Consider the following 57,671-nt stretch of genomic DNA (forward strand, 5'->3'; position numbering starts at 1 on the left):
CAAGGCGCCAGGCCTGGTGGCGGACGGACGCGACATGGGGACCGTCATCTTCCCGAACGCCCAGCTCAAAGTGTTCCTCACCGCAAGTGTTGAGGCAAGGGCGCAACGCCGATATAAGCAATTGATTGACAAGGGGTTTTCTGCTAACATGGAAGACCTCCTGTCAGATTTGCAGGCGCGCGACGACCGTGATACTCATCGGGCGATTGCCCCGCTGGTTCCGGCAGAAGGTGCGCATTTCCTCGATACATCCCATATGACGGCTGATCAAGCCATCGAACAGGTGTTGAAATGGTATGCGCAACTGAAGTAACGGGCTGGTCTTTTCAGCCTTTCAGGTGCCCGGCTCCGGCATGTGTCGGGGAAGGGTGTTGTCTCAACTTAACCCAGTTCAGTGCGCATTTGTGACGCCCTGCTGGCCAACTCTATCAAAACTATGTCTACTGCAACAACTGAAGCAACCGGTATGGAAAGTTTCGCAGCGCTCTTCGAAGAGTCGCTGTCACGCCAGGACATGCGTTCGGGCGAAGTTATTTCCGCTGAAGTCGTTCGTCTCGACCACAACTTCGTGATCGTTAACGCCGGCCTCAAGTCCGAAGCTTTCATTCCTATCGAAGAATTCAAGAACGACCAGGGCGAACTGGAAGTTCAAGTCGGCGATTTCGTTTCCGTAGCGATTGAGTCGCTGGAAAACGGCTTCGGCGACACCATCCTGTCGCGCGACAAGGCGAAGCGCCTGGCATCGTGGCTGGCACTGGAAAAAGCGATGGAATCGGGCGAAATCGTCGTCGGTACCGTCAACGGTAAAGTCAAGGGCGGCCTGACCGTTCTGACCAACGGCATCCGCGCATTCCTGCCGGGTTCGCTGGTTGACACCCGTCCAGTCAAGGACACCACCCCATTCGAAGGCAAGACCCTCGAGTTCAAGGTCATCAAGCTCGACCGCAAGCGCAACAACGTGGTGCTGTCGCGCCGCGCTGTCATCGAAGCATCGATGGGCGAAGAGCGTCAGAAGCTGATGGAAACCCTGAAAGAAGGCACCGTGGTTACCGGCGTCGTCAAGAACATCACCGACTACGGCGCGTTCGTGGATCTGGGTGGCATCGACGGCCTGCTGCACATCACCGACCTGGCATGGCGTCGTGTGCGTCACCCATCGGAAGTGCTGACCGTTGGCCAGGAAATCACCGCCAAGGTCCTGAAGTACGATCAGGAAAAGAACCGTGTTTCGCTGGGCGTGAAGCAGCTGGGCGATGACCCATGGACCGGTCTGTCGCGTCGCTACCCACAGGGCACCCGTCTGTTCGGCAAGGTCACCAACCTCACCGACTACGGCGCGTTCGTGGAAGTCGAGCAGGGCATCGAAGGCCTGGTACACGTTTCCGAAATGGACTGGACCAACAAGAACGTCGCTCCAAACAAAGTTGTCCAGCTGGGCGACGAAGTAGAAGTGATGGTTCTGGAGATCGACGAAGAGCGTCGCCGTATTTCGCTGGGCATGAAGCAGTGCAAAGCAAATCCATGGGACGAGTTCGGCATGACCCACAAGAAGGGCGATAAAGTCCGTGGCGCCATCAAGTCGATCACCGACTTCGGCGTGTTCATCGGCCTGGCTGGCAACATCGACGGCCTGGTACACCTGTCGGATCTGTCGTGGACCGAAGCTGGCGAAGAAGCTGTTCGCAAGTTCAAGAAGGGCGACGAACTGGAAGCAGTTGTTCTGGCAATCGACGTTGAGCGCGAGCGCGTTTCCCTGGGCGTCAAGCAGCTCGAAGGCGACCCGTTCAACAACTTCGCGGCAATGAACGACAAAGGCTCCCTGGTAACGGGTACGGTCAAGTCGGTCGAGCCTAAGGGCGCTGTCATCCAGCTGTCCGAAGAAGTTGAAGGCTACCTGCGTGCTTCCGAAATCTCGCGCGACCGCGTTGAAGATGCCGGCACCCACATGAAGGTTGGCGACAGCGTTGAAGCACTGGTCATCAACATCGACCGCAAGGCTCGCAGCATCCAGCTGTCGATCAAGGCGAAAGACAATGTTGACACCCAGGAAGCGATGCAGAAGATGGCAACCACTTCCGACAGCAATGCAGCATCGGGCACCACCAGCCTGGGCGCACTGCTGAAGGCTAAGTTCGACAACAAGAACTAAGACCTTCGGGACTGCCAGATGACCAAGTCCGAGTTGATCAACCGCTTGGCTGAGCGTTACTCTCAGCTGGTGGCCAAGGATGCGGAGTATGCTGTCAAGACCATTCTCGATGCCATGACCAACGCTTTGGCGACCGGCCAGCGCATCGAGATCCGCGGTTTCGGCAGTTTTGCCCTGAATAGCAGGCCGCCACGCATCGGACGCAATCCGAAGTCCGGCGACAAGGTGATGGTTCCCGAAAAACGGGTACCGCACTTTAAGCCGGGCAAGCAATTGCGCGAGCGCGTAGACGCGATGGTCGGGCAACCGATCATCGAAGACTAAGTCGTCTGGCGAAATAGAAAACGGCGTCCTCGGATGCCGTTTTTTTATGGGACAAGCAAACGCAACGTGACACGCCGTCATTCCCGCGCAGGCGGGAATTGATGGTGCGCTGGCTTTACAGGTGAGCATGGATTCCCGCTTTCGCGGGAACGACGCATGAACTAGTCGATTGGGCATCGGCAAGGCTCAATTGCTACTACGTATAATGGTAAGATGCCACACCCGCGAACCCTTCCATTTGGACCCCGCAGATGAAATTTGTATCCACTATTGTCGGCATTATCCTGTTCGTGCTGTTCTTCGGCTTCGCGCTGAAAAACACCCAGGAAGTCGACCTGCACTTTTTCCTCAATTATGAGTTGCGCGGCCCCCTGGTGCTGATGCTGCTGGCGTTCTTCATCGCCGGCGCCGCCCTCGGCATCCTGGCCGTCACGCCGACCGTGTTCCGCCACCGCCGCCTCAGTTCGCAGCACCAGAACACCATCGACGCGCTGCAAAGCGTGGCGCGCACCAGCACCGTGCAACCGCAGCCGGACAGCGTGAACACCCGCAACTAAATCCAGCAACACCCATCACACCAACAAAAAGAATCGCATGGAATTTGAATTTTGGATGCTGCTTGGCATCCCACTTTTCTTCAGCCTCGGATGGATCGCCGCGCGCGTCGACATCAAGCAGCTGGTATCGGAATCGCGCACGCTCCCGCGCGGCTACTTCAAGGGCTTGAACTTCCTGCTCAACGAACAGCCCGACAAGGCGATCGACGCCTTCATCGAGATCGTCAAGCTCGACCCGGAAACGGCCGACATGCACTTCGCGCTCGGCAACCTGTTCCGCCGCCGCGGCGAAGTCGAACGCGCGATCCGCGTGCACCAGAACCTGCTGGCCCGTCCCGACCTGCCGCTCGAACAGCAGCACCACGCCGGCTACGAGCTAGGCATGGACTACCTGAAGGCCGGCCTGCTCGACCGCGCCGAGGAGACCTTCAACGGCCTGGTCGACTCGCAGTACGGCGTGCAGGCGCAGCGCGCGCTGCTTGAAATCTACCAGCGCGAAAAGGAATGGAAGCGCGCGATCACCGCTGCCCAGGGCCTGCAGTCCTCCGGCGCCGGCATGCGCCAGAAAGAAATCGCCCAGTTCTACTGCGAACTGGCGCAAGACGCGCTGGTGCACCTGCACACCGACGAGGCGATGGCGCTGCTGGAGCAGGCGTTGCTGTCGGACCGCACCAATGTGCGCGCCACGATCCTGATCGGCGACGTCCAGCTGGCCAAGGGCGATGTCGAAGGCGCCTTGATGACGTGGCGCCGCGTCGAACAGCAAAGCGTGCCGCACGTGGCGCTGGTCGCCGCGCGCCTGATGGACGGCTACCGCAAGGTAGGGCGCCCGCAGGAAGGCGTCAACCTGCTGCGCTCCTACCTCGCCGAAGCCTCGTCGATCGACCTGATCGAAGTCGTGTTCAAGGCCGTCACCGAGCTCGATGGCGCGCAGGCTGCCAAAGACCTGGTGGTTGAAGAACTGCGCCGCACCCCGACCTTGCTGGGACTCGACAAGCTGCTGGAAGCGCGCATGATGGACGCGCCGCCGGAAGTGTTCGACGAACTCTCGATGGTCAAGAACCTGGTGCACGGCTACACGCAAAAGCTGGCGCGCTACCAGTGCGGACACTGCGGCTTCAAGGCGCGCCAGTTCTACTGGCAGTGCCCGGGCTGCAGCCGCTGGGACTCGTACCCGCCGCGCCGCACCGAAGAACTGAATGTGATGAACTAACACCGATAACCAACAATGATCAGTCGCCTGCTCTCCACCGATACCTATCCGCACATCGCCACGCCCAACCTTGAGAACGTCCGCATCCTGGTGGTCGGCGACGTCATGCTCGACCGCTACTGGTTCGGGGAAGTCAGCCGCATTTCGCCCGAAGCGCCGGTACCGATCGTGCGTGTCGAGAAGCGCGAAGAGCGGCTCGGCGGCGCCGCCAACGTCGCGCGCAACGCCGCGGCGCTGGGCGCCTATTCGGGCCTGCTCGGCGTGGTCGGCGCCGATGAAGCGGGCGCGCAGGTGGAAGCGCTGCTGCACGACTCGCAGATCCACAGCTTCCTGCAGCGCGACGAGGCGATATCGACCATCATCAAGCTGCGCGTGATCGGCCGCCAGCAGCAGCTGCTGCGCATCGACTTCGAAGAAGCGCCGACCGACACGGTATTGCGCGACAAGCTCACCCAATTCAACGCGCTGCTGCCGGACTACGGCGTGGTGATCCTGTCCGACTACAACAAGGGCAGCCTGGTCAACGTCAGGCAGATGGTCGCCGCCGCGCGCGCGGCCGGCAAGATCGTGATGGTCGACCCGAAAGGCGACGACTTCACGCCATATGCGGGCGCGACGGTCCTGACGCCAAACAAATCGGAACTCAAGCGCGTGGTCGGCAGCTGGTCGAGCGAAGAACAGCTGACGGCCAAAGCCCAGGCGCTGCGCGAAGAACTGCGCCTCGACGCGCTGCTGCTGACGCGATCGGAAGAAGGCATGAGCCTGTACACGGCCGACGAAGTCTTGCACGTCCACGCCGACGCGCGCGAAGTGTACGACGTCTCGGGCGCCGGCGACACGGTCATCGCCACGATGGCCGCGATGCTTGGCGCAGGCATGACGATGTCCGACGCCATCATGACAGCCAACCGCGCCGGCGGCATCGTCGTCGGCAAGCTCGGCACCGCCACCGTCACGCGCGCAGAGCTATTCGGCAGCTAAATCCCCCCACTTCAAAAATTCCAAAATCGGGGACAGACCACCATTTTAGAAGATTCTAAAATGGTGGTCTGTCCCCGATTTTGGAATCTTTCTGACCAGATTCGCTGTGTTGATGGGCTGCGGCGCACGGTTGATTCGGCTCAACCGGAGCAGGTCAGCCATGCCCCACGCTTGAGCCGTTGAGCGCGAGGGATCGCATCCGCTTTCCCCGCTTGACTTACTCACGGAGAAAATCAACATGATCAAGAAACTGATGCTTGCCGTCGCACTCCTGTGCGCCTCGATGGGCGCGGCCTTCGCCCAGGTCGACGTGAACAAGGCCGATACCGCCGCCCTCGATGGCGTCAAGGGCGTCGGTCCGGCCATGTCGAAAGCCATCCTCACCGAGCGCGAAAAGGGCGGCGAATTCAAGGACTGGGCCGATTTCCAGAAACGTGTCAAAGGCGTCGGCGAGAAAAAAGCTGTCAAGCTGTCCGAGGCAGGTTTGCAGGTCAACGGCAAGGCGTTGGATGGCGCCGCCGCGGCCGCCGCCAAGCCAGCCAAGGCCTCTGCCAAACCCGCCGCCAAGCCTGCCGCCGAGGCCGCCAAGATGTAAGCCTTGCCGCGGCACCGCCACGCGACACACCCCGCCAATCTTTTCTGCGGGGTTTTTTTTGCTTGTATGGACAGACGAACCGCGGTGCGCTGTGCGAAGATACAGCGCTTCAACCGGACAACTGTTTATACGAAAGAGGACCACTAATGCCCCATGTTCGTTCCGCTACCAGCCTGATCGCAGGCGTGTTCGCCATCGCCGCTGGCACCGCGTCGGCCGCCGCGCCTGTCTCGCCTGACGTCACCGGCCACCAGGCCCAGATCGACAAGATCGTCAGCGAGATCTCGCCCCAGCGCATCGAGGCCTACGTGCGCAAGCTGGTCAGCTTCGAGACCCGCCACACGATGTCGGAGACGGAATCGGACAAGGTCGGCATCGGCGCCGCCCGCCGCTGGATCAAGGCGGAGCTGGAGCGCTGCGGCGCGCAGTCGGGCAACCGCCTGCAGGTGGCGTTCGACAGCCACGTGGCCCCGGTGTCGGCACGCATCTCGCGCCCGACCGAGATCGTCAATATTGTCGCAACCTTGCCTGGCAGCCAGCCGCAGTCGAAGGAACGTATCTACGTGGTCAGCGGCCACTACGATTCGCGCAACACCGATATCATGGATGCCAAGGGCGCGTCGCCTGGCGCCAATGACGATGCCTCCGGCACCGCGGCCGTGATGGAGATGGCCTGCGTGATGGCGCGCTATAACTTTGACGCAACCCTGGTCTTCATGGCCGTTGCCGCCGAAGAGCAGGGCCTGATCGGGGCCACCCACTGGGCCGAGCAGGCAGTTGAAAAGAAACTGCATATCGCCGGCATGTTCACCAACGATATCATCGGCAGTTCGCGCGCCGATGACGGCCGCGTCGACGACAAGCAGGTGCGCCTGTTCGCCGAAAGCATTCCCGCCACCAAGGAGATGAGCGAGGCGGTGCGTGCCCTGATTTCGACCGGCGGCGAAAACGATTCGATCTCGCGCCAGCTGGCACGCCATGTGAAGGAAGTGGGCGAGCGCTACGTTCCCGATTTCAAGGTCAACATCGTCCACCGCCGCGACCGCTACCTGCGCGGCGGCGACCATATGCCTTTCCTGGCGCGCGGCTTCGCGGCCCTGCGTTTCTCCGAACCGAACGAGGACTTTGCGCACCAGCACCAGAACGTGCGCAAGGAAGGCGCGATGCAGTACGGCGACCTGCCTGAGTTCAACGATTACAACTATATCGCCCGGGTAACGCGCGTCAACGCGGCAGCACTCGCATCGCTGTCGCTGGCACCGGCGGCGCCACGGCAGGTGCAGGTGCGCACCGACAAGCTGGACAACAATTCAACCTTGCTGTGGCTGCCAAACACCGAGCCCGACCTGGCCGGCTATCGCATCGTCTGGCGCGAAACCACCGCGTCCCAGTGGCAGGGTTCGATGTACGTCGGTAACGTGACCGAGGCCACGGTGCGCCTGTCGAAGGATAACTATTTCTTCGGCGTACAGTCGGTCGACAAGGATGGCAACGCCAGCGTCGCCACCTACCCGGCGCCGCTGCGCTAGCCGGCAACCCGGGGGCAAGTATGCGGACCAGTCCGCTACTTGCCCTTGCGCTGACAGGCCGCATACGCAGATGGTCGCCGTGCATTAGAATGACGTTTTGTTCTTCTGCAAAAGAGTTCTCATGCCCTACATGACCATCGAAGATACGATCGGCAACACCCCGCTGGTGCAGCTGGTACGGATTCCGGGCGCCGAAGCGCGCGAGCGCAACAACATCATCCTCGGAAAGATGGAAGGCAATAATCCGGCAGGCTCGGTCAAGGACCGCGCCGCCATGTCGATGCTGAAACGCGCCGAGGAGCGCGGCCAGATCAAGCCGGGCGATACGCTGATTGAAGCGACCAGCGGCAACACCGGTATCGCGCTGGCGATGGCGGCGGCGATCCGCGGCTACAAGATGCTGCTGCTCATGCCCGACAACCTGTCGATCGAGCGCCGCCAGAGCATGGCGGCCTACGGCGCCCAGATTATCCTGACCCCGAAAACCGGCGGCATGGAATACGCCCGCGACATGGCCGACCAGTTGCAGCGTGACGGCAAGGGCATCATCCTCGACCAGTTCGGCAACGCCGACAATCCGCGTGCCCACTACGAAAGCACCGGCCCGGAAATCTGGCGCGACACCGAAGGCCGGGTGACCCATTTCGTTTCGGCGATGGGCACCACCGGCACCATCATGGGCGTCTCGCAATACCTGAAGGAAAAGAACGATGCCGTGCGCATCATCGGCGCCCAGCCGGAAGAGGGCTCGTCGATTCCAGGGATCCGCAAATGGCCGGAAGCCTACCTGCCGAAGATTTTCGACAAGGCGCGGGTAGACCAGGTGGAAAGCGTGAGCCAGGCAGCTGCCGAGCACATGGCGCGCCGGATGGCGGCGGAAGAGGGAATTTTCTGCGGGATCTCCGCAGCGGGCGCATGCGAGATCGCACTGCGCGTATCACAGACGGTGGAGAACGCCACCATCGTGTTCATTGTCTGCGACCGCGGCGACCGCTACCTGTCGACAGGCGTGTTTCCGGCATAGGAAACCAGGGCCGGCATGGCCCATACGCGATGCAATGTCCCGCCACGCGGCGGGACATCGTCAACAACGACCGATCAGGACTGCTGGTCGCTGCTCGCGCCAGGGGTCGCGCCTTCTTTTGGCTTGAACTGCTTGTCGCTGATGCGGAACTTGTTGCGGCGATCGCCCATGAGGTAGCGCAGGTCGCGGATCGACAGGTCGCTGACTTCATGCATGCGGATCAGCAGCGATGCGCCGACCGGCAGGCGGTGGTGGCGAATCTTCGAGATCACCGGTGGCGCCACTTCCAGCGCGCGCGACAGTGCTGCGTCGTTTTTCAAACGCAGGTTCTCGATCAGGGTGTCCAGCAACCGGTTCGGGTTGTACTGCAGCAGTTCGTCGGAATCCGAATCGCTGTTCATATCAATGCCAACTTGGTTTGTCATGATGTTAATAATTCCTATTGTGAGTTGTGTTGCTTGTCAAACACGTAGTTCGGTGTAGCGCGTCACGACGAGGGATTCCGTTTGAAACAACTTTTTATAAAATATACACAATTGTACAAGTTATTCCAATCTTATTCTCGTAAGCAATTAGAACCATCTGATAATACTTGCATATCATGTTGTCTAATCGCAACATAGCTTGAATGCAATTCTCTCACAAACTCACAGAAAGATTAATTGTTTTTTCGTAAAAATTAAGTGTAATGCAATCGCGCGGTGGACGGTGCACGGTACCGGGAAAACCTGTCGGTAAAACAAGTTCTGGGGGAGTATGTTGAAATGATGATCATTTCCGTGGTGCATTCATGACAATGCCGCCGGTACCCCGTGGGGGTATGCGCGGCGGCACCAGGGATCGACTACCGTTGGGCGACAGTCGCAGTTACATTTAATTACAAATCCGTCACGCTTTTGCCATGGTCGCAGCGCGCTTGGCGCGGACTGCCTTACCCAGTTCGATGACCGACATCGCGTAGAAATAGCTTCGGTTGTACTGGGTGATCGCGAAAAAATTATTTGTCGCGAGCCAGTATTCTGTCGGTTCGGCACCATTTTGCAAGTCGACAAGGCCGAACAGGGTTGACTGCGGCAGGGACGCGCTGCTGAGCACGCCTGCGGCCTCCAGCTCATCCTGGCCGAATTTCGCTTCCAGTCCCTGGTTGATGAACTTCTCCCAGGCGTTGCTTGGCGATACGTTGGCCGCGTACACCAGCGGTCCGGTGCTTTCGGCTTGCCAGCCGTGGTTGCGCAGGAAGTTCGCCACCGAACCGATCGCGTCGGTGGTGGAGTTGGTCAGGTCGACCTTGCCGTCTTCATCGAAGTCGACCGCATGCGCGAGGATGCTCCCCGGCATGAACTGCGGAATGCCGACCGCGCCGGCAAACGAGCCGGTCAGGCCGAGCGGATCGACATTCGACTGGCGCGCCAGCAGCAATGTATTTTCCAGCTCGCCGCGGAAGAAGGCCATGCGCGCCGCGCGGTTCGGCGTTTCAGGGTAGGCAAAGGCGAGGGTGGCCAGCGTGTCGAGCACGCGGAAGCGCCCGGTATTGCGGCCATACACGGTCTCGACGCCGATGATGCCGACGATGATATCTGCCGGTACGCCGAAGCGTGCCTCGGCGCGGGCCAGCGCGGCGGCGTTCTCGTTCCAGAACTTGACGCCGCCATTGATGCGCACCGGTTCGATGAACAGCTCGCGTACCGCGGCCCAGTTTTTCGGTTTGCCAGGCGGGGCCGGCTTGACCAGCTGGACCGCGGAGTCGATGAAGTGAATCTGACCCATCAGGCCATCGACCCACTCGCGCTCGAAGCCGTGCTTGGCCACCATCTCGCCGGCGAACTGCTGCACCGCCGACCACTCGCGGAAGTTGACCTTCTCGCCGACGTGGTTCACGTTCGAGGTACGTTTGATCGCTTCGCGCGCGGCCTTGCTGGCGGCGGCTTTGGCGGCGGTCTTGCGATCGACGGGTTTCCTGGCCTTGGCTTTTTTCGCCGCGGCGGCTTTTTGCTTCGATGTCTGGGACTGCGGCGCGGCATGGACCGCGGGCACGCTGGCAACCGCCAGGGCTAACAGCAGGGACGACACCCGGCGTGGGACAAACAGCTGCAAAAATTTCATCGTAACTCGTTTAACAAATTCTTTAAGGTGGCGGCCAGCCGCGCATCGGGCGCCGCGGCTGCATACTTGTAGGCGCTGTACAGCGCGAGGAAGCGGCTGCTTGCGGCCTTCTTCGCAGGGTCGATCGGCGACGCCGACAAGCGCTGCGCATAAGCGCTCGGGCCTTCGTCCGCCGCACGCGCAAAACCCTGCCGGCCAAGCTGGTGGCACATGGCCGAGTATAGCGCATCGATCGGGTCGCCCTGACGCCGGACGCGCCATGCGCGTCCTATAAACAACAGCGTGAGCAGAAGGACAATGCCGGCCCAGACACGCCATTCGGCCAGCGCCGCGTGCAGGCCCGCCAGCAGGGTGTTCTGGCGCTGCGGCGTGTAATTCAGCACCCACTGGCTCCAGTTGTTGTTCAAGGCGCCCCAGTGATTGCGCAGCTGCGCGAGGACGCTGTTCTCGCTGACTCCCTCGATCAGGCTGCCCAGTCCCGCGATGCCGAACGGGTCGCTTGGCGGCACCGCGGCGGCCAATCCGCGCCGCACGCGTTCCGGCGCCACCGCCGCGGTCGGATCGACCCGCACCCAGCCGCGGCCCGCAAGCCAGACTTCGGCCCACGCGTGCGCGTCCGACTGGCGCACCGTCATCACGCCGTCGACCGGATTCAGTTCGCCGCCCTGGTAGCCCGTGACCACCCTTGACGGCACGCCGGCCGCGCGCATCAGGAACACGAACGCGCTGGCATAGTGCTCGCAAAAGCCGGCCCGCGTCGTGTACAAGAATTCATCGACCGAGTCGCGTCCAAGGCGCGGCGGCTGCAGCGTGTAAACATAGTTTTCGGTCCTGAACATCTTCAGCACCGCCGCGACGCGCCGCGCCGGATCGGGAAGGCGCCGCAGGACATCCGCAGCCTGCCTGGCGCGCGGATTGAAGCCCCACGGGATCATCAGCGACTGCACCAGGTCGCCCAGTTCGAGCTTCGGCTGCACCTGGTAGCTGAGGTAGGACGTTACGTCGTAGCGCACCCGCTCGTCGATCGGACGCGCGGCGGTCAGTTCCAGTTCGGGCGATACCGACGCCGGATTGCCCGCAAGCTGAGGCAAGGCGACCGGGACATCGAGCGCGAACAGCCAGCGCTTGCCGCCCGGTTCAAGCGTCACCTGCTGGCGCACCGGCCGCCCCGATACGCTCAGCGCGATGTTCGACGCCGCGCCTTGGCCCTGTACGCGGGTCCAGGTGCGGCCGTCGAATTCGCCCAGCACCACGCCGCGCCAGTACAGCTGCGGTGGCGCCGGGGCAGGGCCATCGAAGCTGACGCGGAAGGCGGTCTCTCCCGACATCGCAAGGCTCGACAGGTTACCCGGCGCCATGCTCTCGGACAGCCCGCTGCGGCCGTTCGCGGCGTCGCCAGGCAATCCCCACAGGGGACCCTGGATACGCGGGAACACGAAGAACAGCAGTAGCGCCAGCGGCATGCCCATCGCGAGGATCTTCGCCCCGATCAGCAGGCGCCGCCCGAGCGGAGGCACCGCCCCGGTGAACTGGAACGACAGCTGCGCCGTCAGCAGCGCGATCACTGAGACGATCATCGCGGCCGCGGTGGCGATGCTCTGCGAGTAGAAGAAGTTGGTCAGCACCAGGAAGAAGCACAGGAAGATCACCACGAACAAGTCGCGCCGCGCGTGCATCTCGAGCATCTTGAAGGCCACCAGCAGCACCAGCATCGCCACCCCGGCATCGCGGCCCAGCAGCGTATGGTAAGTGGCGTACACCGCGCCCATCGCCGCCAGCGACACCGGCAGCAGCAGGAAGCCAGGCGGCATGCGGGTGCCGCGGAAGGTGATCGAGGCGCGCCACAGCAAGGTCGCGCCGCACGCCACCGATACCCACAGCGGCAGGTGCATCGCGTGCGGCGCCAGCACCAGCAATGCCGCGCCAAGCAGCAGCAGGGTGTCGGCCTTGTCGCGCGTGAGCCGTTGCGCCATCGCGCCGAGCTTCGTCATTCGCGGTCCCCGATGCCGTGCAAGGCCAGCGCGCGCAGGCAGGCGGCGCGATGGGCATCGCCGCTGGAGGCTGCAAACTGATGCGCGCCCATGCGGAAGCCGTAGGGCAGGCCGCGCTGTTCGGCGTCCAGCACCCAGCGCGCCATGCGCGACAGGCGCAGTTCCAGGTCCATGAAGCGCGGCATGGCGTCGAAGTCGAGCACCAGCTCTTCGCTGGCGCCGCCTTCGAAATGCTTGGTCACGAGCTGGCCGCCATAGGCCGGATCGACCCTGGCGATCTGGCGCCATGCCAGGTGCCGCATCGGGTCGCCCGGCTGGTAGCTGCGGATGCCGGCAAAGTTATCCTGGCCCGCGTGGCCGGTGCCATCTTCGCTGTCGCTGCCGCGCATCGGCAGCGGCGGCGCGTCGGTTTCCGGGAAAGGGTAGACCAGCACGCGCGCATCCGGCTGCCAGTAGCTCCATGCGCTGAACAGCCCGAGCGGAAAGCGCGTCGACAGGCGCACGCGCGGCGAGGGCAGCCAGCCGCGCTGCGTGGTGGGCATGCTCAGGCGCGCCACGCTGTCGGTGCGCGCCGCTACATCGAGCGCATGGCGCGGGTCGGCGCTGGCGGCGAAGTCGATCCAGATGGCGAAGCGGTCAAGGCGCGTGCGGTTGACAAGATGCAGTTCGAAATTGGCCTCTTCACCGGCGAACACCGGCTGGGCGCGCCCCGCGCGCAGGCGCAGGTGCGCCAGGTTCTTATACGTGAGGTACATGTCGGCCACGGCGCTGGTGGCGGCGATGAAAGTCAGGCCGAAACCAAGCCCCAGGTTGTAGTTGATCGATCCCACCAGCAGCACCAGCAGCAGCGCGAAGAAGCCCATGCCGGCGCCGGTGGGCAGGATGAACACGCGGCGCTGGCTCAACACCACTTCGCCGCTTTCGGCGCCTTGCAGCCGGAACAGCCACTTGTCGGCCTTGCCGCGTACCAGTCCTGTCAATGCCGCCAGCATCAGGCCCTCAGACCGCTACCGATTTCTGCAACTGCAGCACCAGGTCGCGGCTGGCGAGCGCGGTGCCATGGGCCGACTTGAGCGGGCGCAGGCGGTGCGCGCACACCGGCACCAGCACGGCCTGCACGTCTTCGGGAATTACGTGGTCGCGCCCCTCCAGCGCGGCCCAGGCGCGCGCCGCCTGCAGCAGCGCGATCGCGGCGCGCGGCGACAGGCCTTCGGCAAACAGGCCGTCGCGGCGCGACGCCTGCGCCAGCGCCTGCACATAATCGATCAGCGACGCGGAGGTATGGATCTGGCGCAGTCCCTGCTGGGCGGCGGCCAGCTCGGACGGCTGCATCGCCGGCGCCAGGGTCTTGAGCATGCTGCGCCGGTCTTCGCCCATCAGCAGCGCGCGCTCGGCGGCGGCGTCCGGATAACCCAGCGACAGGCACATCAAAAACCGGTCGAGCTGCGATTCGGGCAGCGGGAAGGTGCCTACCTGGTGGGTCGGGTTCTGGGTCGCGATCACGAAGAACGGCTCGGGCAGCGCGCGCGTGACGCCGTCGGCCGTGACCTGGCGTTCTTCCATCGCCTCGAGCAGGCCCGATTGGGTCTTCGGCGTGGCGCGGTTGATTTCGTCGGCCAGCAGCACCTGCGTGAAAATCGGGCCGGCGTGGAACACGAAGCCGTTCTTTTCCCGTTCGTAGACCGAGATACCGGCGACGTCGGCCGGCAGCAGGTCGCTGGTGAACTGGACCCGGTTGAAGCGCAGGCCGAGCGAAATGGCCAGCGCATGCGCGAGCGTGGTCTTGCCCACGCCGGGGACGTCTTCGACCAGCAAGTGGCCGCCGGCCAACAGGCAAGTCAGCGCCTGCCGCACCTGCTGGTCCTTACCGACGATCACCGTGCCAACCTGGCGCGCGACTGCGTGCAATTTTTCAAACATGTGCTTCCCCGTGTACCGTAAAGACAGCCGCTGGCGTGTTAGATTAGCGCTATCGAACCATTATTCATCCGTCATCCGTGCCGTCGATTCTATGCGAGAACAGCAGGGCCGTGCGGGATTGATGACAGCGCCAAAGAAACCGAGAACATGAGCACAGCAATCTACAGCCATATCGACTGCCGCATGCACGAGATGGGCGAATGGCATCCCGAATGCCCGGCGCGCCTCGAGGCGATCGACGACCAGCTGATCCTGGCGCGCATCGACGACCTGATCGAGCACCGCGAAGCGCCGCTGGCCGAGCTGCCGATCATCGCCCGCAACCACTCGCTTGAGGCGATCGCGCGGGTGCGCGAAAACACGCCCGAGCATCCCGGCGACTACTATCCGCTCGATGGCGACACCCTGATCAATTCGTGGAGCTACAAGGCGGCGCTGCGCGCCGCCGGCGCCGCCGTCGCGGCGACCGATGCCGTCATCGCCGGCACCATCGACAACGCGTTCTGCTCGGTGCGCCCGCCGGGCCACCATGCGCGTCCCGGCGAGGCCATGGGCTTCTGCCTGTTCAACAACGTCGCCATCGCCGCGCGCCACGCGATGGAGTCGCATGGCCTCAAGCGGGTGGCGATCATTGACTTCGACGTCCATCACGGCAACGGCACCGCCGAGTCGTTCCACGACGATCCGCGCGTGCTGATGGCGAGCTTCTACCAGCACCCGTTCTACCCATACAGCGCGCCCGAACCGATCAGCGCCACCCACGTCAACATCCCGGTGCCGGCCTACAGCAAAGGCGACGTGGTGCGCCAGCTGGTGCTCGAGCACTGGCTGCCGGCGCTGCACGCGCACCGGCCCGAAATGATCTTCATCTCGGCAGGGTTCGACGCCCATGCCGAAGACGACCTGGGCCAGATGGGCCTGGTCGAGGCCGACTACGCCTGGATCACCCAGCAGCTGATGGCGGTCGCGCGCGAGCATGCGCAGGGCCGCATCGTCAGCTGCCTCGAAGGCGGCTACAACCTGTCGGCGCTGGCCCGCAGCGTCGTGGCCCACATCAAGGTGCTTGCCGAACTCGACTGAGTTTGGTTTTCTGTCTCCATAAACGCACAGTTGAGGCAATCTCAACCGTGCGGATTGACATGCATATATCCCATCGGTAAATTTATTGCTGACCGGCAGCACGGTCGTTCTATTTTTACGCCAACCGCCCAGCCGTCTCACCCGATTGTTTCGTCCGTTGTTCCCATACAAGGAGAAATACATGAGTCGATTCACGCGCATCTTCGTCACGCTTTTCGTCCTTTCGCTGACCGCCGCATCCGGCCTGGCCAGCGCCGCCAACTACACGCTCTGGATCAACGGCCGCACCGGCGGCGGAGTGGTCGGCAACTACAACAGCTTCACCTACTGGGGACCGGGGACCACGGCCGCGGGCGTCAACAAGAAATCGGTCAACTGGGACGGCTACAACAGCATCTCCTCGCAGAACGGCAAGATCCGCGATGCGCTCGACTGCTTCTGTACCGGCACCAACTGGTGCTATGTCGCGACCCACAGCGCGGGCGACCTGATGATGGGCTATACCATGGCGAACTACGGCAGCTCCTCGCGCATGAAGAAGAACGCCACGCCGAATTCGGCCGGCGTGTGCGGTAACGCGGACGGCAGCGCGCAGACCGGCTGGAACATCAAGTGGGTGCGCGCAGCGTCCGGTGCGGGCGGCGGCTCCGAGCTGTCCGATGCCGGCTCGTGGACCACCTCCGAGCCGCTGGTCAAGGACCTCAAGACCACCACCGCGCGCGCCATGTACAACCACAACGCGACCGCCAACGTCTGGTTCTACATGTACGCCGGCGCCAAAGGCACCGCCTACTCGGGCATCCTGCCGGGGCAGGACGACGAGGCGGTGGCCTATCACAGCACCGGCGGCGTGTCTGGCTCCTCGGGCGGCTCGTGGTGCAACCCGAGCGACTGGCTGTGCAACGACCTCACGCTCGGCACTGCGGCCAATGAAGGAGGGCGGACCAAGTGGAGCTACCATTCGGTTAGCTTCAGGGACGATAACGAAGCGTACAACCATTACGCCAATGGTAATTGGGGCGGCATCGTCGGGGTAGTGCGCAACGCGGTAGTCAATAGTGCCTACTAAACGAAGCAAAGCAGGCCTGGTCGGCGTCGTCGTCGCCGTGGCGGTGGCGCTGGCGGTCGTGTTCTGGTCCGGAGAGGGCCAGGAGGCGGCGCCGCCGCTGCCGGCGCCGGTCAGCACGGCAGCCGCCGTCCAGACCTCGACCCAGCCCGGCGGCCCGCTGGGCTTGCTGCCCGCGGGACCCGAGCGGGCCGAGCAAGCACGCTTGCTGGCCGAGCAGTTCCAGCTCGCCGACCACACTTACTGCAGTTACCTGGCGAGCACCAGGTATCCGGTGTCGTCGCGTCCGATCGCCGAGCATCCCGACCAGGTCTATCCGAACCAGCTGGTCACCGAAACCACACCGATGCGCGGCGAGGGCGGTCGTGGCGGCGACCCCAACGTGCTGCTCCAGACATCGCAGTCGCGCGTGTTCATGGTGGCCGGCGAAGCGGTGGCGTTCTCGCTGCGGGCCGTCAACGCCCAGGGCGGCACCTTGCCGCTGGTGGTCACGCGCGCGGTGTCGGGCGGGCTGACCTTTGGTGGGGCGCGCCCGGCGGCGCAGGTGTCGCTGGCGTTCTCGGACGACGGCTCCGGCGCCGACCCGGTCAGCGGCGACAGCCACTACGCGGCGGTCCTGGCGCCTGCGCAAACCTCGCTCGCGCAGTTCAACGGCACCATCCGCACCGAAGTGCGCTACACCGTCAATGGCCGCGCGGGTGTGGCGCTATTCGACGTCATCTACAGTCCGGAAGTCCCCGCGCTGTGGGCGGGCGCGGCGCGCGAGGTGATCGACGACGGCTCGCTGTCGTATGTGCTCAAGGCCGACGTGCGCCAGGCCGGGCGCTACATCGTCACCGGCCGTGTCGACGATGCCAAGGGCAAGCCGTTCGCGCTGGCGACCTTCAACGACGTGCTGCGCGCCGGTCCGAACGAGATCAAATTGACGGTATTTGGCAAGCTCCTGCACGACAAGGCCCCGGCCATGCCGCTGACCTTGCGCGACGTCGACGGCTACCTGCTAAAGGAGAACGTCGACCCCGACCGCGCGCTGATGCCGCGCCTCGAGGGCAAGGTCGTCACCGGCAAGGCGCACCCCTTGCGCAGTTTTTCGGACGCTGAATACGCGGGCGAGGAACGCACGCGCCACCTGGAAGAATTCTCCAAAGACCTCACCCGGGCCAGGGCCGCGCTGGCCGCGCTCGATCCCGCCCAGCCGCCTCCGGCGAGCCAGTGCGCCGCCAGTGCCGTAAAATAGCGGTTCTACAGAGGATTTTGAAAGCGCAGCATGTCGATACAATGGTACCCGGGCCACATGAACGCCGCCCGCAAGAAGGCGGCGGAACAGATGGAGAACACCGACCTGGTGATCGAGGTGCTCGACGCGCGCCTGCCTGAAGCGAGCTGCAACCCGATGGTCGAAGAGCTGCGCCTGTTCCGCCAGCGCCCGTGCCTGAAGATCCTCAACAAGGTCGACCTGGCTGACCCGGAAGCGACCAAGGCCTGGAGCGCCTATTACGACGCCCAGGAAGGCGTGACCGCTTACCCGATGACCACCAAGAAGCCGGCCGACGTGGCACGCATCCCGGACCTGTGCCAGTCGCTGGCGCCGCACCGGGGCGTGCCGACCAAGCCGCTGCGCATCATGATCATGGGGATCCCGAACGTCGGCAAATCGACCCTGATGAACGCGCTGCTGAAGAAGAAAGTGGCGAAGGTGGGCGACGAGCCGGCCGTCACCAAGATGCAGCAGAAGCTTTACCTCGGCAAGAACACCATTTTGGTCGATACGCCCGGCATGCTGTGGCCTAAAATCGCCATGGCCAGCGACGGCATGATGCTGGCCGCCAGCCACGCGATCGGCTCGAACGCGCTGATCGAAGAAGAAGTCGCGGTGTTTTTGGCTGAAGTGCTGCTGGAGCGGTATCCGCACCTGCTGACCGCGCGCTATGGCTTCAAGCTGGAAGGCATGGACGCGATTGCCGTGGTCGAAGGCGTGGCGGCGCGGCGCGGCTTCCGCCAGAAGGGCGGCGACCTCGATTTCGAAAAGGCCGCGCACACCTTCCTGCAGGACTACCGCAGCGGCGCGCTAGGCCGCATCAGCCTGGAAACGCCGGAGAGCCGCGCCGCGCGCCTGGTGCAGCATGAAGCCGAGATGGCCGCCAAGGCCGCCAAGGCTGCCGCCGTGGCGGCTGAAAAAGCCGAACGCAACGCGCGCGGCAAGCGCGGCACGACCTAAGGTCCTGCCACCCTCAACCGCCATTCCCTCCGGCCGCTTTACTGCTTTACATCCACAGCGGCCAACTGTTTATTCTGCTCGTCCAGCCAGGTTTTCAATGGCGCAAAATAATCGAGCAAGGCGGAACCGTCGATCTTGTCTTCGCCTGTGGCCGCCTTCAGCGCCTCCTGCCATGGCTTGCTCGCTCCCATTTCCAGCAGAGTTTGCAACTTGGCGCCTGCCTTCTGACTGCCATAGATCGAGCAGCGATGCAGTGGTCCCTTGTATCCGGCTTCCGCGCACAGGGAGCGATGTAGCTGGAACTGCAGCAGATGGGCCAGGAAGTAGCGTGCGTAAGGCACGTCGGCCGCGACGTGGTATTTGGCGCCGGCATCGAAGCCGCCGGCAGTCATCGGCGCCGGGCGGCTCACGCCCATGTACTGCTCGCGCAGCTGCCACCAGGTTTTGTCGTAGTCGTCCGGCTTGACTTTGCCGGCGTAGACATCCCAGCGCCATTTGTCGACCGAGTAGGCAAACGGCAGGAAGGCCACCTTGGACAGGGCCACTTGCAGCAATTCGCCGATCTCGGCATCGGCTTCGGGCGCCTTGTCCATGAGGCCGAGCTGCTGGTAGTAGCTCGGGGTCATCGACAGCGCCACCGTATCGCCGATGGCTTCATGGAAGCCATCGTTGGCGCCGTTCTGGAACAGGATCGGCTGCTTCTTGTAGGCCAGGAAATAATAGATGTGGCCCAGCTCGTGGTGGATGGTTTTGAAGTCTTCGGCGGTCGGTGTAATGCACATCTTCATGCGCACATCGTCCAGGCGGTCAAGGCTCCAGGCCGATGCATGGCACACCACGTCGCGGTCGGCGGGCTTGGTCAGCAGGGAACGCGTCCAAAACGTCGCTGGCAGCTTCTGCATGCCGATCGAGGTGTAGAAGCGCTCGGCGTACTGCGACATTTCCTTGGCCGACATCTTGCGCTCGACCAGCACCTTGCTCAGGTCAAAGCTGCCGCCGCCGGTCGACGGCTTGAGCAGCGGATAGATGTGCTCCCAGTTCTGGCTCCACATGTTGCCGAACAGATGGGCCGGCACCGGACCGGTCGCCGGTACCACGGCGGCGCCATAGTTCTGGCGCAGCTTCAGGCGGGTGTAGGTGTGCAGCGATTCGTACAGCGGCTTAACCTGCTGCCACATACGCTCCATCTCGGCGGCGAACTGCTCGGGCTTCATGTCGTACTGCGAGCGCCACAGCGCGCCGGTGTCGGCGAAGCCCATTTCGCGCGCGCCTTTGTTGGACAGCGCCACATAGTCGACGTATGTCTGCTTGTAGCTCGGCGCCTGCTGGTGCCAGCCGGCCCAGGCGTCCTTCAGCTTGAGCGGGTCGCGGCTAGTGGCCAGGATCTTTTCCAGCTCGCCCAGCGCGAGGCAGGCATCCTGCGCCCCGCTCGGGCAGTATTTGGCCTTGCCGTAGGCGCCGGACAGGGTGGCCTGCTTGCTGGCGTAGTCTGCGCGCTCCTTTGGATCCGACAGCATCAACGTCAGCTGCAGCAGCTTGAGCTTGCGTGCAGCGTCATCCTTCAGCTTGAGGCCGTTGTACCGGCGCGCGGCCAATGCCGCTTCGCCCTGTGAGTTCAGGGCCTTTTCGCCGAAATAGGCCGCAATCGCCTCGGTGTCGTCGGTAATGAAGTTGGCGCCGATCCACTGAGCGCGGACGATGTTCTCGTACTCGTTGGCGAAGCGGGTTTCGGTGGCGGATATAAATTTCTCCGCCTCGGCCACAGTCGGTTTGGCCTTCGGTGCGGCCAGCGCGCTGGTGGCGGCTGCGATGGCGGTCAGCGCGAACAGCGCGGCGACGCGGGATGGGCGTGGCAGTGTCAAGCTTGTCTCCTTCAGTTATATGGGCCGGCTTCGTTGTGCGAAGTTGCCGACAGTATAGCTAAGCGCTGCCGTTGCACGCTAGCTTTGGCGGATTCACGCCTACTATCGGGTAACTGGCGAACGACGCTGTGGAAGCGTTCTGCGGGCGCTTCAGCGGAGGGCTGCTTCTGGCCGTTCTCGGCCGTTCAATGTAAGGCAGCTGTCGACTCATTCCGGACGTACCAGAACCAGCCAACCTAATTGTTGAGTCTGTGGATTCGTTCGATTTCTGCAGGTGATATCTTCAACAGACATTGCTCTACTGTTGCAGCTGCTACCGACAGCGGAAAATACATCGTAATGATTTCTCCGCCTGGACGCGCCTCTGATGACTGAGACTCATGCGGTAGATCGCATTCGTCGCCAAGATAGTCGGAAATGAAATCGAAAAGCTCATAGTCGTCGACGACAAGGACACATCTGCTCTGCTCGTACATTCCAATCTGGATGTGTGGAAGAAGCTGTTTCATACGTACCTTGAAGAGCACTTGGGATACAGAACGAGAGTGCCAGTTGCTTACATTTGGCGACGAAGCTTGGTCAGTTGATTCAAGTAATTGGCTCAGCGAGACAACGGTTCGCCTTTCTCTACGCAAGTTTCCAGGAAACCATTGGCCGGAACAGTTGAACGTAGAGATTGACTGCGTAGCTTTAACAGCGGTTGTGCTTCCTTCAGCGAAGTTTGCCCTTGTAGACCTTGAAGCAGGCCTCAACCGTGCGCTTACTTGGGTTTGAGTGGGAATTCCTGCGGTTTAACCAATGTGTTACGAGTACCGATTGAATGCACAACCCAGAGCAGACGCACCAATCTTCAACATAAAGGCTTGATCGTCACGTGCTCAAGAGTCGGGAATTCTTGGAGTGGGGCAAAGTCCACCTTCCACATGTCGAGCTCATAGAGCCGCCCGCTTTGGTCTGAACTGAGCGCGATACGCACCAGGACACCATCGTAATCTACATATTCTGCCTCTACAAGATGCCTGCCTAGCGGCCGGCGCCCTCCCGCAAATTCTAGGCTACCCATGCCGCCATCATTCATATCGCGTACTTGGGCATGCTCAAGTTGGCGAAGCAGCTGATCACCGCCGCTTACATGTCCAAGTAGAGCGTGTATCAATGAGTGCTCTTCGGGACGGAGAGGGCGTAAGGCTTCTTGATCTTGGTCTGACACCGCACTCCTCCAATTTGAAAACGTATCAACGCTGCTGATGGGGCCAGACGTCCGCTGCTGGCCGAAGGTGGCCGTTAACTCAGCATATCAGCCCTCCACGGCCGAGAAATCGCAGACTATCACGAAGGACCGGGATCGCAGCCGAAAGCAGCCCGTGCCAACCGGGTAGACGCTCGATCAACGGGAAAAGAAATGCAGCGAACAGTTCGAGAAGATTCAGGCGGGCACCGTCGCGGATCTGCTACTGGTCATCACGAATGCAGCGACAAAACCGATGCCTGCCACTCCCCAGGTAAGTGCAGCCACGACTTCGAATAGATTGAGCAGTTCGGTATGTGTGATTGCCAAAGGGACGAGTAGCAGCGCGCGTAACAGGCAGATCGTCGCGATCCCGGCAAGCATCGTGCGCAATAAAGGCAGGCGCCTGACCAATCCGAGGGCCGAGCAGGCATACGCCGCACAGATACCCATCAGAACTGCAATACCTGCAGCCGAAACTGGAGCAGGCCATGTACCGGCTTGTGCTGAGGCCACAATCTGGGGCGGCGCCCCAAAGAATGCATACCAGGACGGCCCTCCTGCAATAGCGGCGATATGGATAGCGACGCCAACGAGGGAGATCCCCGCAGCGAGGTAGACAAGCGAAGTATTGTGGTTTTTCATCGCTCTCAAATTACCATAACGTCATGAAAAAAAATGCGCGAAAAGTCACAGGAACAGTGTCTGCGCTATCCAGTTACGGGTTGGCGGCCTTGCCGAAACGGAAGCTCGATACCGCCAGGTGGCCGAGGAATTCATCTTCGTGGATACACGCAGGCCGCCGCTCCATGCTCAGCCGCGACGAACAGCGGCATCAAGTGTTCTTCTCGCCGATGGGCCATGCGCGCATGCGGGGCCTCGTCCCAGCGCAGCAGTATTACGACATTGGGGCCAGGTCCATGCAATTAGGATATTGCTCAAAAACCAACACAGAGCGTGGTTTGTCGGATATCGTAAGAGCTTTCCCCGCTATCAGCCACGCATGCGCATATCCTTCCCTACCTTGATTCTGCTGGCTTGCGCGTTCTGCGCCAGCGCGGCGCCGGCGGCCGAGCCTGCTTCCCCTGCGTCGATTCCGGTCGAGCAGTTCTTCAAGAAAGCTGCTCTTACCGGGGCCAGCATGTCGCCGAACGGCCGCCACGTCGCGTTGCGCAGCATCTCGCGCACTGGCCGCGTCATGCTGTCGGTGCTGGACGTCGAGAGCGGGAAGGGCAAACCGTTGGCCAACTACGGCAATGCCGATATTGACAGCTTCTCCTGGCTCAGCGATGACCGTATTGCCTTTTCGGTCATCAATGTGGACGAAGGCGGCGACGTCGGCGAGCCCGGGCTCTACACCATTGACCGTGACGGGAAAAATCTGAACGCACTTTCGGTAACGCTTCAGCGTCCCCGATCCTTCGCCGACAGCGATGGGGGCGGCCATGGCTATCTGGCCGAGCCCAGCGTTGACGGCTTCCCCTCTACAACGAAGGACGAGATGCTGGTGATCGCGCACGACGACGACAACAGCACTCTCAGGCGCATGAGCACGCGAACGGGCCGCACGTCGTCGATTGCCGTGCCGAGATACACCCGTCGCTGGTTGATGGGGCCCGACGGGCAGGTCAAGGTCGCGATGACGCGGCGCGACGGTCGCAAGGCCGTGTATTTCCGCGCAGACGACAAGGAGTGGGTCAAGGTTCACGACCAGGAAGACGAATCCCCGGATACCTTTATTCCCCTGCTCTATGTGGACAACAAGTTGTACGTGCGAGCTCACAACGGCAAGGACAAGGCGGCGGTCTATCTGTTCGACGTCGCCACCAGGACCATCGACCCCAAGCCCCTGATCGTGTCACCCGATTTCGACGTCAACGGTTACTTTTTGGTGGACAGCAAAAAAATGCTGGGCTTCCGTTTCCACATCGATGCCGAAGTGACGGTCTGGTTTGATGCGGCCATGAAGGCAGCCCAGGAAGAAATTGACCAAATTCTGCCCGGCACGATCAATACCTTGTCGGTCGGCGCGCGCAGCGAGACACCATACGTCCTGATCAATGCAGATTCCGACCGCCAGGACCATGTGTACATGCTCTTTAACCGCGAAACGAAAAAGCGGACCATGCTCGGCGAACGGCGGCCCGGCATCGATCCGGCCCAGATGTCGCGCATGAATTTTGCGCACTTTACCGCGCGCGACGGCTTGAAGGTGCCCGTGTACGTGACTCTGCCTAATACGAAGGTCCAGAAGAACCTGCCGATGGTGGTGCTCCCGGGTGAGCTTCCATGGACCCGCAATGGCATGTGGGGCTGGCAGGCGGAAGTGCAGTTCCTGGCATCGCGTGGCTACGCCGTCATCCAGTCGGAGCCGCGTGGCGCGTCCGGCTTCGGCGTGCGCCATTCGACGGCCGGCGACAAGCAGTGGGGTCTGGCGATGCAAGACGACCTTGCCGACGCCGTCAAATGGGCGGTGGCCGAAGGTATCGCCGACCCACGCCGTGTCTGCATCGCTGGCAGCGGTTACGGTGGCTATGCTGCCATGATGGGGCTGATAAAGACGCCGGAACTGTACCGCTGCGGCGTGAACTGGTCCGGCATCACAGACATACAGTCGATGTTCGACCGGAACTGGAAACATATCGCCGACTCTTACGGCCACGCAGATCTGGCGCTGCGCAAACTTGTCGGCGATCCGGAGAAGGACGCGGTGCAGTTCAAAGCTACATCACCGCTGCACCAGGCGGCGCGCCTCAAGTCGCCGTTGCTGTTGGCGTATGGGGAGGACGACCAGCGCGTTCCGTTCCGGCATGGTCGCAAGTTATATGAAGCGCTCAAGCCGGGCAATCCGCACATCGAATGGCTGTCCTACAAGTCGAACGTGGAAGACTGGCGCACGCGCGCCAACCGGATCAACTTGTGGACCCGCATCGAGGCCTTCCTCGACAAGCACATCGGCGATCAACGCCCCCCGGCCGTCGCTGTTAGCAACTGAACGTCCGCGGTTGGCCGAGGTGGAAGTGGTTCAAGGCTGAGCAGAATGGCCGAACCGGAAGCTCGACACCGCCAGGTGGCCGAAAAATTCATCTTCGTGGTACACGCAGGCCGCCGCTTCATGCTCGGCGGCGCCATATGCGACGAACAGCGGCAGCAGGTGCTCTTCGCGCGGATGCGCCATGCGCGCATGCGGTGCCTGGTCCCAGTGCAGCAGCGCGCTGGTGCGCTCAGCCGGCGGCAGTTCCAGGATCGCGAAGCGCAGCCAGTCGTCGAATGCATGCGACGCCAGCCGGCCGGAAGGGCCGAACTGCTGCAGGTTGTGATAACTCAGTCCGCTCCCGATAATCAGCACGCCTTCGTCGCGCAACGGTGCCAGCGCGCGGCCCGCGTCCAGGTGTGCCTGCGGATTGAAGCCGTGGCGCAGCGACATCTGCACCACCGGGACGTCGGCCTCCGGATACACCGGATACAGCATGCTGAAGGTGCCGTGGTCGAAACCGCGGTTTGGATCGAGGCCTGCGTTGAAGCCCGCCTGCGCCAGCAGGATGCCGGCGCGCGCCGCCAGTTCCGGCGCGCCCGGCGCCGCATACTTGACCTGGTAGGTGTGCGACGGAAAGCCGCCGAAATCGTAGATCATGCCCGGCTTGGCGCTCGACGACAGCGTGAACTCGCGCTCTTCCCAGTGGCTCGATACTACCAGGATGGCGTTCGGGCGCATCCCGATCTGGCGCGGAATGTCGGCCAGCGACGCTTCCAGCACATCGTAGGTGGAGCCGTACTGCTCCTTCATGAACGGCCAGGGACCGCCGCCATGCGACAGGAAATACGTGGGTAGGGCGTTGGCCATGCTGCCTCCGGTGCGGTGAGTGTCGATCTCGATTCGTTGCAGCTTATACCGTATGCGGCGGGCCGGTAAACATCCGGCGCGCGCGTTGCGCTTATAATATCGGTGTTTTGGTGCCCGCCGGCGTGATCACGCTGGCAGTTAAACGGGAAACACGACGCTGCTGCGCGATACGCCAGCGGCCTGCGTGTGCTGCCCCCGCAACGGTAAACAAGCGTCGCCGCATGCCGGCGACTGGCCGCCCCGAACACCACTGTGCCATGGCATAGGAAGGTGGGGCGGTCTGACTTGCGAGCCCGGATACCGGCCAAAGCAGGTGGAAGCGCGCGCCCCTGGCCCGCCTTCCGTTGAATCCGGCTTGCGGGGACGCAGGCCGGATGCTCACATTCGAAAAAAAGCACCATGAAACTTCACGCAGCATTTCGCCGCGCCCCGGCCGCCAGGCCGCTTGCGCTCGCCCTCGCACTGTCCGCCTGCTTTACCGCTAACGCCTTCGCCCAGCAAACCATGCCTTCGGTCCTCGTGACCGGCGCACGCTTTGCCAGCGATCCGGGTCTGTACCCGATCGCCGCCACCGTCATCGATGCGGGCCAGATCCGCCGCGCCGGCGTCACCGACGTCAACCAGGCCATCCGCAAGATCGGCGGCGTCTACGGCCGCCAGAGCCTGGACGGCTCGCCCGACTTCAGCCTTGACCTGCGCGGCTTCGGTTCCAACAGCAGCCAGAACATGGTGGTGGTGCTCGACGGCGTGCGCATGTCGGAAAATGAACTGAGCGGTCCGATCCTGTCGACCATCCCGATCGACAGCGTCGAACGCATCGAGATCGTGCGCGGCGGCGCCAGCGTGTTGTACGGCGACGGCGCGACCGGCGGCGTGATCCAGATCTTCACCAGGCGCGCGGGAAAGAACGAAGGACGCGGCATGCTGAGCGTCGAAGCAGGTGGGTTCGGCCTGCGCGACGTACGCGCCAGTGCGGCCCGCAGCTGGGATGCATTCGCGATCGACGCCTCGGTCAGCGATCTCAAGACCGACAACTACCGTGACCATAACCGCTTCGAGAACCGCAGCTTCAGCGGCGGCCTGCAGTGGAGCACGAGCGCCGGCCGCGTCGCCGTGCGCCTCGACAGCGCACGCCAGGACGCCGAGTTTCCAGGTTCGCTCACCCAGGCGCAGTTCGACCTGAACCCCGAAATGGACAGCACGCCGGATGACTTCGGCGGCCTCAAGTCCGACCGTGTGACAGCGCTTTTTGAGCACAAGGTCGGCGCGACCGACTTCGCAGCCGAATTGTCGCAGCGCGAGAAGACCGTCACCGCGACCTACTACTTCACGTTCGGCGGCGTCACCAGCGCGTCGGCTGCCACCTACGACAGCCGCCAGACCCAGTTCTCGCCGCGCCTGCGTCACCTGAGCGGGTTCGACGGCATGCTCAACGAATTCGTCGCCGGTGTCGACCTGATTCGCTGGACCCGCGACACCGAATCGGGCTTCTCTGCCGCCGACGCCACCCAGAAGTCCAAGGCACTGTACCTGCGCGACGAAATCCGCTGGAACGCCGCGCACAACGCCCGCCTGTCGCTTGGCGCGCGCCGTGAATCGTTCGACAAGGAGACCGTCGATGCGCTGGCATTCCCGGCGCTGAACGAACGTGTCAAGCAGACGCAGAACGCATGGGAAGTGCAGGCCAGCGGCGACCTGATGCCGCTGCTGAACGTATACGGCAAGGCGGGCCGCAGCTTCCGCATGCCCAACTCGGACGAGAACGCTTTCCGCTCCGGTCCTGCGCCGCTGCGCGCGCAGACCTCGCGCGACCTCGAACTGGGCGCCACCTACGGCAGCCAGGACCAGCAGCTTGGTGCGCGCGTGTTCCGCCACAAGCTCAAGGACGAGATCTTCTACGACCCGACCATCAACTTCGGCGTCAACACCAACCTCGATCCGACCCGCCGCCAGGGCGTGGAGCTCGACGCCAAGGCACTCATCGCCGCGGACTGGCGCCTGAGCGCCAGCCTTCAGCACGTGAAGGCCGAGTTCACCGATGGCCCGAACGCCGGCCGCGAGATGGTGCTGGTGCCGGAGTACGTGGCCACCGCGCGCTTGTCGTGGGCGCCGGCTGGCGGCCATAGCGCCGACATCGGCGTGCAGTGGGTCGACAGCCAGCGTTTCGGCAGCGACTTCACCAACAGCTGCGGTGCGCGCATTCCTTCTTACACCACCGTCGACGCACGCTACGCGCGCCGTGTTGGCCAGTGGGAGTTCGCAGTGGCGGGCCTGAACCTGGGGGACAAGGAGTACTACAGCAACGCGTTCAGCTGCCGCGCCGGTATCTACCCGGCCGATGGCCGTCAGTTCCGGGTCTCCGCCCGCTACGACTTTTAAGGCTGGCGCATGATCCACAATGCGTCCCGCCAGCGTACCGTGCTCGCGCTGCTGCTGTCGGCGGCGCTGCTGGTGCTGCTCGGGTCCAGCATGGTCGGCTCGGTCAGCATTCCGCTGGCCGGGCTGCCCGCGGCACTGGGCGGGCTGGTGGGAAGCGGGGAGGGCGGCATGGCAGCCACGCTGCTTGACCTGCGCCTCGGGCGCGCTTGCGCCGCCTTCGTCACCGGGGCCGCGCTGGCGCTGGCCGGCGTGATGATGCAGGCGCTGCTGCGCAATCCGCTGGCTGACCCGTACGTACTCGGTATCTCGAGCGGCGCGGCGGTCGGCGCGCTGGCGGCGCTGCTGGGCGGGGCCGCGTTGTGGGTGGTCGACCTTGGCGCCCTGGGCGGCGCGGTCGCGGTATCGGCCGTGCTGTACCTGCTGGCGCGGCGCGACCTTGGCGGCGGCGCCTTGCGCGATGCGCCGGCCGACCCGAATACCTTGCTGCTCACCGGGGTGATCCTCGGCGCCGCCTGCATGGCGCTGGTTACCCTGATGCTGTCCATCGCACCGGAATCGCGCCTGCGCGGCATGGTGTTCTGGATGGTGGGCGACTTGTCCGGCGCCGGGTGGCGCGTGCTGCCCTGGCTGATCCTGGCAGGCGCCTTGCTGTTCGCGCTGCGTATCGCGCGCCAGCTGAATGTAATGGCGCTGCACGCCGATAGCGCCGCCACCCTCGGCGTCGATGTCGGCCGGCTGCGCCGTTCGCTGTTTATCTGTTCCGGCATATTGACCGCCAGCGCGGTGACGACGGCCGGCAGCATCGGCTTTGTCGGCCTGATCGTGCCGCATGCCTGCCGCCACGCTTTCGGCCCAGACCACCGGCTGCTGCTGCCCGCCGCCGCGATCACCGGCGGCGCCTTCCTGGTGCTGGCCGATACGCTGGCGCGCACCGTGCTGGCGCCGCAGCAGTTGCCGGTCGGCGTGCTGACATCGCTGATCGGCGTGCCGGTGTTCCTGTTCCAGCTCCATCAACTCAAGCTGCGCCGCCCATGATCGAAACCTCCTCCCTCACCCTGCGCGCGGGCGAACGCACCCTGGTCGACGCGCTGACCTGGCGCGCCTGGCCCGGCCAGCTGTGGTGCGTGATCGGCCGCAACGGCGCCGGCAAGAGCACCTTGCTGCGCACCCTGGCCGGCATCCGCGCGCCCGATGGCGGCAGCGTGTCGATCGGTGGCTGCCCGGTGCTCGGGCGCGACCCGGCCGAGCTGGCGCGCGAACGCTCGTTCCTGGCGCAGTCGCGCAGCGACGCGTTTGCCTACCGGGTCATCGAAACGGTGCTGATGGCGCGCCACCCTTACCACGCCGACCGTTATTGGGAAGGCAGCGACGACCACATGGCAGCCGAGCAGGCGCTCGCCGCGCTCGACGTGCTGCACCTGGCGCGGCGCGACGTGCGCACGCTCTCGGGCGGCGAACGCCAGCGCGTGGCCATCGCCGCGCTGCTGGCGCAGGATACGCCGCTGATGCTGCTCGACGAGCCTGCCAACGCGCTCGACCTGGCGCACCAGGTATCGGTGATGCGCTTGCTGTCGCGCGTGTGCCGCGAGCAGCGCAAAACCGTGATAATGATCGGGCATGACCTGAACCTGGCCCACAGCGCCGCCAGCGACGCGCTGCTGCTGATGGGCGACGGCAGCTGGCTGGCCGGCAGCGTCGGCGAGGTGATGCAGCCGCCTATCCTTGGCCGCTGCCTGGGCCACCCGATCGAGATGCTGCGCCATGGCGAACGCACGGTGTTCATCGCCGGCGACGCAACCACAACGTGACCACGATATGACCAAACCATTCCACTTCATTCTGCTCGCCCTCGCGGCGGTCATCCCTGTGGCGCATGCCGCCGTCAGCGTGGTCGACGACGCCGGCAACCGCATCACATTGCAGCAGCCGGCGCAGCGCATCATCTCGATGTCGCCGCATGTGACCGAGCTGCTGTTTGCGGCCGGCGGCGGCGAGCGCATCGTCGGCGCCATGAACTTCAGTAATTACCCGGATGCCGCCAAGCGCATTCCCCTGGTTGGCAGCAACAGCCAGATCGACATGGAGCGCGCGGTGGCGCTCAAGCCCGACCTGCTGATCGTCTGGCAGAGCGGTAACACCGCGCGCCAGCTGGAGCAACTGCGCAAGCTGGGCGTGCCGGTGTTCTTCAGCGAGCCGCGCAGGCTCGACGACGTGGCCACCAGCCTGACCCGGCTCGGCCAGCTGCTTGGCACCGACGCGGTGGCCCGCAAGGCCGCAGCCGACTACCGCGCGCAGATCGCCGCGCTGGCTGCGCGCCACAGCAAGCGCCCGACGGTGCGGGTGTTCTATCAGATCTGGGACAAGCCGGTCTACACGCTCAGCGGCGACCACATGGTCAGCGACGCCATCCGCCTGTGCGGCGGCGAGAACATCTTCGCGGGCCTGAAGGTCAAGGCGCCGTCGGTCAGCATCGAGGCGGTGATGCAGGCAAACCCGGAAGCCATCGTCGGCGATGAGCCGCATGGCCCGGACGACGCCGGGATCACGATCTGGAAGCCGTTCAGCACCATGACGGCAGTCGGGCGCGGCAACCTGTTCACCCTCGACAGCGAGCTGCTGACGCGCTCCGGTCCGCGCCTGCCGCAGGGGGTGGCTCAGCTGTGCGAGCGTCTTGAAACGGCACGCAAGCGGCGGCCTTCGAAGGGGATGTAACGACAGCATTACGCCGCGTTACAGAGGTAAGCAAATGCAAAAAGCGACCTGGATCACGACTTCAAGCGCGAAAAAGTGGTAACCTCCGTTTCGTTGCTTAACCACACTACGAAGGATAATTATGCGTTCCCTGCGTTTTGCCCTTGCCGCCGCGAGTCTCATCGCCAGCACGGCCTTTGCCTCGCCAACCGCGCCAACCAGCGGCGTTGAATACGTCACCTTGGCCCAGCCGCAGCCTGCGCAAGTCGTTGGCAAGAAAGTGGAAGTCATTGAATTCTTCATGTATCACTGCCCGGCCTGTAACGCACTCGAGCCATCGCTGGCCGCGTGGGTGAAAAAGCAGGGCGACAACATCAACTTCAAGCGTGTGCACATGCCGATGCAGGGCGCCAACGACCCGGAGGCGCATCTGTACCTGACGCTCGAGGCGATGGGCAAGCTCGAAGAGATGCACCCGAAGGTGTTCCGCGCCTTCCACGTCGAGCGCCAGCGCCTGAACCGTGACGACGCGATCATCGAATGGGTCGCCAAGAATGGCGTCGACAAGGCCAAGTTCCTCGAATACTGGAACTCGTTCGGCGTGCTGTCGAAACTCAAGCGTACCCAGCAGGTACTGGCTGCCTACAAGGTCGACTCGGTGCCGACGCTGATCGTCGACGGCCGCTACATGACATCGCCATCGGTGGTCGGCGCGGCAGTCAAGGGCTCGACCAACGCCAACATCGCCCAGTCGACGCTGCAGGTGATGGACGCGCTGGTGGCCAAGGTACAGAAGGACAAAGGACTGGCGCCAGCGGCGAAGAAGTAAGCCGTTTTCAGGCCAGTCAAGACCCCGCTGCGGCGGGGTTTTTTTTGGCCTGCCGCAAGCGTACTGGAATAACTTGCTGCGATTGTTTAAAATGAAGCGTCTGGCGCCCCTTGGCGGCACATGAAAAGGCGACCGAAATGAGCAAAGCAGAAGAGAAATTACTGAAGATTTACGACGGCTCGCGGCCGGATGAGCAAGGCCTGTTCGAGATCCCCTACATCAACCAGGTGGCCTGGACGCTGGTGGTGGTGCTGCTCGGTGTCGTGATCTGGCTGTCGATCGCCCTGATCAACGCCGAGAACCAGCGCAACGCGCTGATGACCCAGCAGTGTGCCGATCCTGTCTTCAAGGGCGAAGTCGACCGCAAGTGCCTGGAACTGGTGTCCTCGCGCGAGCACTGGTGGCAGCACCTGTGGTACGGGGTGAGGCACCTGAGCCCGGAAGAGGTCAAGTAAATACAACTCCGCTGCGGCGGAGTTTTTATTTGGCGCCTGGAATCGCGGCATTGAGACTTGGAATGCAAGACTTAACGTGGCCCAGCCTTCGCAGGGGCGACGTTGGCCTGCACTGCCGGTTTCGTTGTGGCCGTGGCTTCTAAAACGACGCTTGGCTGCCCAGCGATAGGACGGTTCAGCGCGCCGCTGGCAGCGTGATGACAAAGCGCGCGCCGCCCAGCGGCGAGCCGGCCACGGCGATGGCGCCGCCATGCAAGGCCAGCGCCTTCAGGGCGATCGACAGGCCCAGTCCGAAGCCGCCGGTGGCGCGGTCGCGGCTGCGGTCGAGCCGGTAGAACGGTTCGAAGATCTTGTCGCGCTCGTCGACCGGAATGCCGGGGCCGTCGTCGTCGATCATGATCTCGATGGCGCCGTCGCCCAGTCGGCGCGCGCTCAGCTCGACCCGGCCCTGCGCGTATTTCTGGGCGTTGCGCATCACGTTGCAGATCGCCCGCGCCAGCAGGCGGCGGTCGCCGGTCACCTCGCCCAGGCCGTCGAGGGGGCCGAACACGGGTGCGGGGCCGCCAGGGTCGAGCGAATCGCGGCAGCCGGCCAACGCCTGCGCCAGGTCGAACCGTTCCAGCTGCAGCGCCTGCGGGCTGTCGAGCCTAGTCATGCTGAGCAGCTCGCCGACCAGCGTGTTGAGCTCCTGCAGGTCGCCTTCCATCGCCGCGATGCGCCCGCCCAGCGCAGGGCCGGCGGCGCCGCGCAGCAGCTCGAGCGCAAATTCCAGCCGGGCGATCGGCGTGCGCAGCTCGTGCGACACCGAGTGCACCAGGTTGCGCTGGGCGTCCAGCAAGCCCTCGATGCGCGAAGCCATGTGGTCGATCCGTTCGGCCAGCGGATAGATGCTGGCGCTGGGCTGCATGCGCGCGCGCGCCGACAGGTCGCCGGCGCCGAAATCATCCGCCACTTTCGACAGCGCCTGCAAGCCGTTCCAATGGGAGCGCGACCACATCAAGATCGGGATCAGCAGTGCGAGCGCGACGATCACGTAGCGCACCGCCTCCATCTCGAGCGCCAGCCCGACGTCGATCGGCAGGTCCTGCGCATGGATCACGTCTTCTTCACTGCCGATGTAGTGGTGGCCGGTCAGGTCGACCCGCCGGAAGAACGCCTTGCTGCCGGCATCGAGCACCACCTCGCCGCGCTCCAGCGCATCGAGCTGGGTGCGGCCGAGCAGCGCGCGCGCCTGCGGCAGGGGTATCAGGTCGAGTTTGACGCCGGACACCTCGCGCACCTTGTTCAGGCGCTCGAGCCATTCATCGGTGGGGGCCTTGTCGACGTACTGTTCAATCAGGAAAATCTGGGCGGCGGCCTGGCGGCGCGCGATGTCGTCGAGCGGATCGCCGAACAGCCGGCTCATCGCGAAGTAGATGACGAAGGTGGCGGCGGTGATGGACAGCATCACCAGCAGGAAAAAACGGAAGAAAATGCGGTTCACAGGCGCGCGCCTTTGCCTTGCCTGCTATCTCTGGCGATTAACAAACTTGCCGAAAACATAGTTTTTCTCCCTGACGCGCATTGTATAAGAGCAGCGGCTTCCGTGGGGAATTACAAATTCCAGACAATTGCCTGACATGTGCAGGGTGAATGGAAACCCGGCCGTCCTTAAGATAGACGTATGGATTTTTCCGTTTGCCCACTGATACGACAAGTGTCGTGGGCTTTTTTTATTCTTGTTCAGTCGGGGCGCCACCAGCGCTGACCGGTTCAAGGGGAGTGTTGCTACCATGAGATTTCTGGATCGCCTGATTGGCATGATGTCGCTGGCCGGCCTCATGTTGCTGTCGAGCTGCGGAGGCGGGGTGGACGCCGCCGTCCAGGCCGACCGCCAGGCCAGTCCGGGAACCGTGGTCGGGCAGCCACCCCCTTCGGCCAGCCAAGCCCCGGTTGAATTGCGTGTGACCACGGTTGCCGAGGACGCGTTTTCCGGCGTCCGCGAAGCGAAAAACGTGGTCGTGCGCGACGCCGACGCGCTGGCCGCCCTGTGGGCCGAGCACAGCAATGGCCGCAGCCCAGCGCCTTTGATGCCATCGGTTAATTTCAGCGCCCAGATGGTGGTGGCCGTGTTTGCCGGCCATTCTGGCAGCGGTTGCCGCCAGATACGTATCGACAAGATCAGCCTTGACGCAGGCAAGCTGGTCGTCAGCTATGAAGAGCGCGACCTGCAGACCTTCGCGATCTGCACCCAGGCGGTCAGCTCGCCGATGGTTGCCGTGACTGTCGCGCGCACCGATGCGGCGGTTCAATTCGTCGACCTCAAGCCGGTCCAGCTGGCGTTTCGCGAGCTCGACCGGAGCAGCCGCTCGCTGGTGGCCCAGCCGAAGAACGTCGTGGTGCGCGATGCCGCCGCGCTGGCCGCCCTCTGGGCAGAGCATGGCGGCCCGGCGCCGTTGCCGCAGGTCGACTTCCAGCGCCACATGGTGATCGGCGTGTTCGCCGGCAGCCAGCCGAACGGCTGCCATTCCACCGCGATCGACGCTATCGCGCGCGCACAGGGCAAGGTGACGGTCGCCCGCACCGACACCGTACCCGGTCCCGGCGTCATGTGCACGCTGGCGATCGTCCACCCGGCGCACATCGTGATGGTCGAGCGCTCCGACGCTCCTGTCGAGTTTACGTCACAGGTAAAGGCCATCCAGTAATGGAATTGTTGGGTTGCCGCGTGGTACACCGTAAAATACGGCACCCGAACTCGACACAATGACAATGGAAAAGCTTTTCGCCCTCGCCCTGGCCGGCGCCTGCAGTGCAGCTGCTGCCCAGACGCCCGCCAGCAACCCGATGCCCGACGGCAGCCACGACATGTATGTCGGGCTGGGCGTCGTCACGGCGCCGGTGTACGAAGGCTCGGGCCAGCGCCGCGTGCGCGCGCTGCCGGTCTTGCAGGCTGCCTTCAGCAATGGCGTGTTCATTTCCGGGCTCAGCGCGGGCATCCACTTGTCGAACCAGCCATCGGTCGAATTCGGGCCGTTGCTGGCGATTCACCCGCGGCGCAGCGAATCGGGGCTGTCCGGCGAGGTTGGCATGGTGGTCAGCGGCTCGGACCAGACCCTGGCGCCGCCGGGCGAGTACAACCCGCTGAAGTCGCAGGTCGGCGACCGCAGCCCGCTGCGCGGCATGGAAGTGCAGCGTGCGCGCCTGCAGGCTGGCGGGTTCTTTAATTACTACCTGACGCCGCAGCTGCGCCTGACCAACAGCCTGCTGGTCGGTTCCGGCAACGAAGGCGAGGGCGCGCTGTTGCGCATCGGTGTGCAGCACGTCAGCCGCCACCTCGCGCCCAACCATTTCGTGTCGCTCGGGGTCGGCATGACGCTGGCCAACCGCAAGCACAACCAGGCCTACTTTGGCGTGACCGAGGTCGAGTCGCTGCGCGGGTTGAATCCCGAGTACGCGGCCCATGGCGGCCTCAAGGACGTGCATGTGAATGCGCGCTGGAACTGGTCGTTCAGCCCGTCCTGGCTGGTGACGACCGGTATCCAGGCAAGCCGCCTGCGCGGCAGTGCCGCCGACAGCCCGCTCACCGAGCGGCCCACCAACCTGACCGTGTCGACGGCACTGGCTTACCGATTCTGACCATGCGCCCATCCCGCCACCTTCCGGCTCTTGTTGCCCTGCTGCTTGCGGCAGGCAGCGGTGCGGCCTTGGCCGCGGCGCCGGAATGGGTCAGCTATCGCGACGCCTACCGCGCGATGGTGCTGTTCGAAAAGTATGGCAAGCCGAAGAACTACCTCCAGAACCACTACCAGGTGATGGCGCGCGACAAGGGCGTCAGCCTCGAGGGCGTGCAGCTCAGCCTGCAGGGCAAGACCATGCAGGTCAACCTGCCGCTCGACGCGACCGGCCGCACCGTGTTCCCGTTCCTGAAGGCTGCGTACGACGAGAACGCCGCGCTGGTACTGAACCGCAAGGTCGCCAGCTACGTGTTCCGTCCGCGCATCTCGATTGTCGTCCAAGCCGATGGCCTGTATGAAACAGCCGAACTGCGCGCCGCCTGCGAACAGGCGCTCGCGTGGCAGCGCCACATCGACGCCAGCGCGGGCGCCAAGAAATGCGTGGGCGTGCGCTTCGCCTTTACCGGCGCGGCGGGCGAACCGGAAGTCCGGCTGAGGAGGGGGGCTGCGGGGGAAACGGTGATTCCGGCGGTAACCGGCGCCGCGTTCAGCGACGACCCGAACGCGGCCTTCCGCGTGGTTAGCTACCGCTTCGCCGACAGTGCGGCGCCAGGGCAAATCGTGATGACCGACGCGCCGCTGTCGATTGCGGCGCTGATCGAATAAGCGCCGGGCTCAGGCCCAGGCCGATGGCGAGAACAGGTAACCCTCGCCCCACACCGTCTTGATTTTCTCCGACTCGGCGTCGTCGAACTTGCGGCGCAGCTTGGAGATGCAGTTATCGATGCTGCGGTCCAGGCCATCGAACTCGATCCCGCGCATCTTCTTGAGCAAGGCATCGCGCGACAGCACGGTGCCGGCCGACTCGGCCAATACCAGCAGCAGCTTGTACTCCGTATTGCTCAGCACGCAAGGCTGGCCACGCCAGGTCACGCTGCGGTCGCTGGTCGAAATCGACAGCGCGCCGAAGCTCAGCATGCCGGTATCGGGCGCGCTGCGGTTCTGGGTCCGGCGCATCAAGGCGCGCAAGCGTGCCAGCAGCACGCGCGGCTGCACTGGCTTGTTGACGAAATCGTCGGCACCCTGTTCCAGGCCGGACACCTCATCATACGAATCTTCGCGCGCCGTCAGGATCAGGATCGGCACATCGCCCAGCTCGCGCAACTGGCGGCACACCACCATGCCATCGAGGCCGGGCAGCATCAGGTCAAGCACCACCACATCGGGCGACAGCTCGCGAAAGCGCTGCAGCGCCTCGTCACCCCGCGTGACCACATCGACCGAAAATTCGTAGGCCGTCAGGTACTCCGTCACCAACTGCGCCAGGCGCGCATCGTCTTCCACCAGCAGTAATTTGTGCATCGCAATCTCCTAACCGGCCATTGTATAAGAGCAAATCGCAAAAAGGACGAATGCGGGGACAAGACGACAAATGGATACATTTGAATGACAAAGCGCACCGCGAAAACATTCCAAAATCGGGGACAACATTCCAAAATCGGGGACAGACCACCATTTTGGAAGATTCCAAAATGGTGGTCTGTCCCCGATTTTGGAATGTTGGCGAAAAAAAATCCGCCGTAGCGGATTTTTTTGGGCGCGGCTTGAATTAAGCGGCGTTTTGGGCGACGAAGTCCCAGTTGACCAGGCCCCAGAACGATTCTACGTACTTGGCGCGCAGGTTGCGGTAGTCGATGTAGTAGGCGTGCTCCCAGACGTCGCAGGTCAGCAGCGGGGTGTCGCCTGTGGTCAATGGGGTGCCGGCGTTCGAGGTGTTGACGATGTCAACCGAACCGTCCGCTTTCTTGACCAGCCAGGTCCAGCCGGAACCGAAGTTGCCGAGGCATGACTTGGTGAACTCTTCCTTGAACTTGTCGAACGAACCCCACTTGGCGTTGATCGCGTCCGCCACCACGCCAGTTGCCTGGCCGCCGCCGGCCGGCTTCATGCCGTTCCAGTAGAAGGTGTGGTTCCATACCTGGGCTGCGTTGTTGAACACGCCGCCGCTCGATTTCTTGATGATCTCTTCCAGCGTCATGGTCTCGAACTCGGTGCCCTTGATCAGGTTGTTCAGGTTCGTGACATAGGTCTGGTGGTGCTTGCCGTAGTGGTACTCGAGCGTTTCTTTGGAGATGTGCGGTGCGAGGGCGTCCATCGCGTATGGCAGTGCCGGCAGAGTGTGTTCCATGTTGTTGTCCTTTTATTGATTGGAAATGCGTTATTTCTTCAGAAACGACGCTTATTGTAATTCGTCTCGGGATTCAGTGCACATTGCTGCGCGCCGGAAAATACGACGGCCTATTCCAGCGCTTTCTGGACACTCGCCACGCCAACCTCGGCCGTGCCTTCGGCCAGCCGCACCGTCAGCGCCGCGCGCGCGTGAATCTGGTCCGGCGAGCGCAGCACCTTGCCGCGGCTGTCGCTGACAATCGCATAGCCGCGCTCCAGCGTGCGCTGCGGGTTGAGCAGTTCAAGCTGGGCCGCCAGCGCGCCGAGCGCGTCGCGCCGCTGGCCCAGCTGGCTGGCAATGCTGGCCGCGCAGTGGCGCTGCTGCGATGCCAGCTCTGCGCGCAGCGCGCGCACGTCCGGACGATGGCGCGCCCAGCGCGCGCGCAGCTGCGCCAGCGCCATGCCGTGGCGGTTGACCGGCGCGCGCACGGCGTGGGTGAGGGCGGTCGACAGCGCGACCACCTTCAGGCGCTGGTGCCCGATCTGGGCCGATGGGCTGAGCAGGCGCCGCGTGTAGTTGTCGAGATTGAGGTTGGCTTCGGACAGCATGCGCCGCATCGCGCGCCGCAGGTCGGTGGCGTCGCCCGATAACGACGCCATCCAGTCCGCGCGCGGCGTCGCCGCCAGTTCGGCCGCCGCCGTCGGCGTGGCGGCGCGCAGGTCGGCGGCAAAGTCGGCGATCGTGAAATCGGTCTCGTGGCCGACGCCGGCAATCACCGGCATGCTGCAGCCGGCGATCGCCCGCGCCACGACTTCTTCGTTGAAGCTCCACAGGTCTTCGATCGAGCCGCCGCCGCGCACCACCAGCAGCACGTCGACTTCGGCGCGGTGCGATGCGGTCGCAATCGCGTCGGCGAGCTTCTGCGCGGCCAGCTGGCCCTGCACCGGCGCCGGGTAGAGCACGATGCGCAGGTGCGGCGCACGCCGCTGCAGCGCCGTCAGCACGTCGCGCAGCGCAGCCGCCTGCGGGCTGGTGACGATGCCGACCGAGCGGGTAAACATCGGCAACGCGCGCTTGCGGTCCTGGTCGAACAGGCCCTGCGCGGTGAGCTTGTCCTTCAGCCGCAGGAAGGCTTCGTACAGCGCGCCGACGCCGGCGCGGCGGATCGCTTCGACATTGATCTGGTAGTCGCCGCGCGCGCCATACAAGGTCACCAGCGCGCGCACTTCGACCTTGTCGCCTTCGCGCGGAATGAAGCCGGCAAACTGCGCGCGGCCGCGGAACATCACCGCGCGCACCTGGGCCGCGTCGTCCTTGAGGGTGAAGTACCAGTGCCCGGAGCTGGCGCGCGTGAAGTTGGAGATTTCGCCGCCAATCCAGGTGAGCGGAAAGCTGCGCTCGAGCAGGCGCGCCACCTGGGCATTGAGCGCGGTGACGGTCAGGACCGGCGGGGCGGCAAATTCAGGGGCGTCGTCGGAAATGGTATGCATGGTGAGACGGGGCGCGTGCGGCTTTTTGTCGCAAAGCCGCCATGGTATCAAGTTATCTGCATAAGTGATTGATTTTCAAAGAAGTTAACGGCTGCCTCAATTTGCCGCAGGACGCAAAAACCTTTATGGATCAAGGACTTTGCCTAGCTCAGTCGGATTTACGCACAAAGTTATCCACAATTTGTGTGGGGAAGTTTTGCCGTTGCGAGAGCGCGGCGCGTGATGAAAAATTGAGCTTTGGAAACAAACTCTTTATGAATCAAGGACTTAGTTGTTTGTCAATCCAATTGCGCACAGTGTTGTCCACAGAAGGTGTGCAGAAAGCGCTTGAACGGCCGTCGGCCGCAGCAGCTTATCCACTGCCATATTTTTAAGCGATACCATTTTATCGTTAATAATCAGGTGCTTGCAGAGTGTTGGGCGGCTTGCGCACAGTGTTCTCCACAGAAGCTGTGCAGAACGGCGGTCGGTCCGCTTGTCCCGGTCGCCAGTTGCGTTGGATCCGTTCGCCCAGGCCCAAAAACCAGCCAAAAACCCATCCATCACCCCGCTTGCATACTATTTATGCAAGGAAAGAAAAGTGTTTCAAATCAAGGGGATTGCATCAAAGAAATCAGCTTGCTCACAATCTTATCCACAGTAAGTGTGAAGAAGCCGGCCGGCGCCGGGATCACGCGGTGTGCGGTGCGCTGATGAAATTTTAGGCGAGAGGAAATTGTCTCGCTGAATCAATGACTTGCACTTCGATCAGGGGTGTTGCGCACAATTTTATCCACAGTTAATGTGTGAAATTAACCGAAACCCGGGCCGGGCGAATCTGCCCGTATTTTAGGCTATGCAATTTCTTCCTTTGAAATCAATCGCTTAGGGCCATGCCCGCCCGATTGCGCACAATTTTATCCACAGATTCTGTTCGCAACTTGTGTACAACCGCAGGTCTGCAACGCCGACCTCGCCGCGCGGGCTGCGAGGGGACACGTCGTCCAATCCTGCCTTGATTTTGATCAATGCAAAAAAACGTTGTGGAATCAACGGCTTAGGTATATGCATGCGTGCTTGCACACAATCTTATCCACACATCCTGTGCAGAACCCTACTTGCCGTCTAGCTGGCAACACGTTACATTGCCGGGGTTGTCTCACCCCCGGCTGTTCCATTTACTCAGGAGTTTGTTTTGCTCGCCATTATTCAAGCTGCAGGCTGGCCTATCTGGCCGTTGCTGATCGCCTCCGTCATCGCACTGGCGCTGATTATCGAACGCCTCATCTACCTGCGCCGCGCCAGGATCCTGCCTCCCCAGCTGCTCGACGAGGTCGTCCGGGTCTACCATAATGGCAAGATCACCAAGGAAGTGATCGACAAGCTGGAACAGAATTCGCCGCTCGGCACGGTGCTGGCCGCCGCCCTGCGCAACGCTAACGCGCCGCGCGAGGTGATGAAGGAATCGATCGAGGAGGCCGGGCGCGGCGTCGCCCACGTGCTCGAGCGCTTCCTCACCACCCTCGGCACCATCGCCTCGCTGGCGCCGTTGATGGGATTGTTCGGCACCGTGGTCGGCATGATCGAGATCTTCGGCGCGCAGAACGCCACCGGCACCAACCCGGCCCAGCTGGCCCACGGTATTTCAGTCGCCCTGTACAACACCGGCTTCGGCCTGGCCATCGCGATGCCGTCGATGATCTTCTATCGCCACTTCCGCGCGCTCGTCGACAGCTTCGTCATCGACATGGAGCAGCAGTCGGTCAAACTGGTCGACATCATGCACGGCGCCCGCAAATGATGAACTTTCGCCGCGGCCAGCGCCGCGAAGACCCCGAGATCAACCTGATCGCGTTTATCGACGTGCTGCTGGTCGTGCTGATCTTCCTGATGGTGACGACTACCTACAGCAAGTTCACCGAACTGCAGATCACGCTGCCGACGGCCGACGCCGAGAAGGCGCTCGACAGGCCGTTCGAGATCAACGTGACCGTCGACGCCAAGGGCAACTACACCGTCAACAACGTGCCGGTGTCCTTCCACAGCGTGGCTGGGCTGGCCGAAGAATTGAAGAACGCCGCCCGCACCGGCCCTGACGGCCAGCCGATGGCCACCCCGGCCGCCAGCCCGGTCGTCATCGTCAACGCCGACCAGTTCGCCATGCACCAGATGGTGATCAACGTGCTGGAAGCTTCGCGCATCGCCGGCTACGACAAGCTGACCTTCGCCGCGCAGACCGGCACCAAGAAGTAGCAGCGCGGGCGAAGCCGCTTCGCCCCGCCTATCGCATGCCGCACAATCAACCTTCTCTCGAATCGACCTTGTCGCGCGCCTGGCTGCGGCGCGGGCCGCTGGCCTGCGCGCTGCTGCCGCTGTCGCTGCTGTTCCGCGCGCTGGCGGCGCTGCGCGTGCGCCTGTTCAAGGCGGGCGTGCTGGCGTCGACGCGCTTGCCGGTGCCGGTGGTCGTGGTCGGGAATATCTTCATCGGCGGCACCGGCAAGACCCCGCTGACGATCTGGCTGGCCGAGTCGCTGCGCGCGGCCGGCTTCACCCCGGGGATCATCTCGCGCGGCCACGGCGGCGAAGCCGGTGCCGCGCGTGCGGTCGACGCAACCTCGCGCGCCCAGGACGTCGGCGACGAACCGCTGCTGATGGCGCGCCGCACCGGCTGCCCGGTGGTGGTCGGACGCAAGCGCGCCGCGGCAGGGCAGGCGCTGCTGGCCGCGCATCCTGAAGTGGACATCCTGATCGCCGACGACGGCCTCCAGCACTACGCCTTGCAGCGCGATGTCGAGGTGCTGCTGTTCGACGCCCGCGGCGTCGGCAATGGCTGGCTGCTGCCGGCCGGTCCCCTGCGCGAGGCGCCGTCGCGGCGCCGCGATGTCACGGTGGTCAATGCGCCGCACATCACGCCGCAGCTGGCGCAGGCGGTCGGCGGCTCGCCGTTCCAGATGCGCCTGGCCGGCGACTACGCCGAGCCGCTCGCTGGCGGCGCGCGCGTGGCGCTGTCGTCCCTGGCCGGCAAGCGCCTTGCGGCCGCCGCCGGCATTGGCAACCCGAAGCGCTTCTTCGACATGCTGCGCGCTGCCGGCCTGGCGTTTTCCGAGCTGCCGCTGCCCGACCATCACGACTTCCTCGACGACCCGTTTGCCGCCGTCGACGCCGACATCATCCTGATCACCGAGAAGGATGCAGTAAAATGTGGGCAACTTGAAAACCTGATCAACGATCCACGCCTGTGGGTCGTCCCGGTGACGGCGCAGCTTGACCGCGCGCTGGCCGAACAAATTGTGGAGAAATGTCGTGGATGCTCGCCTGCTTGATATCCTGGTCTGCCCGCTGTGCAAAGGCCCCCTCGAATACGATAAGAAAGCGCAGGAACTGATCTGCCACGGCGACCGCCTGGCGTTCCCGGTGCGCGACGGTATCCCGATCATGTGGGCTGAAGAAGCGCGCAAGGTCGAGCCGAAGTAATGCGCTTCATCGTCATCATACCGGCGCGCCTCGCGTCGACCCGCCTGCCGAATAAACCGCTGGCCGACCTTGGCGGCAAGCCGATGGTCGTGCGCGTCGCCGAACGCGCGCAGCTATCGGGCGCCGCGCGCGTGATTGTCGCCACCGACCACCCCGACATCGCTGCCGCCTGCGCGTTGCACGGCGTCGAAGCGGTCATGACCCGCTCCGATCATCCGTCCGGCACCGACCGCATCGCCGAAGTGGCGCGCGCCATGGCGCTGGCGCCAGATGACGTGCTGGTCAACCTGCAGGGCGACGAACCGCTGATCGACCCGGAACTGCTGGCGGCATGCGCGGCGCTTATCTCGCCTGAGGTGCCGATGGCCACCTGCGCCCATCCGCTCGACGACGCCGCCGACTGCTTCAACCCGAACGTCGTCAAGGTGGTGCTCGACAAGCATGGCCGCGCGCTGTACTTCTCGCGCGCCACCATCCCCTGGCACCGCGACGCCTTTGCGCAATCGACGGCCACGCTGCCGGCCGCGTATACGCCGCTGCGCCACATCGGCCTGTACGCCTACAGCAATGCCTTCCTGCAGGCTTATCCGGGCCTCGAAGCGTCGCCGCTGGAACAGGTCGAAGCGCTCGAGCAGCTGCGCGTGCTGTGGCATGGCTATCCGATCGCGGTCCACATCACCGACAGCGCGCCGGCCGCAGGCGTCGACACCCCGGAAGACCTCGCGCGCGTGCGCCAGCATTACCCCCAGTGACCGTTCATTTTCAGGTCCTGCGCAAGATCAAACAAAAAATAGCGGCGCATTTCCGATTGGCTTAATCAATGACTTTTGTGGTAAGTTTCGTACCAAGGTAGTCAGATATGCATCAATGTGGATTTGTTGCTAAAACTATAATCATATTTAAATCAGTCTAGGAATTTTCATGCGTCTCATTTTGTTAGGAGCACCAGGTGCCGGCAAGGGCACTCAAGCTAACTTCATCAAGGAAAAGTACAACATCCCGCAAATCTCGACCGGCGACATGCTGCGCGCGGCGATCAAGGCCGGGACCGAACTTGGCCTGGCTGCGAAGAAGGTGATGGACACCGGCGGTCTGGTGTCGGACGACATCATGATTGGTTTGGTGAAAGACCGACTGAAAGAGAATGACACGCAGAACGGTTACCTGTTCGACGGTTTCCCGCGCACCATCGCGCAGGCCGACGCCATGAAGGAAGCCGGCATCGATGTCGATTTCGTGCTCGAATTCGACGTGCCTGACGAACTGATCGTCGAGCGCATGAGCGGGCGCCGCTCGCACCCGGCCTCGGGCCGCGTGTACCACACCAAATTCAATCCGCCAAAAGTGGACAATGTCGACGACATCACCGGCGAACCGCTGGTCCAGCGCGACGACGACCTCGAAGAGACCGTCAAGAAACGTCTCGCCGTCTATCACAACCAGACCGAAGTCCTGCTCGGCTACTACAACCAGTGGGCGCAGTCGGGCCTGCCTGGCGCCCCGCAATACCGCAAGATTTCCGGTGTTGGCCCAGTCGACGAAGTGCGCGACCGCGCGTTCGCGGCACTGTCGAAATAATCAAGAACAGCGGACCGCGGTCCGCTTTTTTCATGCTCGCTGAATAAAGCCTGCGCGCGGAGTAGTCGTCGCGCGGGTAGTCCGGTTTTTTTGGTTTCAAAGTTTTGCAGTACGCAGTTGTTGGACTGGTAAGCGGTCTTTCGGATGTGTTTTTGTGTTACTTGATTAGAAAAACAAGGGGACTTTTATGGCAGCGAGCTTTCTCGTATTTGCGGTAGCGTGTGGACTCATCGCGGTAATCTACGGCCTATGGACGCGTAGCTGGATTCTCAAGCAAGACCCTGGCAACGCCAGGATGCAAGAGATCGCACAGGCGATCCAGGAGGGGGCTGCCGCCTACCTTGGACGCCAGTACCGCACCATCGGCATGGTCGGCGTGGTGCTGCTGGTGGGGATCTGGCTGCTGCTTGGCGCCCAGACCGCGGTTGGCTTCCTGATCGGCGCCGTGCTGTCGGGCGCCTGCGGCTTCATCGGCATGAACGTGTCGGTGCGCGCCAACGTCCGCACCGCGCAAGCGGCTACCAAAGGCATGAACGAGGCGCTCGACGTCGCCTTCAAAGGCGGCGCCATCACCGGCATGCTGGTGGTCGGCCTGGGCCTGCTCGGGGTCACGCTGTTCTACTGGTATCTCACGATATACGGCAACCTCGACGCCACCCCGCACGACATCATCGAGCCGCTGATCGGGCTGGCGTTCGGCGCCTCCCTGATCTCGATCTTCGCCCGTCTCGGCGGCGGCATCTTCACCAAGGGCGCCGACGTCGGCGCCGACCTGGTAGGCAAAGTCGAAGCCGGCATCCCGGAAGACGACCCGCGCAACCCGGCCGTCATCGCCGACAACGTCGGCGACAACGTCGGCGACTGCGCCGGCATGGCCGCCGACCTGTTCGAAACCTATGTCGTCACCCTGATCGCCACCATGCTGCTTGGCGCGCTGGTGTTCGTCGACGCCGAAGCGGTGCGGGCGATGGTCTACCCGCTGCTGCTTGGCGCGGTCTCGATCATCGGCTCGATCGTGGGCTGCTCGATGGTCAAGGCCAAGCCGGGCAAGAAGATCATGTCGGCGCTGTACACCGGCTTGTGGTGGGCGGCGATCCTGTCGCTGATCGGCTTCGGCGTCGTCACCTGGATGGTCTGGAGCGGCGACGCCATGCGCATGACGATGATCGGCTGCACCGTCGTCGGCATCGTGCTCACCGGCCTGATGGTCTACATCACCGAGTACTACACCGGCACCGAATTCAAACCGGTGCGCCACATCGCCGAAGCCTCGACCACCGGCCACGGCACCAACATCATCGCCGGCCTTGGCGTGTCGATGAAGTCGACCGCCTATCCGGTGCTGGCGGTATGCGTCGCGATCCTGGCCTCGTACCAGATGGGCGGCTTGTACGGCATTGCGATCGCAGCGACGGCCATGCTGTCAATGGCCGGCATCATCGTTGCCCTCGACGCGTACGGCCCGATCACCGACAACGCGGGCGGCATCGCTGAAATGTCGGGCCTGCCCGATTCGGTGCGCGCCATCACCGACCCGCTCGACGCGGTCGGCAACACCACCAAGGCGGTCACCAAAGGGTATGCGATCGGTTCGGCCGGCCTGGCGGCACTGGTACTGTTCGCCGATTACACCCACGCGCTGAAGGACGTCGGCCAGGACATCGCGTTCGACCTGTCGGACCCGATGGTCATCGTCGGCCTCTTCATCGGCGGCCTGATTCCTTACCTGTTCGGGGCGATGGCGATGGAAGCGGTAGGGCGCGCCGCTGGCGCGGTGGTCATCGAAGTGCGCCGCCAGTTCCGCGACATCAAGGGCATCATGGACGGTACCGGCAAGCCCGAGTACGACAAGGCGGTGGACATGCTCACTGCCTCGGCCATCAAGGAAATGATCATCCCGTCGCTGCTGCCGGTGGTGGTGCCGATCTTGGTCGGCATGCTGCTTGGCTCCGCGGCGCTGGGCGGCCTGCTGATGGGCACCATCGTCACTGGCCTGTTCGTGGCGATCTCGATGACCACCGGCGGCGGCGCATGGGATAACGCGAAGAAGTACATCGAGGACGGCAACCACGGCGGCAAAGGCTCCGAGGCGCACAAGGCCGCGGTCACCGGCGACACCGTCGGCGACCCGTACAAGGACACCGCCGGCCCAGCCGTCAACCCGTTGATCAAGATTATCAACATCGTGGCGTTGCTGATGGTGCCGCTGCTGCCGGTCAAGGGCTGGATCGCCGTCACCGACCCTGCGGCGATGCACGCCCCGGCGCCGATCACGCCAACCACGATCGACACGCCGGTCGTGGCGCCTCCGCCGGCTCCTGTGCAGTAAGCGCGGCCCGGCCGGTCGCCGTCAGGCGCCTGGCCGGCTATCGCCGCGCCGGCTTGAAGTCCCGTGGCTGCCGCGTATACTGGAACGGCCAGATGACTTATCGCAGGAGGTTGCCATGGGACGCAAATTCATCGACTGCCGTGAGGTTCCGAGCGAGTCTCATTGTTCCGTCACGATCGCAGCGGACAGCGAAAACGAACTGCTCGACGCGGCCGTCCAGCACGCGGTCGCCGTGCACGGGCACCAGGACAGCCCGGAGTTACGCGGGCAGCTCAAGCAAGCAATGCACGAAGGAGCGCCGACGGCCTAGCCGCCGGCCGCGGGGCGGCCATCGCCCCGCTCAAGGCCCGCAGCCGCTACGCTGCATCGGGAAATCAATCGCCTTCGGTGTGCCGTTCAGCGTGCCTTCAATGCGCGCTGTGAGGTTGGCGTCGCCGTCGCGGCGGTAAATCACGCGCTGCGGAAAGTCGTGTGCCCGATTCTCGAACACCACGTGGTTGCCGCTCAGTTCAAGCGCGGCGAAGCTGGCCGTCGGCTGCCCGGACGGCATTGCGATGAACGCCAGCTTGCCAGGCTCGCTGTCGCGGATCTGCAGGAACTCATGCGCCACCGTTTTGCCGCCCTTGACGGTGCGGCTCATGCCGAGCATTGTGCCGCCGGCCGGCGCCATCCAATGTTCGCCCGATCCCGCTTCGGCGCCGGCGGCGCGCCAGCATCCCTGCAGCCAGCCAAGCTGCGCCAGCGTACCGGGCCCGGCCTGCGCGGCGCCGATGGCGCAGGTGAGCACGCCGGCGATCAGCGCGCGCATCACAGCACGCACAGCTTGTCGGCGGCTTCGCGCAGCGAGGCGCGGAAGTCCGGGTGCGCGATCGCGATCATCGCCTGCGCGCGCTGCTTGGCAGATTTGCCGCGCAGCTGGGCCACGCCGTATTCGGTCACCACATAGTTGACGTCGTTCTTGCTGGTGGTCGCGTGGGTGCCTGCGGCCAGCACCGGCACGATGCGCGAAATGGTGTTGTCCTTCGCCGTCGACGGCAGCACGATGAACGATTTGCCGCCGCGCGAACGGTTCGCCGCGCGCACGAAGTCGACCTGGCCGCCGGTGCCCGAATAGGGCAGGTGGGCGATGCTCTCGGAGCCGCACTGGCCCAGCAGGTCGACCTGCAGGCTGGCGTTGATCGAGATCAGGTTATCGTTCTGGCCGGCGATGTACGGATCGTTGGTGAAGTTCGACGGGTGCATCTCGATCATCGGGTTGTGGTGCATGAACCGGTACAGCTTCTGCGAGCCGAGCGCGAAGGTCGCCACCATCTTCCCCGGCATGAAGGTCTTGCGCCGGTTGGTCACCGCGCCCGCCTCGATCAAGGTCAGGATGCCGTCGCCCAGCATTTCCGTGTGAATGCCCAGGTCATGCTTGTGCGTCAGCTGCATGACCACCGCGTCCGGAATGCCGCCATAGCCGATCTGCAGGGTCGAGCCGTCGTCGATCATGTCGGCCACATATTTGCCGATTGCTTCCTGCACCTGGCCGATCTTCGGCAGGCCCACTTCGAGGATCGCGTCGTTGCTCTCTACAATTGCCGTCACCTGCGCGATGTGGACGTGGCACTGGCCGTGCGCGAACGGCACGCCGGGGTTCACTTCCAGGACCACGGCGCGCGCCCTGGCGATCGCCGCCATCGTGTAGTCGGTGCCGAGGCTGAGCGCGAAGAAGCCCTGCTCGTTCATCGGCGAGGCCATCGCGAAGACCACGTCGGACGGCATCAGGCCGCGTTCGATCAGTACCGGGATCTCGGAAAAATAGTTGGGGATGAAGTCGCACCAGCCGCCCTGGCCGGCGCTGCGCGAGGCGCCTCCGAAGAACAGCGCGGCATGCCGCACGTGGTGTGACGTTTCTTGGTCAAAATATCCGAACTTGCGCATCGCCAGGATCTGCGCGACCTTGACGTCGTGAAAGCTTGTGCGCCGGGCCGACAGCGCCGTGAGCAGGGCGGGCGGTTCGCCGACGCCGGTGGGTACGACGATCATGTCGCCATCGCGAACATGCTCCAGTGCATCTTCCGCGCTGCAGATTTTTGCGGCGTATTGCTGTTGTGGTGTTTGCATTGCTGTCTCCTGTGCGCCCATGCTATCGCGGCAAGCTGACCGCGCGCTGACTTGGCCCGAATGTTACGGTGTGTATCGACGGTCGTGCGCGCCCTCCGCATGGGCAATAATGACAGCATACCGATCAGGCAGCCGGAGCGCACCATGAGATTCGCGAGATTCGTCACCATCCTGTCAGTGGTACTGGCAACGGCCAGCACTGGCGCGGCCGGGCAGGACAAGGAACCGGCGCAAGCGCCGGCCAAAGCGTCCGCGGCCAAAGCGTCCGAGGCGCTGCCGCTCAAACCCGACCCGTCGACACTCAAAAAGCCGCTGGTCAAGCGCCGCGCCGTGCATCAGCGCATCGATGGGATGCCCACGCCGCCGCCCATCGTCACGGAGGGCTACCGGCCGACCCTGACCCCGCGCGGCCCGATCGTCTCCGGCCAGCCCATGCCGGCGTTGCCGCCGCCAGCCCCGCCGATGCCGTCGCAAGTGAACAGCTGCGATGGCGGCGGCTGCACCGACACCGGCGGCGCCCGCTACACCGGCGGGGTAGGCAACACGGTGCTCGACCAGAACGGGCGCAACTGCACGCGCAGCGGCACCACCGTGCAATGCTTTTAATGGCAGTTTTTCGGTCGACCCGGTAAAAAGTTCGCTACAATCCTGTAGGTTGACGTTTACGTAAACGTTAAAAGAACTTTTCTGAGGAAACCATGCAAATCCAAGACAATGTCTTCATCGTTACCGGCGGCGCGTCGGGCCTGGGCGCTGCGACCGCGCGCATGATCACCGAAGCGGGCGGCAAGGTTGTCATCGCCGACGTGCAGGTCGACGCGGGCACCGCGCTGGCCACCGAATTGAACGGCCAGTTCGTCAAGTGCGACGTCACTTCCGAGGCCGACGGCCAGGCCGCCGTTGCCGCTGCCACCGCGATGGGCACGCTGCGCGGCCTGATCAACTGCGCCGGCGTCGCGCCGGCGGTCAAGACCGTCGGCAAGGACGGCCCGCACCCGCTCGACGTGTTCCAGCGTACCGTCAACATCAACCTGGTCGGCACCTTCAACATGGCGCGCCTGGCCGCCGACGCAATGTCGAAGACCGAAGGCCTTGACTCCGGCGAGCGCGGCGTCATCATCAACACCGCCTCGGTGGCGGCGTTCGACGGCCAGATGGGCCAGTGCGCCTACGGCGCATCGAAGGCGGCGGTGGCCGGCATGACGCTGCCGATGGCGCGCGACCTGGCGCGCAACGGCGTGCGCGTGATGACCATCGCACCGGGCATCTTCGAGACCCCGATGCTGATGGGCATGCCGGAAGAAGTGCGCGAGTCGCTCGGCAAGATGGTGCCGTTCCCGCCGCGCCTCGGCCGTGCGGTCGAATACGCGCACCTGGCCAAGGCCATCATCGAAAACACCATGCTCAACGGCGAGACGATCCGCCTGGACGGTGCGATCCGGATGCAGCCGAAGTAATTGATGTAGCATTGCAAGAGTATCGGGCGCGCGGCCTTGGTCGCGCGCCTTTTTTTATTCCGGAGGAGAGTTCATGGTCAAGTTGAAGATGCTGGCGCTCGCTGCGCTGTTGGCAGGCGCGTTCGCGCAGGCAGAGGTGCTTGCGCAGGACGCCGCGCAAGCCGCGCCGGAAGTGGGCATCAACTACACCGACAAGGCTGGCTGGGCGTCGAAGAAGTTCATGGTCGCCGCGGCCAACCCGCTGGCCGTCGAAGCCGGCTACACCATCCTCAAGCAGGGCGGTTCGGCGATCGACGCCGCCATCGCCACCCAGCTGGTGCTGACCCTGGTCGAGCCGCAGTCGTCGGGCATCGGCGGCGGCGCCTTCCTGGTGCATTACGACGGCAAGGACGTGCAGGCCTTCGATGGCCGCGAGACCGCGCCTGCCAAGGCGACCGAGACCCTGTTCCAGAAGCCCGACGGCACCCCGGTCTCGCGCACCGAGGGTGTGGTGGGCGGCCGCTCGGTGGGCGCGCCGGGCCTGCTGCGCATGCTCGAGATGGCGCACAAGCAGCACGGCAAGCTGCCCTGGAAGACGCTGTTCGCGCCGGCGATCGGATTGTCCGAGCGCGGCTTCCCGGTCAGCGAGCGCCTCAACGGCATGCTGCTGTGGGACAAGCATATCCGCAAGGACCCGGTGGCCGCGGCCTACTTCTACGACCAGGCCGGCAAGCCATGGCCGGTCGGCCACCTGCTGAAGAATCCCGCGCTGGCCGATACGCTGCGCGCGATTGCCGCCGGCGGCGCCGACGCTTTCTACCGGGGCTACATCGCGCGCGACATCGCCGCCAAGGTGGCCGCGCATCCGACCAATCCCGGCCTCCTGAGCGCTGCCGACATCGCCGGCTACCAAGCCAGGCTGCGCACCCCGGTGTGCAATGACTACCGCAGCTTCACGGTGTGCGGCATGCCGCCGCCGTCGTCGGGCGGCATCGCGGTGGCGCAGATGCTCGGCATCCTCGAGACCAGGGACATGCGCGCGCTGGCCCCGGTCGACGGCAAGGTCGGCGCCGACGCGGTGCACCTGTTCTCGGAAGCCGGACGCCTGGCCTACGCCGACCGCAACCGCTACGCGGCCGACACCGACTTCGTCCCGCTGCCAGGGCGCGGCATCCCGAGCCTGCTCGACAAGACCTACCTGGCGCAGCGCGCCGCGCTGATCGGCGAGAAGTCTATCGGCGTGGCCAAGGCCGGCAAGCCGCCGGGCATGGATGTCGCCTGGGGTACCGACAATGCGATCGAAACCCCGTCGACCTCGCACCTGGTGGTCATGGACAGCAGCGGCGCGGGCCTGGCGATGACGACGACGATCGAAGACGCCTTCGGTTCGCGCCAGATGGTGCGCGGCTTCCTGCTCAATAACCAGCTGACCGACTTCTCGTTCGATTCGAAGGACGCCGACGGTCCGGTGGCCAACCGGGTCGAGCCGGGCAAGCGTCCGCGCAGCGCGATGTCGCCCACCATCGTGTTCGACAAGAAGACCAGGAAGCTGGTGCTGGCGGTCGGTTCGCCCGGCGGCCCGGCCATCATCAACTACGTCGCCAAGGTGCTGGTCGGCACGCTGGACTGGGGCCTGAACGTGCAGCAGGCCATCAGCCTGCCGAACTTCGGCAGCCGCAACGGCCCGACCGAGCTGGAAGCGGGGCGCTTTTCACCCGCCGTGCATGACGCGCTCAAGGCGCGCGGCCACCAGATCCGCAGCTACGACATGAACTCGGGGCTGCACGGCATCCAGCGCCTGACGATCCACGGCCAGCAGTTCTGGTTCGGCGGCGCCGATCCGCGCCGCGAAGGCGTTGCCAAGGGCGACTAAGTGTCCACTTGGCGGCAACTTTTGCTACCGCTTGGAGGACATTGCCTGCTAACCTTGCTGTATGGGATTAAATCAAAAAACCGGGCTGATTCTCACCGGCGGCGGCGCACGCGCCGCCTACCAGGTCGGCGTGCTGCAGGCGATATCGCGCATCTTGTGGGAGGCCGGCTGGCCGCCTGCGCGCTCGCCCTTCGACATCATCTGCGGCACCTCGGCCGGCGCGATGAACGCCACCGCGCTGGCCTGCCGCGCCGATAACTTCGGCGAGGGCGTGCAAAAGCTGCTCGACGTGTGGGAGAACATCGCCGTCGAACAGGTCTACCGCGCCGACTCGATCGGCGTGCTGCGCTCGGGCGCGCGCTGGCTGTCGCTGCTGTCGTTCGGCTGGCTGCTGCGCAAATGGCGCGCCGCGCCGCCGGCTTCGCTGCTCGACAACACGCCGCTGGTCGGCCTGCTGCACCGCATGCTCGACCTGCCGCGCCTCGACGCCGCCTTGTCCGAAGGCCTGCTGCATGCGCTGGCCGTGACGGCCTCGTCATACACCGCCGGCAACCACCTGACCTTCTACCAGTCCGCCAGCCAGATCGCGCCGTGGGTGCGCATGCAGCGCATCGCGCTGCAGGACCAGATCGGCGTCGAGCACCTGCTGGCGTCGGCGGCGATCCCGTTCATCTTCCCGGCGGTGCCGCTGTTCGTCGATGGCCGCCATGAATACTGCGGCGATGGCTCGATGCGCCAGCTGGCGCCGATCTCGCCGGCGATCCACCTCGGCGCGACCAAGGTGCTGGTGGTCGGCGCCGGGCGCCTGGCCGAGCCGCGCCACAACGGCCCGGCCAACCCCGGTTACCCGAGCCTGGCGCAGATCGCCGGCCACGCGATGTCCTCGATCTTCCTCGACAGCCTGGCGGTCGATATCGAGCGCCTGAACCGCATCAACCTGACCTTGTCGCTGCTGCCGGGCGAGTACCGCGACATGACGCCGCTAAAGCCAGTCGACCTGCTGGTGATCGCGCCGTCCGAACGGCTCGACGATATCGCCAGCCGCCACATCGGCAGCCTGCCCAAGCCGGTGCGCACGCTGCTGTCGGGGATCGGCGCCACCGAGGCGCGCGGTTCGGCGCTGGCGTCCTACCTGCTGTTCGAAGCGAGCTATACGCGCGAGCTGATCGCGCTGGGGCGAACCGACACCGAGCAGCGCAAGGACGACGTCCTGGCCTTCTTCGCCTCATGAGGCGTGACATGACGCGCACCGCCAGGCAATGGCTGGCGGCACTGGCGCTGTTCGGCTTACTGGTCGCCAGCAGCCAGGCGGTCGCGCCGGCGCGCTCGCTGCGCTTCGAGCACCTCAGCGTGGCGCACGGCCTGGCCCAGGAGTCGGTGCTGGCGATCGTGCAGGACCGCGCCGGCTTCATGTGGTTCGGCAGCCAGGCCGGCCTGTCGCGCTTCGACGGCTACAGCGTGGTGGTCTACCGCCACGAGCTCGATAATCCCGGCAGCCTGGTCAACAACTGGATCCGCGTGCTGCATGTCGATGAGCGCGGCGACCTGTGGATCGGCACCGACGGCGGCATCGATCGCTTCGATCCGGCCACCAATACCTTCACCCACTACTTCCCGCAGGAGACGGTCAGGCGCGGCAATGGCAACCGGCATATCCGCGCGATCGCCGACGACGGCGAGGGCGGCCTGTGGGTCGCGACCAGCGACGGCCTGCAGCATCTCGATCCGGCCACCGGCAAGTTCACGGTGTGGCACAACGTGCCTGGCGACCTGTCCAGCCTCGCCGACGACCAGGTCAACGCGCTGGCGGTCGACGCCAGCGGCCAGCTGTGGGTCGGCACGGCGACCGGCCTTGACAGCCTGGCGCCCGGCGCGCGCACTTTCGTGCACCACCCGGTCGGCGACGGCGACCTGCGCTTCAACGCGGTGCAGGCGCTGGTCGTCGACGCCCAGCAGACCTTGTGGATCGCCAGCATGGGCGGCCTCGAACGCAGCGCGGCCGCCGTGCGCGCCCACGGCGAGCCGCTGGTGCGGCGCCGGCTCGGCGCGGCCGCTGGCCTGAGGGCAGGCATGATCGCCAGCCTGTACGAGGACGCCGACGGCAGCATCTGGGTGGGCAGCTACGCCGATGGCCTGTACCGCTGGGACCCGCGCGCGCGCCGCTTCCAGGCCCACCGCCATCTCGCGGGCGACGCCCACAGCGTGGCCGACAACCGCATATCGGCGCTGTACCGCGACCGCCTCGGCACGCTGTGGGTCGGTACTTGGTTCGCCGGCGTCAGCCGGGTCGACCTGAACAGCGGCGGCTTCTCGCGCATCATGCGCCAGCCCGACGCCGCCGGCGCGCTGTCCGGCAACAAGGTGCGCGCGATCGCCGACGACGGCGCAGGCAAGCTGTGGTTCGGCACCAACAGCGGCTTGAATCACTACGATCCGCTGACCGGCATGGCGCGCGTCTACCGGCACGACCCGGACAACCCCAACAGCCTGGCCGACATGGGTGTCGGCGCGCTGGCGCGCGACCGCGGCGGCGCCTTGTGGGCCGGAGGCGACGCCGGGCTGACGCGCTTCGACCCGGCCACCGGCCGCTTCACCCGCACCTCGCTGGGCGACCCGGAAAGCGACAAGGTACGCGGCATGCTGGCCGACCGGGGCGGCAGCATCTGGGTGGCCACGCGCGGCGGCCTGCACCGGGTCGACCCGGCCACGCGCAAGGTCGCCAGCTACCGCCATGAACCGGGCGACCCGGGTTCGCTGGCCGACGACGTGGTGCGCCCGCTGCTCGAAGACCGCGCCGGCCGTTTCTGGGTCGGCACCTTCGACGGGCTGGACCTGATGGACCGCAAGAGCGGCACCTTCCGCCACTTCCGCCATGCGGCCGACGATCCCGCCAGCCTGTCGCATGACGAAATCCACTACCTGCTGGAAGACAGCAAAGGCACCATCTGGGTCGGCACCGCGGGCGGCCTGAACCGCATGCACATCGACGCGCGCGGCAAGGTCAGCTTCCGGCGCTACACCGTCCGCGACGGCATGTCCGACGATGCCGTCGCCGCGATCCTTGAAGACGGCGAAGGCTTCCTGTGGGTCAGCACCAATACCGGCATCTCGCGGCTTGAACCGCGCACCGGCAAGTGGCGCAACTACAGCGCCAGCGACGGCACCATCGAGGGCGCTTACTTCGACGGGTCGGCCCTGCGTGCGCCCGACGGCACCTTGTACTTCGGCGGCTTCAATGGCGTTACCGCCTTCAACCCGGCCGCGATTACCGACAACCGCATCCCGCCGCGCGCCGTGGTGACCGGGCTGCAGATCTTCAACCAGCCGGTGGATCAGGCGCGCCCCGGCCTGGTCAAGGGACCGGTCGAGCGCCTGCGCGCGCTCACGCTCGATGCCTCCGACTCGGTGTTCTCGCTGGAGTTCGCGGCGCTCCATTACGCCGCGCCGCAGCGCAACCGCTTCGCCTACCAGCTGGAGGGCTTCGACCGCGAGTGGGTCGATACCAGCGCCGGGCGCCGCTTCGCCACCTACACCAACCTCGATCCGGGCACCTACACCTTCCGCGTCAAGGCCGCCAACAAGGACGGCGTGTGGGGCGTGCCCGGCGAGCCGCTGGTCATCACGATCCTGCCGCCGGTGTGGAAGACCTGGTGGTTCCGCACCCTGGCCACCCTGATGCTGCTGGGATGCGCGTGGCTGGCCTACCGCGGGCGGCTGTCCGGCTTGCGGCGCCAGAAGGCGCTGCTCGAACGCCAGGTCAGCGCGCGCACCGAGGAGATCGAACAGCAGAACCGGCTGCTGGAACAGCAGAAGCGCGAACTGGAAGCCGAGCGTCTCGAGGCCGAGCGCCAGCGCGCCGAGGCCGAGCGCCGCCGCGCGGACGCCGAGCGCCAGAAAGAAGAGGTCCAGCGCCAGAAGGAAAACGTCGAACAGGCGCACCGCGACATCTCGGTGCTGTCCGAGCGGCTCAGCCTTGCCAAGCGCCGGGCTGAAGAAGCGACGCGCCAGAAGTCGGAATTCCTGGCCAACATGAGCCACGAGATGCGCACCCCGCTGGCCGGCGTGATCGGCATGCTGGGCTTCGCGCTGCGCGACCAGAAGCTGCAGCCGGCCACCCGCGAGCAGGTCGGGCGCGGCCAGGCCAATGCCCGCTCGCTGCTGGCGATCATCAACGACCTGCTCGACTTCTCCAAGATCGAGGCCGGCAAGCTGGCGCTCGAACACATCGATTTCAGCCTCGAGAACAAGATCGACACCGTCGCCAGCCTGTTCGAGGAGCAGGCGGCGGCGCAGGGGGTCGAGTTCATCATCGAACTGGGCGACGACCTGCCGCGCTTTGTCGCCGGCGACCCGACCCGCTTGCGCCAGGTGCTGGTGAACCTGGTCGGCAACGCCTTCAAGTTCACCAGGCAGGGCAGGGTGACCTTGCGCGTCGAGCGCGCCGCCGGCGATGCGCCGTCCAGCGTCAACATGATCCGCTTCTCGGTGCAGGACACCGGCATCGGCATCGCACCGGAAGCGCTGGCGCGCCTGTTCCAGAAGTTCGAACAGGCCGACAGCACCACCACGCGGCGCTACGGCGGCACCGGCCTTGGCCTGGCGATCTGCCGCGAGCTGGTGCTGCTGATGGGCGGCACCGTGACCGCCGAGAGCGTCGAGGGCGCCGGCAGCACCTTCAGCTTCGTGCTGCCGCTGGCCCCGGGCCGCAAGCCCGAACAGGCGCCGCAAGTGCCGCTGGCGCCGCATTCGCACCGCCTGACGGTGCTGTGCGCGGAAGACTTCCCGACCAACCAGATCATCATCCGCACCATGCTCGAAGACCTTGGCCACTACGCCGACGTGGTGGGCAACGGCGCGCTGGCGGCGGCGGCCTGCGCGCGCACCGACTACGACCTGATCCTGATGGATGGCCGCATGCCGGAACTCGATGGCGCCAGCGCCACCCGGCTGATCCGCGCCGGCGGCCCGGCCGGCGCGCCGGTGCGCGATCCCGGCCTGATGATCGTCGCGCTGACCGCCAACGCCAGCGAAGAAGACCGGGCGCGCTACCTGGCCGCCGGCATGGACGACTTCCTGACCAAGCCGATCGACGAAGCGGCGCTGCACGCCCAGCTGGGCCAGGCGGTGGTGCGCCAGCTGGCGCGCGGCGTCGCACTGGCGCCGATGCCGCCTCAGGGACCGAGCACCAGCGAACTCGATGCGATGTTCGGCGTGCAGACCGGGGCGCGGCCGGCCGCAGCGCCGGGCGCGGGCGAGGACGCATTGCAGCGGCGTATCCGCGCCGCATTCGCCGCCGATGTGCCGGCGCGCCGCGCCGAGCTGGATGCTGCCATCGCGGCACGCGACCAGGAAGCGGCGGCGCGCCTGCTGCACGGCATCAAAGGCAGCGCCGCCCACCTGCATGAAAGCGCGCTGCAGGCGCTGTGCGGCGAACTCGAAGCGGCCGCCGACGCCGGCCACTGGGACTTGATCGATACCGCGCGTGCGCCGCTGTACGCGCTGCTGGACGGCTTTGCCGCCGCCCGCATGAATACTGGAGATG

The 57,671-nt window shown here is 64.4% G+C and carries 52 protein-coding genes and 1 riboswitch (2 of these 53 running past the window's edge); of the genes, 36 read left to right on the forward strand and 16 right to left on the reverse strand.

Annotated features, from left to right (window positions below; all coding sequences use genetic code 11):
- The 9 genes from cmk to cysM form a co-directional block, all read left to right on the forward strand.
- A protein-coding gene (gene cmk, locus I4X03_RS05750) for a (d)CMP kinase (protein ID WP_223467027.1) crosses the window boundary here: on the forward strand, positions 1-313 show its final stretch. It extends 353 nt beyond the left edge of the window; 313 of the gene's 666 nt are visible here — the last part of the coding sequence; its start codon lies off the left edge, out of view; it ends in the stop codon at positions 311-313.
- 123 nt (positions 314-436) lie between these two features.
- On the forward strand, positions 437-2,149 hold the full coding sequence (gene rpsA, locus I4X03_RS05755) for a 30S ribosomal protein S1 (protein WP_267874030.1): 1,713 nt from the start codon (positions 437-439) through the stop codon (positions 2,147-2,149).
- A gap of 18 nt (positions 2,150-2,167) precedes the next feature.
- Entirely contained in the window at positions 2,168-2,473 is a 306-nt protein-coding gene (locus I4X03_RS05760) for an integration host factor subunit beta (protein WP_008446215.1), read from the forward strand.
- A gap of 251 nt (positions 2,474-2,724) precedes the next feature.
- A complete protein-coding gene (locus I4X03_RS05765; protein WP_223467031.1) occupies positions 2,725-3,030 on the forward strand; it encodes a LapA family protein in 306 nt (101 codons plus the stop codon).
- A 37-nt stretch (positions 3,031-3,067) separates the two neighbouring features.
- Positions 3,068-4,243 (forward strand): lipopolysaccharide assembly protein LapB, encoded by a 1,176-nt coding sequence (gene lapB, locus I4X03_RS05770; protein ID WP_223467033.1) that lies wholly within the window; start codon positions 3,068-3,070, stop codon positions 4,241-4,243.
- 15 nt (positions 4,244-4,258) lie between these two features.
- Entirely contained in the window at positions 4,259-5,224 is a 966-nt protein-coding gene (gene rfaE1 / locus I4X03_RS05775; protein ID WP_223467038.1) for a D-glycero-beta-D-manno-heptose-7-phosphate kinase, read from the forward strand.
- Positions 5,225-5,462: 238 nt separating this feature from the next.
- Positions 5,463-5,819, forward strand: a complete 357-nt coding sequence (locus I4X03_RS05780; protein ID WP_223467039.1) for a ComEA family DNA-binding protein — start codon at positions 5,463-5,465, stop codon at positions 5,817-5,819.
- 146 nt (positions 5,820-5,965) lie between these two features.
- Positions 5,966-7,348 carry a M28 family peptidase gene (locus I4X03_RS05785; protein ID WP_223467040.1) on the forward strand — a complete coding sequence of 461 codons (1,383 nt, stop codon included), beginning with the start codon at positions 5,966-5,968 and terminating at the stop codon, positions 7,346-7,348.
- Positions 7,349-7,469: 121 nt separating this feature from the next.
- Positions 7,470-8,372 (forward strand): cysteine synthase CysM, encoded by a 903-nt coding sequence (gene cysM, locus I4X03_RS05790; protein WP_223467041.1) that lies wholly within the window; start codon positions 7,470-7,472, stop codon positions 8,370-8,372.
- 74 nt (positions 8,373-8,446) lie between these two features.
- Here the strand turns inward: cysM and I4X03_RS05795 are convergent, their stop codons facing one another.
- The 5 genes from I4X03_RS05795 to I4X03_RS05815 form a co-directional block, all read right to left on the reverse strand.
- Entirely contained in the window at positions 8,447-8,797 is a 351-nt protein-coding gene (locus tag I4X03_RS05795) for a hypothetical protein (protein WP_223467042.1), read from the reverse strand.
- Between the two features lie 463 nt (positions 8,798-9,260).
- The gene (gene mltB, locus I4X03_RS05800) at positions 9,261-10,475 is read right to left on the reverse strand and encodes a lytic murein transglycosylase B (RefSeq protein ID WP_223467043.1); all 1,215 of its coding nucleotides are present in this window, start codon (positions 10,473-10,475) and stop codon (positions 9,261-9,263) included.
- On the reverse strand, positions 10,472-12,466 hold the full coding sequence (locus I4X03_RS05805; protein ID WP_223467045.1) for a transglutaminase TgpA family protein: 1,995 nt from the start codon (positions 12,464-12,466) through the stop codon (positions 10,472-10,474). The genes mltB and I4X03_RS05805 overlap by 4 nt, the downstream gene beginning before the upstream one ends.
- Entirely contained in the window at positions 12,463-13,458 is a 996-nt protein-coding gene (locus I4X03_RS05810) for a DUF58 domain-containing protein (protein ID WP_223467049.1), read from the reverse strand. Before I4X03_RS05810 ends, I4X03_RS05805 begins: the two co-directional genes overlap by 4 nt.
- 7 nt (positions 13,459-13,465) lie before the next feature.
- Complete coding sequence (locus tag I4X03_RS05815; protein WP_223467051.1) at positions 13,466-14,386, reverse strand: AAA family ATPase; 921 nt, start codon at positions 14,384-14,386, stop codon at positions 13,466-13,468.
- A gap of 147 nt (positions 14,387-14,533) precedes the next feature.
- Here I4X03_RS05815 and I4X03_RS05820 point away from each other — a divergent pair, with 147 nt between their 5' ends.
- The 4 genes from I4X03_RS05820 to ylqF all read left to right on the forward strand — a co-directional run bounded on the left by I4X03_RS05820 (position 14,534) and on the right by ylqF (position 18,750).
- Positions 14,534-15,466, forward strand: a complete 933-nt coding sequence (locus I4X03_RS05820; protein ID WP_223467052.1) for a histone deacetylase family protein — start codon at positions 14,534-14,536, stop codon at positions 15,464-15,466.
- Between the two features lie 181 nt (positions 15,467-15,647).
- Positions 15,648-16,535, forward strand: a complete 888-nt coding sequence (locus I4X03_RS05825; protein ID WP_223467053.1) for a hypothetical protein — start codon at positions 15,648-15,650, stop codon at positions 16,533-16,535.
- Positions 16,525-17,769, forward strand: coding sequence for a hypothetical protein (locus I4X03_RS05830; protein WP_223467056.1), 1,245 nt, complete (start codon positions 16,525-16,527; stop codon positions 17,767-17,769). The genes I4X03_RS05825 and I4X03_RS05830 overlap by 11 nt, the downstream gene beginning before the upstream one ends.
- A gap of 57 nt (positions 17,770-17,826) precedes the next feature.
- Entirely contained in the window at positions 17,827-18,750 is a 924-nt protein-coding gene (gene ylqF / locus I4X03_RS05835) for a ribosome biogenesis GTPase YlqF (protein ID WP_229428102.1), read from the forward strand.
- A gap of 38 nt (positions 18,751-18,788) precedes the next feature.
- Here ylqF and I4X03_RS05840 read toward each other — a convergent pair whose 3' ends face one another.
- From I4X03_RS05840 to I4X03_RS05850, 4 genes are all read right to left on the reverse strand, one after another.
- Positions 18,789-20,612, reverse strand: coding sequence for a M2 family metallopeptidase (locus I4X03_RS05840; RefSeq protein WP_223467062.1), 1,824 nt, complete (start codon positions 20,610-20,612; stop codon positions 18,789-18,791).
- Positions 20,613-20,848: 236 nt separating this feature from the next.
- A complete protein-coding gene (locus I4X03_RS05845; RefSeq protein WP_223467064.1) occupies positions 20,849-21,121 on the reverse strand; it encodes a hypothetical protein in 273 nt (90 codons plus the stop codon).
- A 341-nt stretch (positions 21,122-21,462) separates the two neighbouring features.
- Positions 21,463-21,822: a DUF6984 family protein gene (locus I4X03_RS23405; RefSeq protein WP_441295273.1), complete on the reverse strand. Its 360-nt coding sequence runs from the start codon at positions 21,820-21,822 to the stop codon at positions 21,463-21,465.
- Positions 21,823-22,038: 216 nt separating this feature from the next.
- Positions 22,039-22,485 (reverse strand): hypothetical protein, encoded by a 447-nt coding sequence (locus I4X03_RS05850; RefSeq protein ID WP_223467067.1) that lies wholly within the window; start codon positions 22,483-22,485, stop codon positions 22,039-22,041.
- 358 nt (positions 22,486-22,843) lie between these two features.
- Between I4X03_RS05850 and I4X03_RS05860 the strand changes: the two genes are divergently transcribed.
- Positions 22,844-24,835, forward strand: coding sequence for a S9 family peptidase (locus I4X03_RS05860; RefSeq protein ID WP_223467068.1), 1,992 nt, complete (start codon positions 22,844-22,846; stop codon positions 24,833-24,835).
- A gap of 30 nt (positions 24,836-24,865) precedes the next feature.
- Here I4X03_RS05860 and I4X03_RS05865 read toward each other — a convergent pair whose 3' ends face one another.
- On the reverse strand, positions 24,866-25,684 hold the full coding sequence (locus tag I4X03_RS05865) for a DODA-type extradiol aromatic ring-opening family dioxygenase (RefSeq protein ID WP_223467071.1): 819 nt from the start codon (positions 25,682-25,684) through the stop codon (positions 24,866-24,868).
- Between the two features lie 91 nt (positions 25,685-25,775).
- A riboswitch (cobalamin riboswitch) is annotated at positions 25,776-26,007 on the forward strand.
- A 76-nt stretch (positions 26,008-26,083) separates the two neighbouring features.
- Here I4X03_RS05865 and I4X03_RS05870 point away from each other — a divergent pair.
- From I4X03_RS05870 to I4X03_RS05895, 6 genes are all read left to right on the forward strand, one after another.
- Positions 26,084-28,063 (forward strand): TonB-dependent receptor, encoded by a 1,980-nt coding sequence (locus tag I4X03_RS05870; protein ID WP_223467073.1) that lies wholly within the window; start codon positions 26,084-26,086, stop codon positions 28,061-28,063.
- Positions 28,064-28,072: 9 nt separating this feature from the next.
- Positions 28,073-29,098 carry a FecCD family ABC transporter permease gene (locus tag I4X03_RS05875; RefSeq protein WP_223467075.1) on the forward strand — a complete coding sequence of 342 codons (1,026 nt, stop codon included), beginning with the start codon at positions 28,073-28,075 and terminating at the stop codon, positions 29,096-29,098.
- Positions 29,095-29,871, forward strand: a complete 777-nt coding sequence (locus I4X03_RS05880) for an ABC transporter ATP-binding protein (protein ID WP_223467076.1) — start codon at positions 29,095-29,097, stop codon at positions 29,869-29,871. The genes I4X03_RS05875 and I4X03_RS05880 overlap by 4 nt, the downstream gene beginning before the upstream one ends.
- A 7-nt stretch (positions 29,872-29,878) precedes the next feature.
- Positions 29,879-30,775 (forward strand): cobalamin-binding protein, encoded by an 897-nt coding sequence (locus tag I4X03_RS05885; protein WP_223467077.1) that lies wholly within the window; start codon positions 29,879-29,881, stop codon positions 30,773-30,775.
- A 121-nt stretch (positions 30,776-30,896) separates the two neighbouring features.
- On the forward strand, positions 30,897-31,583 hold the full coding sequence (locus I4X03_RS05890) for a thiol:disulfide interchange protein DsbA/DsbL (RefSeq protein WP_223467078.1): 687 nt from the start codon (positions 30,897-30,899) through the stop codon (positions 31,581-31,583).
- A gap of 137 nt (positions 31,584-31,720) precedes the next feature.
- Positions 31,721-32,038, forward strand: coding sequence for a hypothetical protein (locus I4X03_RS05895; RefSeq protein WP_223467086.1), 318 nt, complete (start codon positions 31,721-31,723; stop codon positions 32,036-32,038).
- A gap of 175 nt (positions 32,039-32,213) precedes the next feature.
- Here the strand turns inward: I4X03_RS05895 and I4X03_RS05900 are convergent, their stop codons facing one another.
- On the reverse strand, positions 32,214-33,521 hold the full coding sequence (locus I4X03_RS05900; protein ID WP_223467087.1) for an ATP-binding protein: 1,308 nt from the start codon (positions 33,519-33,521) through the stop codon (positions 32,214-32,216).
- A 289-nt stretch (positions 33,522-33,810) separates the two neighbouring features.
- On the opposite strand from I4X03_RS05900, the gene I4X03_RS05905 reads away from it, so the two are divergent.
- The 3 genes from I4X03_RS05905 (at position 33,811) to I4X03_RS05915 (ending at position 36,360) form a co-directional block, all read left to right on the forward strand.
- Positions 33,811-34,725 (forward strand): protease complex subunit PrcB family protein, encoded by a 915-nt coding sequence (locus I4X03_RS05905; RefSeq protein ID WP_223467088.1) that lies wholly within the window; start codon positions 33,811-33,813, stop codon positions 34,723-34,725.
- 64 nt (positions 34,726-34,789) lie between these two features.
- Positions 34,790-35,656, forward strand: coding sequence for a MipA/OmpV family protein (locus I4X03_RS05910; protein ID WP_223467090.1), 867 nt, complete (start codon positions 34,790-34,792; stop codon positions 35,654-35,656).
- A gap of 2 nt (positions 35,657-35,658) precedes the next feature.
- A complete protein-coding gene (locus tag I4X03_RS05915; protein WP_223467092.1) occupies positions 35,659-36,360 on the forward strand; it encodes a hypothetical protein in 702 nt (233 codons plus the stop codon).
- Between the two features lie 9 nt (positions 36,361-36,369).
- Here I4X03_RS05915 and I4X03_RS05920 read toward each other — a convergent pair whose 3' ends face one another.
- The 3 genes from I4X03_RS05920 to xseA all read right to left on the reverse strand — a co-directional run bounded on the left by I4X03_RS05920 (position 36,370) and on the right by xseA (position 39,354).
- On the reverse strand, positions 36,370-37,056 hold the full coding sequence (locus tag I4X03_RS05920) for a response regulator (RefSeq protein WP_223467094.1): 687 nt from the start codon (positions 37,054-37,056) through the stop codon (positions 36,370-36,372).
- Between the two features lie 247 nt (positions 37,057-37,303).
- Positions 37,304-37,882 carry a superoxide dismutase gene (locus I4X03_RS05925; RefSeq protein ID WP_223467096.1) on the reverse strand — a complete coding sequence of 193 codons (579 nt, stop codon included), beginning with the start codon at positions 37,880-37,882 and terminating at the stop codon, positions 37,304-37,306.
- 110 nt (positions 37,883-37,992) lie between these two features.
- Positions 37,993-39,354, reverse strand: a complete 1,362-nt coding sequence (xseA, locus tag I4X03_RS05930) for an exodeoxyribonuclease VII large subunit (protein ID WP_223467098.1) — start codon at positions 39,352-39,354, stop codon at positions 37,993-37,995.
- Between the two features lie 1,174 nt (positions 39,355-40,528).
- Between xseA and I4X03_RS05935 the strand changes: the two genes are divergently transcribed.
- From I4X03_RS05935 to I4X03_RS05970, 8 genes are all read left to right on the forward strand, one after another.
- Positions 40,529-41,134 (forward strand): MotA/TolQ/ExbB proton channel family protein, encoded by a 606-nt coding sequence (locus I4X03_RS05935; protein ID WP_223467100.1) that lies wholly within the window; start codon positions 40,529-40,531, stop codon positions 41,132-41,134.
- Positions 41,134-41,586, forward strand: coding sequence for an ExbD/TolR family protein (locus tag I4X03_RS05940; protein WP_223467579.1), 453 nt, complete (start codon positions 41,134-41,136; stop codon positions 41,584-41,586). Before I4X03_RS05935 ends, I4X03_RS05940 begins: the two co-directional genes overlap by 1 nt.
- Before the next feature lie 35 nt (positions 41,587-41,621).
- Positions 41,622-42,656 carry a tetraacyldisaccharide 4'-kinase gene (lpxK, locus tag I4X03_RS05945; protein ID WP_223467101.1) on the forward strand — a complete coding sequence of 345 codons (1,035 nt, stop codon included), beginning with the start codon at positions 41,622-41,624 and terminating at the stop codon, positions 42,654-42,656.
- Positions 42,637-42,807: a Trm112 family protein gene (locus tag I4X03_RS05950; protein ID WP_223467102.1), complete on the forward strand. Its 171-nt coding sequence runs from the start codon at positions 42,637-42,639 to the stop codon at positions 42,805-42,807. The genes lpxK and I4X03_RS05950 overlap by 20 nt, the downstream gene beginning before the upstream one ends.
- Positions 42,807-43,559, forward strand: a complete 753-nt coding sequence (kdsB, locus tag I4X03_RS05955; protein WP_223467103.1) for a 3-deoxy-manno-octulosonate cytidylyltransferase — start codon at positions 42,807-42,809, stop codon at positions 43,557-43,559. Before I4X03_RS05950 ends, kdsB begins: the two co-directional genes overlap by 1 nt.
- A gap of 169 nt (positions 43,560-43,728) precedes the next feature.
- Positions 43,729-44,385: an adenylate kinase gene (gene adk, locus I4X03_RS05960; RefSeq protein ID WP_223467104.1), complete on the forward strand. Its 657-nt coding sequence runs from the start codon at positions 43,729-43,731 to the stop codon at positions 44,383-44,385.
- A gap of 187 nt (positions 44,386-44,572) precedes the next feature.
- Positions 44,573-46,714, forward strand: coding sequence for a sodium-translocating pyrophosphatase (locus I4X03_RS05965; RefSeq protein ID WP_223467105.1), 2,142 nt, complete (start codon positions 44,573-44,575; stop codon positions 46,712-46,714).
- Between the two features lie 115 nt (positions 46,715-46,829).
- On the forward strand, positions 46,830-47,024 hold the full coding sequence (locus I4X03_RS05970; RefSeq protein WP_223467106.1) for a DUF1059 domain-containing protein: 195 nt from the start codon (positions 46,830-46,832) through the stop codon (positions 47,022-47,024).
- A gap of 30 nt (positions 47,025-47,054) precedes the next feature.
- Here I4X03_RS05970 and I4X03_RS05975 read toward each other — a convergent pair whose 3' ends face one another.
- Positions 47,055-47,534: a DUF6265 family protein gene (locus tag I4X03_RS05975; protein WP_223467107.1), complete on the reverse strand. Its 480-nt coding sequence runs from the start codon at positions 47,532-47,534 to the stop codon at positions 47,055-47,057.
- A complete protein-coding gene (locus I4X03_RS05980; protein WP_223467109.1) occupies positions 47,522-48,820 on the reverse strand; it encodes an acetyl-CoA hydrolase/transferase family protein in 1,299 nt (432 codons plus the stop codon). The genes I4X03_RS05975 and I4X03_RS05980 overlap by 13 nt, the downstream gene beginning before the upstream one ends.
- A 144-nt stretch (positions 48,821-48,964) precedes the next feature.
- Here I4X03_RS05980 and I4X03_RS05985 point away from each other — a divergent pair, with 144 nt between their 5' ends.
- From I4X03_RS05985 to I4X03_RS06005, 5 genes are all read left to right on the forward strand, one after another.
- Positions 48,965-49,426, forward strand: a complete 462-nt coding sequence (locus I4X03_RS05985; RefSeq protein WP_223467111.1) for a hypothetical protein — start codon at positions 48,965-48,967, stop codon at positions 49,424-49,426.
- Positions 49,427-49,518: 92 nt separating this feature from the next.
- Entirely contained in the window at positions 49,519-50,277 is a 759-nt protein-coding gene (locus I4X03_RS05990; RefSeq protein ID WP_223467113.1) for a 3-hydroxyacyl-CoA dehydrogenase, read from the forward strand.
- Positions 50,278-50,350: 73 nt separating this feature from the next.
- Positions 50,351-52,129, forward strand: a complete 1,779-nt coding sequence (gene ggt, locus I4X03_RS05995) for a gamma-glutamyltransferase (RefSeq protein WP_223467115.1) — start codon at positions 50,351-50,353, stop codon at positions 52,127-52,129.
- 61 nt (positions 52,130-52,190) lie between these two features.
- Positions 52,191-53,360 (forward strand): patatin-like phospholipase family protein, encoded by a 1,170-nt coding sequence (locus I4X03_RS06000; RefSeq protein ID WP_223467117.1) that lies wholly within the window; start codon positions 52,191-52,193, stop codon positions 53,358-53,360.
- Between the two features lie 8 nt (positions 53,361-53,368).
- Positions 53,369-57,671 carry the 5' portion of a hybrid sensor histidine kinase/response regulator gene (locus I4X03_RS06005; protein ID WP_223467118.1) on the forward strand. Its footprint extends 8 nt past the window's final position, so only the first 4,303 of its 4,311 coding nucleotides appear in the window; its start codon is at positions 53,369-53,371; the stop codon falls past the right edge of the window.

Source organism: Massilia soli (assembly GCF_016809835.1).
In the GTDB taxonomy this organism is placed as follows: domain Bacteria; phylum Pseudomonadota; class Gammaproteobacteria; order Burkholderiales; family Burkholderiaceae_D; genus Telluria_A; species Telluria_A soli.

Bases quoted from the DNA above. Each gene is read 5' to 3' on its own strand.
- kdsB (WP_223467103.1), top strand. From the start codon at position 42,807: ATGCGCTTCATCGTCATCATACCGGCGCGCCTCGCGTCGACCCGCCTG.
- I4X03_RS05970 (WP_223467106.1), top strand. From the start codon at position 46,830: ATGGGACGCAAATTCATCGACTGCCGTGAGGTTCCGAGCGAGTCTCAT.
- I4X03_RS06000 (WP_223467117.1), top strand. From the start codon at position 52,191: ATGGGATTAAATCAAAAAACCGGGCTGATTCTCACCGGCGGCGGCGCA.
- I4X03_RS05885 (WP_223467077.1), top strand. From the start codon at position 29,879: ATGACCAAACCATTCCACTTCATTCTGCTCGCCCTCGCGGCGGTCATC.
- I4X03_RS05925 (WP_223467096.1), bottom strand. From the start codon at position 37,882: ATGGAACACACTCTGCCGGCACTGCCATACGCGATGGACGCCCTCGCA.
- I4X03_RS05850 (WP_223467067.1), bottom strand. From the start codon at position 22,485: ATGAAAAACCACAATACTTCGCTTGTCTACCTCGCTGCGGGGATCTCC.
- I4X03_RS05780 (WP_223467039.1), top strand. From the start codon at position 5,463: ATGATCAAGAAACTGATGCTTGCCGTCGCACTCCTGTGCGCCTCGATG.
- I4X03_RS05760 (WP_008446215.1), top strand. From the start codon at position 2,168: ATGACCAAGTCCGAGTTGATCAACCGCTTGGCTGAGCGTTACTCTCAG.
- rfaE1 (WP_223467038.1), top strand. From the start codon at position 4,259: ATGATCAGTCGCCTGCTCTCCACCGATACCTATCCGCACATCGCCACG.
- I4X03_RS05915 (WP_223467092.1), top strand. From the start codon at position 35,659: ATGCGCCCATCCCGCCACCTTCCGGCTCTTGTTGCCCTGCTGCTTGCG.
- rpsA (WP_267874030.1), top strand. From the start codon at position 437: ATGTCTACTGCAACAACTGAAGCAACCGGTATGGAAAGTTTCGCAGCG.
- I4X03_RS05990 (WP_223467113.1), top strand. From the start codon at position 49,519: ATGCAAATCCAAGACAATGTCTTCATCGTTACCGGCGGCGCGTCGGGC.
- I4X03_RS05910 (WP_223467090.1), top strand. From the start codon at position 34,790: ATGGAAAAGCTTTTCGCCCTCGCCCTGGCCGGCGCCTGCAGTGCAGCT.
- I4X03_RS05920 (WP_223467094.1), bottom strand. From the start codon at position 37,056: ATGCACAAATTACTGCTGGTGGAAGACGATGCGCGCCTGGCGCAGTTG.
- lpxK (WP_223467101.1), top strand. From the start codon at position 41,622: ATGCCGCACAATCAACCTTCTCTCGAATCGACCTTGTCGCGCGCCTGG.
- I4X03_RS05825 (WP_223467053.1), top strand. From the start codon at position 15,648: ATGAGTCGATTCACGCGCATCTTCGTCACGCTTTTCGTCCTTTCGCTG.
- I4X03_RS05845 (WP_223467064.1), bottom strand. From the start codon at position 21,121: ATGAAACAGCTTCTTCCACACATCCAGATTGGAATGTACGAGCAGAGC.
- I4X03_RS05865 (WP_223467071.1), bottom strand. From the start codon at position 25,684: ATGGCCAACGCCCTACCCACGTATTTCCTGTCGCATGGCGGCGGTCCC.
- I4X03_RS05815 (WP_223467051.1), bottom strand. From the start codon at position 14,386: ATGTTTGAAAAATTGCACGCAGTCGCGCGCCAGGTTGGCACGGTGATC.
- cysM (WP_223467041.1), top strand. From the start codon at position 7,470: ATGCCCTACATGACCATCGAAGATACGATCGGCAACACCCCGCTGGTG.
- lapB (WP_223467033.1), top strand. From the start codon at position 3,068: ATGGAATTTGAATTTTGGATGCTGCTTGGCATCCCACTTTTCTTCAGC.
- adk (WP_223467104.1), top strand. From the start codon at position 43,729: ATGCGTCTCATTTTGTTAGGAGCACCAGGTGCCGGCAAGGGCACTCAA.
- I4X03_RS05810 (WP_223467049.1), bottom strand. From the start codon at position 13,458: ATGCTGGCGGCATTGACAGGACTGGTACGCGGCAAGGCCGACAAGTGG.
- ggt (WP_223467115.1), top strand. From the start codon at position 50,351: ATGGTCAAGTTGAAGATGCTGGCGCTCGCTGCGCTGTTGGCAGGCGCG.
- I4X03_RS05875 (WP_223467075.1), top strand. From the start codon at position 28,073: ATGATCCACAATGCGTCCCGCCAGCGTACCGTGCTCGCGCTGCTGCTG.
- I4X03_RS05785 (WP_223467040.1), top strand. From the start codon at position 5,966: ATGCCCCATGTTCGTTCCGCTACCAGCCTGATCGCAGGCGTGTTCGCC.
- I4X03_RS05980 (WP_223467109.1), bottom strand. From the start codon at position 48,820: ATGCAAACACCACAACAGCAATACGCCGCAAAAATCTGCAGCGCGGAA.
- ylqF (WP_229428102.1), top strand. From the start codon at position 17,827: ATGAACGCCGCCCGCAAGAAGGCGGCGGAACAGATGGAGAACACCGAC.
- xseA (WP_223467098.1), bottom strand. From the start codon at position 39,354: ATGCATACCATTTCCGACGACGCCCCTGAATTTGCCGCCCCGCCGGTC.
- I4X03_RS05880 (WP_223467076.1), top strand. From the start codon at position 29,095: ATGATCGAAACCTCCTCCCTCACCCTGCGCGCGGGCGAACGCACCCTG.
- I4X03_RS05870 (WP_223467073.1), top strand. From the start codon at position 26,084: ATGAAACTTCACGCAGCATTTCGCCGCGCCCCGGCCGCCAGGCCGCTT.
- I4X03_RS05965 (WP_223467105.1), top strand. From the start codon at position 44,573: ATGGCAGCGAGCTTTCTCGTATTTGCGGTAGCGTGTGGACTCATCGCG.
- I4X03_RS05795 (WP_223467042.1), bottom strand. From the start codon at position 8,797: ATGACAAACCAAGTTGGCATTGATATGAACAGCGATTCGGATTCCGAC.
- I4X03_RS05905 (WP_223467088.1), top strand. From the start codon at position 33,811: ATGAGATTTCTGGATCGCCTGATTGGCATGATGTCGCTGGCCGGCCTC.
- I4X03_RS05985 (WP_223467111.1), top strand. From the start codon at position 48,965: ATGAGATTCGCGAGATTCGTCACCATCCTGTCAGTGGTACTGGCAACG.
- I4X03_RS05765 (WP_223467031.1), top strand. From the start codon at position 2,725: ATGAAATTTGTATCCACTATTGTCGGCATTATCCTGTTCGTGCTGTTC.
- I4X03_RS05940 (WP_223467579.1), top strand. From the start codon at position 41,134: ATGAACTTTCGCCGCGGCCAGCGCCGCGAAGACCCCGAGATCAACCTG.
- I4X03_RS05895 (WP_223467086.1), top strand. From the start codon at position 31,721: ATGAGCAAAGCAGAAGAGAAATTACTGAAGATTTACGACGGCTCGCGG.
- I4X03_RS05890 (WP_223467078.1), top strand. From the start codon at position 30,897: ATGCGTTCCCTGCGTTTTGCCCTTGCCGCCGCGAGTCTCATCGCCAGC.
- I4X03_RS05820 (WP_223467052.1), top strand. From the start codon at position 14,534: ATGAGCACAGCAATCTACAGCCATATCGACTGCCGCATGCACGAGATG.
- I4X03_RS05805 (WP_223467045.1), bottom strand. From the start codon at position 12,466: ATGACGAAGCTCGGCGCGATGGCGCAACGGCTCACGCGCGACAAGGCC.
- mltB (WP_223467043.1), bottom strand. From the start codon at position 10,475: ATGAAATTTTTGCAGCTGTTTGTCCCACGCCGGGTGTCGTCCCTGCTG.
- I4X03_RS05860 (WP_223467068.1), top strand. From the start codon at position 22,844: ATGCGCATATCCTTCCCTACCTTGATTCTGCTGGCTTGCGCGTTCTGC.